This window comes from Geobacillus proteiniphilus (assembly GCF_001908025.1).
Classification (GTDB): Bacteria; Bacillota; Bacilli; order Bacillales; family Anoxybacillaceae; genus Geobacillus; species Geobacillus proteiniphilus.
The window spans coordinates 57,511-114,451 of the sequence record NZ_MQMG01000003.1; the positions used below are offsets into that span (position 1 = coordinate 57,511).

Genomic DNA, 56,941 nt, shown 5'->3' on the forward strand with positions numbered 1-56,941 from the left:
AATAAAAACGCCTCTTCATAAGAAGAGGCGTCACTCATCCATGGCGCTCTTCTTATCTCTCAGCGTTTCCGCTGCAAGAATTAGCACCGTGCTTGGCGCGCGCCAAGCCGGTTGCCGGGCTTCATTGGGCTCGTCCCTCCGCCTGCTCTTGATAAGAAAGCCTGCTTGTTTATGCACTTGTCAAACGATTGGCAAATTTACTTTGAATTATGACATCACCGATTGGCGTTGTCAATCATTTTTCAAAAATTTTTTTCAAACAATCCGAGGCGGCCGATCCGCTCCGCTGCTTCGCGAAGCCGCGCTTCATCGGTCAAGAGGCCGACGCGCACATACCCTTCGCCGTGCTCGCCGAACCCGATGCCCGGTGCGACGGCGACATGCGCCCGCTCAAGCAGCATGTCGGCAAACTGTGCGGATGATATGCCTTTTGGCAGCGGAAGCCAAGCGAAAAACGACCCGGATGGCGCCGGCGCTTCCCAGCCGATCTCGCAGAGCGCAGCGATGAACGCATTGCGGCGCGCCTCATACAATGCGACCAGCTCCGTGACACAATCTTGCGGACCAAGGAGCGCAGCAGCGGCCGCTTCCTGGATGGCGCCGAACAAGCTGACATACAAATGATCCTGAAGCAGCTCAAGCGCCCGAATGATCCGCTCGTTGCCGACGGCAAACGCCACACGCCAGCCGGCCATATTGTATGTTTTCGAAAACGTATAAATTTCGACGCCGACGTCTTTCGCCCCATCGACTTCCAGGAAGCTGACCGGTTTCCGGCCGTCAAAGCCGATCGCCCCATAAGCGAAATCGTGCACGACGGCAATGCCGTACTTGGCGGCAAACGCCACCGTCTCCGCGAAAAATTCCTTTGTCGCCGTCGCGCCGGTCGGATTGTTCGGATAGTTTAAAAACATGAGCTTCGCTCGGTCGGCCACTGCCGCCGGAATGGCTTCATAGTCCGGCAAAAAACCGTTTTCCGCAACAAGCGGCATCATTTCCATCCGCGCGCGGGCAAGCGCGATCCCCGACCAATAGTCCGGATAGCCCGGATCCGGGACAAGCACCACATCGCCCGGGTTGACGAGGCAAAGCGGCAGCTCGACAAGCCCGGCCTTGCCGCCGAACAAAATGGCGACTTCGCGGTCTGGATCGATGTTCACCCCGTATTCACGCGCGTAAAACGCGGCGATGGCTTCTTTCAAAAAGAAGTAGCCTTGAAACGGCGAATATTTATGATATTTCGGATTGGCCGCCGCCCGCTGCATCGCCTCAACGATATGCTTTGGCGTCGGCTGATCCGGGTTGCCTTGCCCTAAATTGATCACGTCGCATCCGGCCTTGATTTTCTCCCCGACTTTCGCGACAAGCGAGGCGAAAAATTGCTTCGGCAACTGCTCAAGCAGCTCGGAAAAAGGAATTTCGATCGTCATCGCCCACACCTTCTTAAAAAATTCTTGAAATTCTAGTGCAACATCATATATCGTAAAAAGCAAAATGTAAAGCAAAATTTTTTCGAGGTGAAAACTCATGACGATCCGCATCGCCTGCCTTCAGCTTGACATTGCGTTTGGCGACCCGCACGAAAACGAACGGCGGGCCGAACGCGCCGTGGAATCCGCCGCGAAGGACGGTGCCGACATCATCGTGCTTCCAGAATTATGGACGACCGGCTACGATTTGAAGCGCTTAGGTGAGATTGCCGATGACAACGCCGAACGGACGAAAGCGTTCGCCTCCCGCCTAGCGCAAGCACACAGCATCCATCTCGTCGCCGGCTCGGTCGCCAAAAAAACCGCAACCGGCGTGACGAACACGATGATCGTTGCAGACCGGAGCGGTCAAATCGTCAGTGAATATAGCAAACTCCATCTGTTCCAATTGATGGATGAACATTTGTATTTGCAGCCGGGAAGCAGCTTAGGCTTGTTTTCGCTCGACGGGCTTTCATGCGCCGGGGTCATTTGCTATGATATCCGCTTTCCGGAGTGGATTCGCGCCCATGTTTTGGCTGGGGCGGAAGTGCTTTTTGTCGTCGCCGAATGGCCGCTTCCCCGCCTGCACCATTGGCGGACGCTCCTGATGGCGCGGGCGATTGAAAACCAATGCTACGTCATCGCCTGCAACCGGGCGGGGCGCGACCCGAACAACGTGTTCGCCGGCCATTCGCTCATCATCGACCCATGGGGCGAAGTGATCGCCGAGGCGGATGAGAAGCCTGGCATTGTCGCGGCGGACATTGATCCCGCGCTCGTTGCGGACGTCCGTACGCGCATCCCGGTGTTTGCCGACCGCCGGCCGCATGACTACGAAGCGGCAAAAAAATTTTTCAAAACGTATTGACAATCGATTGATCGACCATGTATCATTCGAATCAAACAACCAAACGATTGATAACATCGTGAAAATTGCAAAAACTGAATACGAGAAATCGGTACTCTTATCAAGAGTTGGCTGAGGGAATTGGCCCAATGAAGCCCAGCAACCGACCGTAATACTATCGTGAGATAGGGCGCACGCCAAGGGCGGCGCCGGAAGCGTCATGCTTCCGCAGGGCACGGTGCTAAGTCCAACAGAAAGACCGATGTCTTTCTGAAAGATAAGAGGCGCGAAGAACGAATGAATCTTCAAGCCTCTTTCCGTATGCGAAAGAGGCTTTTTCATTTGCCGGAAACGCCGAGTTTTTAGCGCGCGTCAGAACCGGCATTTGAAAACGAGCGAAATGAAAAAAGGGGGAACAAGGAAATGACCACTGTTCAAACATCGGTTTACGAACCGCTGACCGAACCGAAGGCGGTGGCGCTCGCTGTCCGCCTCGGCTTATTCCGCGACGGGGCGCCGCTTGCATGCCGCGAGATCGGCGACGGGAACTTGAACCTTGTCTTTCATATCGTCGATCAAGAAACGAAACAAGGCGTCATCATCAAACAAGCGTTGCCGTACGCCAAAGTGGTCGGCGAAAGCTGGCCGCTCACGTTAAAGCGCGCCGTCATTGAAAGCAACGCGCTGCGCACGTTTGCGAGCTACGTGCCGCAATACGTGCCGAAAGTCTACTATTCTGACGAATCGCTCGCCATTACGGTGATGGAAGACTTATCCCGTTTGCAAATCGCCCGCAAAGGGCTGATCGAAGGGAAAACGTATCCGCTTTTGTCCCAGCATATCGGCGAGTTTGTCGCCAAAACGGCGTTTTATACGTCTGACTTCGGCATGAACCAGCAAGAGAAAAAGAAATTGGCGCAAAGCTTCGTCAATCCGGAACTGTGCAAAATTACCGAAGACCTCGTCTTCACCGACCCGTTTTTTGACCATGAAACGAACAACTTTGAAGACGAATTGCGCCCAGACGTTGAAGCGCTTTGGCGCGATGACCGCCTCCACCTAGAAGCAGCAAAGCTGAAGCGCAAGTTTTTAACCGAAGCCGATGTGCTCTTGCATGGCGATTTGCATACCGGCAGCATTTTCGCCAGCGATGACGAAACGAAAGTGATCGACCCGGAATTCGCCTTTTACGGTCCGATCGGGTTTGACCTTGGCCAATTTTTCGCCAATTTGCTGTTAAATGCGTTGTCCCGCCCTGAATTAGAGCGCCAACCGCTCTTTGACCACATCAACCGGACATGGGACGTCTTTGCGTCCGTGTTCTCAAACCTTTGGCGCACCGAGAGCGTGGAAACGTACGCCGCGACGCCGGGCTTGCTCGAGGACGTGCTTCGGCACGCGTTCATCGACGCCGTCGGCTTTGCCGGCTGCGAAGTCATCCGCCGGACGATCGGCCTCGCCCACGTCGCCGACCTTGACGGCATTGAGCAAAAAGAGGTGCGCCTTGCTGCCAAGCGGCATGCGCTCCGCCTCGGCCGCCGCTTGATCGTAGAGCGGGCTGAATTGACGGGAACAGACGGCTTCCGCCGGCTGTTTGCCGAAACGGAACGATAATGACATACAATCGTCCGGGTCTCGATGCAAGATGCGCGGCGCTGACCCGGACAAACCAAAAAAAGAGAAAGGAAGATGGCGATGAGCACCTTTGCCATCCCACGCTCCGTTGAATGGCGCGAGACACATGTGACGATTTTAAACCAACAAAAGCTTCCGTCCATCATCGAATATATCGACTTGCACACTCTGGAAGACGTCTATGAGGCGATTGCCACGCTGAAAGTGCGCGGCGCGCCGGCGATCGGCATCACCGCCGCCTATGGCCTGGCGCTTGCCGCTTTAAGCTATGACACCGAATCGCTCGATGAATTCCGCCGCCGCTTGAAACGAGATCGTGACTACCTAGCCAGCGCCCGGCCGACCGCCGTCAACTTGTTTTGGGCGCTCGATCGGCTCGTCACCGCTGCGGCCGACGCCCTTTCCGTCAACGAGGCAAAAACGGCGCTCATCCATAAGGCGATCCGCATTCAAGTGGAAGATGAGGATGTGTGCCGCCGCATCGGCGAATACGCGTTGTCGCTCTTTCGTCCGGGCGATCGGGTGATGACGATCTGCAACGCCGGCTCGATCGCCACCGCCCGCTACGGAACGGCGCTCGCCCCGTTTTATTTGGCGAAAGAAAAAGGAATTGAACTATCCGTTTACGCTCTCGAGACGCGGCCGGTGTTGCAAGGGGCGCGCCTGACCGCTTGGGAACTGATGCAAGCGGGCGTTGATGTGACGCTCATCACCGACAACATGGCAGCGCAAACGATCAAGGCGAAAGGCATTGGCGCCATCATCGTCGGCGCCGACCGGATCGCGCAAAACGGCGATACGGCGAACAAAATCGGCACGTTCGGCCTGGCCTTGCTCGCGAAGTCGTTTGGCATTCCGTTTTACGTCGCTGCGCCGTTGTCCACGATCGATTTGGCGACGAAAACAGGTGCGGACATCCCGATCGAAGAGCGCCATCCGGATGAAGTGACCCACATCGCCGGCGTGCGCATCGCCCCGGAAGGCGTCAACGTATACAATCCGGCGTTTGACGTGACGCCAAACGAACTCATTACCGCGATCATCACCGAAAAAGGCATCGTCCGCGGCGACTACAGCGCAACACTGCCATCATTATTCACAAAGGAGGAGCAACATGAAGCGATTTAAGGCCTTATCTTTCCTTTTTCTTCTTTTCTTTGCCGTGTTCTCGATCTCAGCCGGCTGCACAAACGAGCAAGATGCCGTGAGCTCCAAGCCAGCCAACGAAGCGAAGACCACAAACAACAAAACGGAAACGACATCCAGCCACTCGACGGCAACAAGCGACGAGCAAGCGTCCATTCCGGAAAAGCTGAAAAAGCCGGTGAAAATCGCCGCCATTATGCAAATGTCGATCGGCACGTTCTCATCGCAATACATCGCCGGCGTCAAAGAACAAGTGCAAAAATTCGGCGGCGAAGTGCAAATTTACAACGCCGACAACGATTTGACGAAAATGGCATCGTACGTCGAGACGGCCATTACGCAAAATGTTGACGCCATTTTGCTTGACCACGGCCGCGCCGATGCGCTCGAGGGTCCGGTGAAAAAAGCGGTCGAAAAAGGAATCCCGGTCGTCGCATTTGATAACGACCTAAACATTCCGGGCGTCACCGTCATCGACCAAGACGACTACAGCCTCGCTTGGAAAACATTAAAAACGCTCGCGGAAGACTTAAACGGGGAAGGCAACATCGTCACGATTTGGGTCGGCGGCTTTACCCCGATGGAACGCCGCCATGTCATTTATGACGCGTTCAAAAAACGCTATCCGAACATTAAAGAAATCGCCAAGTTCGGCACGGCGAGCGCCAACACAGCTTTGGACACACAAACGCAGATGGAAGCGATTTTGAAAAAATATCCGAACAAAGGCGACATTGACGCTGTCTTCGCAACTTGGGACGAGTTCGCCAAAGGGGCGACGCGCGCCATCGAGCAAGCCGGGCGCACGGAAATTAAAGTGTACGGCATCGATTTAAGCGATGAAGACTTGCAAATGATCCAAAAACCGAACAGCCCGTGGGTGGCGACAACGGCGACCGACCCAGCCGAAGTCGGCCGCGTCCAAGTGCGCTTCGCGTATCAAAAAATTGCCGGCGAAAAAACGCCGAACATTTACTCGCTCGAGCCGCATTTAGTGAAACGGTCCGACCTTCCGGACAAACAAGTGTCGATGAATGAGCTATCGCAATACATTCCGGGCTGGGGGCAATCGAATGTCGCCATCTCGCCGTGGATGAAAACGTTGGAGGCTCAGGTGAACAAAAAATGAACGGGTTGTCAATGCGGGGCATGGAAAAATCGTTTGGCGCCGTGCGCGTGCTTGACGGCGTGAACTTTGACGTCCGCCCGGGCGAAGTTCACGCCCTTTTAGGCATGAACGGCGCCGGCAAAAGCACGCTCATGAACATTTTGGCCGGCGCCATTCCGCCCGATGCTGGTACGATCACGATCGACGGTACGATATACACGTTTTCATCGCCGCGCGAAGCAAAACAAGCCGGCATCGGCCTCGTCGTTCAAGAAGTCGACACAGCGCTCTTTCCCGGCTTGCCGATTTACGAAAATGTAGCGGCGGACGAGTTCGTCCATGTGAAGCAACGGCCGATTCGCTCGTTGCGTCAAGAAAAAGAGCGGGCCGCCGCCCTGCTTCGCCGCGTCGGCCTGTCGTTGCCGCCGACGAAATTGGTTCGCGACTGCTCGCTCCATGAAAAGCAGCTGATTGTGCTCGCCAAAGTGCTGTCATCCAACGCGCGCTATATCATCCTAGACGAACCGACGGCCGCCTTAAGCGAGGCGGAAACAAGGCGTCTGTTTGCCATCATCGATGAACTGAAGCAGCAAGGCGTCGGCTTTATTTACATCTCTCATAAGCTGAAAGAAGTTCAGGAGATCGCTGACCGGCTGACGATTTTGCGCGACGGCCGCGTCGTCTATCACGGCGGCGCCCGCAGCCTGCCGCTTGAGGACATCGTCCTTCATATGACTGGAACGAAGCGGACCGCCGCCGCGAAACAAGCACGCACATACGGAAGCGACATCGCGTTTGCCGCCCGCGGAATTTTGATCGACAAAACCGGGACAACAGTCGACCTATACGCCCACCGCGGCGAAATCGTCGGCATCGCTGGCCTCGTCGGCGCCGGCAAGACGGAGCTTGCCGAAAGCCTCATCGCCCACCGGAACACATCCGGCGAGTGGGAGATTGATGGCAGACGCTATGTGTTCTCATCGCCTTATGAAGCCATCGACGCCGGCCTTTGCCTCATCCCGGAAGAACGGCGCAAACAAGGGTTGTTTTTGCCCGAGTCAGTGAAAACGAACTTGACCGTCCGCCTTCTTTCCCGCCTGTCGCGCTGGCAATGGATCAGCCGGGCGAAAGAAGCGGCTGAAGCCGACGGGCTCGTCCGCTCGCTAGGTGTTCATCCGCCGTCAAGCACCACCGTCGTTCGCCACTTGAGCGGCGGCAATCAACAAAAAGTCGTCATCGGCAAATGGCTCAACACAAACGCACGCGTCTTTTTGTTTGACGAACCGACCAAAGGGATCGACGTCCATGCGAAGCAAGAGGTGTTTTCCATCATTCGCTCCCTCGCCGATCAAGGGAAAACGGTGTTGTATTTCTCAAGCGAATTTCATGAGCTGCTGGAAGTTTGTGACACAGTTTATATCATGGTCGATGGCCGGTTGCTCGCCCGCCTGCCGGCCGCTGAACTGACGTATGAACAGCTCGTTTACTATTGCAGCGGAGGTGAGATCCATGAGCCAGCCAGCCGTTTCCGCGACGCCGTCGAAAAAAACGGCGCCGTCCATTCTTGAATTGTTGTATAAACACGGCACCTTGTTGGCCATTCTTGCCGTTATCGCCTACTTCGGCATCACGCAAGACCGATTTTTTACGTATGAAAACTTCAGTGACATTTTGCGGTCCATTTCGATCGTGACGCTCGTGGCGATCGGCATTACGTTTTCGCTCATCGTCGATGGCTTCGATTTGTCCGTCGGCTCGACGGTGAGCCTAGCAACGATCGCGAGCGCAGCGGCGCTCGTTTTATATCGCCAAGAAATTTTCGTCACCTTGCTCGTGCCGCTGTTGCTCGGCATTGCCGTTGGGCTTTTGAACTCGCTATTGATCGTCAAATTCAAGCTGCCGGACTTGCTCGCGACGTTGGCGACGATGTACGCCATTAACGGCGTGCAGCTCACCTATACGAAAGGGTTTTCGATCTACAACGACATGCCGCTGCCCGATGGCGGCACGGCGCCGGGCAAATTCATTCCTTCCTTTTTATTTATCGGCCAAGGAGAGCTGTTCGGCGTGCCGTTTTCTGTCTTGCTTATGCTGTTTGTCGTCATTGCCGCTCATCTGTTTTTAACGTACACGAAACCCGGCCGCCTCTTTTATTTGACCGGGGAAAACCGCGAGGCGGCAAGGCTCTCAGGCATCCCGGTCAACCGCTATCGGACATATGCATACGTCATCAGCGGGTTTTTTGCGGCCTTAGGCGGCATCGTCCTTGCCTCGCGCATCGGCACCGGGCAAGTGTCGGCCGGCGCCTCGCTTTTAATGGACAGCGTCGCCGCCGCCTACATCGGCTTTTCCGTCTTTGGCGCCGGCAAGCCGAACGTCATCGGCACATTGTTCGGCTCGATTTTAATGGGCGTGTTGCTGAACGGCTTGACGATGATGAACGTTCCGTATTACGCCCAAGACATTATAAAAGGCGCCATTTTAGTCGGCGCCCTCGCCTTGTCGCATTGGCAAAAAAAATAACGCCCGATCTCCGCCCCCGTGGATGTCGCCCCCGGGGGCAGACGCGTTTTTCTAGGCAAGCGGCTAGGCACTTTCCTTCCCGCCTGCTCAACGCAGCGTCTGTGTCTTTCCTCGTCTGCACGCAACGCCGCCCGAACCGATGCCTGTTCCGCGAACTGAAAAGCAACCGCCTCTCTGCTTGTAGCGCCGCTCAAGCTCCAACAGCTTCGCCTTCACATCGGTGCGGCTTCCGGCATAGCCAATGAGAGCGCCGTTTTTGCCGACAACACGGTGGCACGGAACGAGAATCGACAGTTCATTCGCCCGGTTTGCCTGGCCGACGGCGCGCACCGCTTTCGGGCGGCCGATTTGCGCGGCGATGTCAGCGTATGTCGCCGTCTCGCCATACGGGATGCGGCAAAGCGCCGCCCACACCTCTTCTTGGAAGGCTGTTCCCTTCCACTTCAGCGGCAAGTCAAATGCTTGGCGTCGACCGTGGAAATACTCATCCAGCTGCCTAAGCGCGCGTTCAAGAAGCGGCGACTGGCTTTTGACAGCCGGATGTTCGCCGGCGAACGCGCGCCATTCTTCTGGAAACAGCTCGACTTTGACAATCGCGTCGCCGTCGGAGGCGATGTAAATGTCGCCGAGCAGCTCTGAGCGGTATACTGCATATTCAATCGTCATCGTCGTCCTCTCTTTCCATTCGTTCGATCGGCAGCGTGATATGGAACGTCGTGCCGACGCCGACTTCGCTTTCCACTTCAATTTTCCCTTGGTGCTCTTCTATGATTTTATAGCTGACCATCAAGCCGAGGCCGGTGCCGCGTTCTTTCGTCGTATAAAACGGCTCGCCAAGCTTTTTGATTTTATCTTTTGGAATGCCGCATCCTTGGTCGGTGATGGAGATGCGCACATAGCACCCGGCGCGGGTGATGCGCACCGTAATGTCCCCGCCTTTTGGCATCACTTCGATGGCGTTTTTCAAAATATTGATGAACACTTGCTTCAGCTGGTTCGGCTCGCAATACACCGGCGGCAGCCCGCGCTCGAAGTCGGCGATGATTTGCACGTTGTGCATCATCGCTTGGGCGCTGATCAAATCGATCGTATCTTGCATAATTTTGCAGATATCATTTTGTTTGTACTGCACCGCCTGGGGCTTCGCTAGGACAAGAAACTCGGTGATGATCGACTCAATCCGCTTCAATTCCGACATAATGACATTAAAATACATCGAATAGTCGCCGTCAATGCTTCCTTGCAACAGCTGAATGAAGCCCTTTAGCGCCGTCATCGGATTGCGGATTTCATGGGCGATGCCGGCAGCCAATTCCCCGACGACGTTGAGCGTATCCGACTTGCGCAGCTGCAGCTCCATCTCCTTGCGCTCGGTCACATCGCGCAGCATCATCATCCCGACGCCGGGAATCACTTCCTTTTTCAGTGAAAACTCAATAATTCTCCCTTTTCCCTCGTCGAAAAATTCGACCTCGCCGCTCGCTTCGCCGGTGCGTTGGCATTGTTGAAGCAGCTTATTGAGCTGGCGGCGCGCCCGCTCCGGAACGAGCTCGACCACCATCCGGCCAAGCAGCGCCTCCTTTTCGGCGGAAAAAATGCCGCAGACAACCGGATTGGCGTCGATGATCCGATGCTGCGCATCCCAAAGCAAAATGCCATCCATCGCATGATCGAAAATGCTCCGGAACTTTTGCTCGCTTTCGCGCAGCTCGCGCTCGATTTTCCGCCGCTCGCTCACATTGCGGAAAATCGTCAGGTGGTACCCGTCGATCGCTCCTTTTTTCATTGTGAACTCGAGCTGCTTATCCTCACCGTTCGGCATATGAAACGTCAGCTCGTCACGGATTTCCCCTTTGCGGCGGAACTCGCTGAAAATGCGTTTCACCTTTTCGTCCCCATAGTCGACAAAATCAAACAAATTGCGGCGCACAAGCAAATTCAAGGGCAGCTCAAACGTCCGGCTCGCCGCCGGATTGGCGTTCAATATGTAGCCAAAATCGTCCCAAATGAGGATCGCCTCATGCGCTTGTTCGAAAATAGCCCGGAACCGTTCTTCGCTTTTTTGCAACTTGATTTCCATATTTTTTCTTTCTGTCACATCGCGCATAATGGCCATGTAAAACCCGCTATAGACGTTGGAAGTCGCCGTCAGCTCAAACATTTTCACCGTTCCGTCCGGGCGGACAAGCGACAACTCGCCTTTGGCCGTTCCCTTTTCTTTCACTTCCGCGAGCAGCCGAGCGAACTCATTGGCGCATTCGCGGGCGACGAACTGCTGAAACGACAAATTGAGCAGTTTGCCTTTTTCCAAGTTCAAGCTCATCGAAAACGCCGGATTGACATCGATAAACCGCCCAAATTCATCGAAAATGACGATGCCGTCAACGGCGCGGTTGAATACGTCGCGAAACAAAAACTCATGAATGATGCGTTCGCGCTCAAGCGCCTTATGGGCTGAGATGTCGCGCATCATGACAAGGTCAAATTCGTCGAACACATCCTTTTTCATCGAAAATTCCACATGCTTCACTTTGCCGTCCGGCAGCTTGATGAGCAGTTCATCGCTGAACGAACCGAACTTTTGCAGCATCGAGCGCTGAAACAGCAAAATATCGGGCGGCACGAGTTCGAGGAACGAAGAAAACGAATGGCCGATCAACGAAAACTTATCCATCTCAAACAGCTTGCACGCCGCTTCGTTCACATCGACAAATTCACCGTTTTTATTTAAAATAACGATCGCATCGAGCGACCGCTCGAAAATGACCGAATAGCTGTTCAACCGCTCTTTTAGCCGCCGATTTTCCTCTTCAAGCAACCGCACATCCGGCGATGCATTTTGTTCTTCCCGAGGAGAAAGGCTTTGGGCCATATCCATCTCTCCTTGTCTATTCAAACCATATCAACTAAATATATATTCGCTATGGAAAAATTTACTCCTCCTTTAATTCACGAAGATTTTCGAAAAATCTTTTCCGCAATGTTCGACAAGTTTTTTTGCTTCTTTGTTTGGCTAAACTGCATTATAATAATAAGGTTAGTATGAATCATAGATGCAGCGAAAAAGGGCAACAGATCCTTGACGAAAAAACAACTTTGTCTATTTTCTCGGCTGACAAAACCAAACCTGTAACTTTCCTCCGTCGCGCCAAGAAGCGATGGAAGATCGAACAATCACCCACTTTACGCCCTATGCGTCGGTCAGGAAGCGTTGTTGCTCACCCGCCCGACAGTCAATCAAAGGCCGATTGGCTCTGTAAAAGCTGCAAATGAAAAAGTTTCAAATTGCATCTATCAGCAAAGGGGTTTTGCTGCGATGAACATCGTCTGTACAACATTAAACGCGAAATACATTCATATGAATTTGGCCATCCGCTATTTAAAAGCATACGCACAGCCAGAGTTTGACGTCAAGCTCGTTGAATATACGATCAAAGACCCGGTGCTGAACATTGTGACGGATTTGTACCAACGCCGTCCGGATGTCGTCGGTTTCAGCTGCTACATTTGGAATATTGAAGAGACGATCAAAGTCGTTAAGCTGTTGAAAAAAGCAGCTCCGGACGTCATCATCGTCGCTGGCGGCCCGGAAGTGTCGTACGATGTGCGCGAATGGATGGAACAAGTGCCGGAGTTTGATTTTATCGTCATCGGTGAAGGAGAAGAAACGTTTAAACAGCTGCTCTTTGCCTTAGAAGGCCGCAAAGAAGTGGCTGATGTCGCGGGGCTGGCGTTTCGCGATGGAGACCGCATCGTCATGAATCCACAACGGAACAAGCTCCGCCTTGCTGATATGCCGTCGCCGTTTCGCTTTCCGGAAGACATCCCACATCTTCCGAACCGGATCATCTATGTGGAGACAAGCCGCGGCTGCCCGTTCAGCTGCCAATTTTGCCTGTCCTCGATTGAAGTAGGTGTCCGCTATTTTGACCGTGAAAAAATTAAGGATGATTTGCGCTATTTAATGAAGCACGGAGCGCGGACGATCAAGTTCGTCGACCGGACGTTCAACATCAGCCGCAGCTATGCAATGGACATGTTTCGCTTTTTAATTGACGAACATGTACCGGGAACGGTATTTCAGTTTGAAATTACCGCCGACATTATGCGCCCGGAGGTCATCGAGTTTTTAAACAAGGAGGCGCCGCCCGGGCTGTTCCGCTTTGAAATCGGCGTCCAGTCGACAAACGACGAAGTGAACCGTCTCATTATGCGCAAGCAAAACTTCGCCAAGCTGGCGCGAACGGTGACGATGATTAAAGAAGGCGGGAAAATCGCCCAGCATTTGGATTTGATCGCCGGTCTGCCCGAAGAAGACTACAACTCGTTCCGAAAGACGTTTAACGACGTGTTCGCCCTTCGCCCGGAAGAACTGCAGCTTGGCTTTTTGAAACTGCTGCGCGGCACTGGGCTGCGCCTGCGCGCCGAGGAGTACGGCTATGTGTATATGGACCATGCGCCATACGAAGTGCTCGCCAACAACGTCTTGTCGTTTGATGACGTCATCCGCATCAAGCAAGTGGAAGACGTGCTCGAAAAGTATTGGAACGCCCATCGAATGGACGAAACGATCGAGTACTTGGTGACCGATGTGTTCCCATCGCCGTTTGACTTTTTCCAGCAGTTTGGCGCGTATTGGGATGAGCGCGGCTGGGCGCGCATCGGCCATCAGCTTGAGGATTTATTCCGCCGCTTGCATGAGTTTTTACGTACGTGTGCGTCAGATGCCTTGCCTGTCGCCGAATCGCTCATGAAATACGACTACTTGCGTGGACAAAAGCATAAGCCGCGCAAGCCGTGGTGGGAAGAAAAAACGGAGAAAACGACGCGCACGACCGTCTACCGCGCGCTGCTTGAGCGCCCCGAGGCGCTTGGGGAGGACTTTGCCGCCCTCGGGCTCGGGGAAAAGGAATTGTTTAAACATACGGTCGTTGAAATCGTGCCGGTCGATGTCGGCCGCTATATCGCCGCGAAGCAGCTCTCGTTTGCGCCAACGGCCATCGTCGCCTATTTCGACCCGTCTGGCACAGGAGCTACGGTCTTTTCTGCACCGCTTTCCACCCTGTTCACGTCATCCGCATCGGCTTGAACGCCCAAGCGAAAAAGAGCGCTGTTTCCAGCGCTCTTCTTTGTCCGCCCACCGATCCAATCCCATCAAAACGGCGGCCTCACCGCGGCGGCTCTTTTTGTTTTGTCTCCTTCTCCTTTGCTTGCTTTTGCTCCTCGATCAGCCAAAACGGCTGATAAGCAGCGAAATCGCCCCATTCAAACGCTATTTCTTCATTCGTTCGAGCGGGCCGCTCCTTATGCTCTTTACCCATCGCCGCCTCCTTGGCGCCCTTTTTTCGAATTGCGGTTCGCGCCGCGGATCATGTCCTCCTCGCCGGCGTATTGTGCCGCAAATTCGGTATCCGGCAAACTTTCCGTTGGCGTTTTATTGTTGTTTTTCGCTGCGTCAAATTTCACTTTTCGCTTCATCATCGTTTCGTCTCCTCCTCATCAACCGTTTTCCGCTCATAAGCGACAAGCACAATTTCTTCTCCTGTTTCTTCACGCAGCCGCTGTTCGAGCTGCTGGAGTTGGCGAAGCGTCCCGTCATGAAGACGGGCGACTGGAAATGCGACGTTGGCCACACCCATCCTCCTTTCGCATTTTTTCTTATCATGCCTCGTTCAGGTGCGTTTTATCATAGTTCCGAAAGAAGACTCCCGCTTCAAGCAAAGCGAAGCGGGAGTAGTTCACGCGTCTCCATAGCCGGTACATCTTCCGTCTGTCATCATCTGATCCAGAGGCTTTCATTCGGCAAGAAAGAGGGAAATTGAAAACGCCCCACTGTCCCATATTTCCCTTCATGACAGCTTTTCTCTTTGAGCGTGTTCTGGATGAATGAGCCAAACAGCCATGCTACCGGCGATCAGTGCTAGTGCGCTGAGCACCAAAAGAAGCCAACTTGCACCATTTTTCATCAGCCATGCCGCCAGCGGCGGTCCGGCAGCCACCCCGATAAATCGAAGTGAACTGTAAAATGACGTCACCGTCCCACGCTCGCTTCTCTCAATTCCTTCCGTAATCAGCGCATCCAGGCATGGAAGCGCGGCGCCAATGCCGATGCCGGCAGCCGAAAACAACGCCATCCAAACAGAGAGAGACGGATGAAACGAAATGATGGCCAACGATGCAGCTGACAAGAGGCAACCGGCGACCGCTCCCCATTTCATCCGTTTTTTCCGGTCGCCAATCGCCTTCCCAGCGGCAAATGAGGCGAGGCAGAGCGCTCCGAGCGGGATGGCGAGCATCCATCCTTTCTTGATTCCATCAATGCGATAAACGTCTTCAAGACGGTTGGAAAGAAAAAACAAAAAGGCAAATAACACGAGCATCAATAAACCACCGATCATAAAAACACCAACAAGCCAGCGCCCTTCACGGCGGAAAATCGCCGCCACCGCTGCGGCAAAATCCCGAAACGGCTGCGGCTGCTCCCGCCGCACCGACGCTTGGACGGACCAAATCATCAGCGCCGCTGACAGCAGACAAAAGACGGGAAACGAAAAAAACGGCAAAAACCAAACAATCCCGGCCAGCATCGCCCCGAGAATCGGGCTCAACACTTTGCCAAACGTATTCGCCGTTTCAACCACTCCCAACCAGCGGCTCGCCTCATCATCATCCGGAAACAAATCACCAACAAGCGGCAAAACGATCGGAAACGCCCCTGCCGCCCCGAGCCCTTGCAACATGCGCCCGGCAATCATCCATCCGTACGGGTCTTCCATCCGCCAAGCGGCCCACCCGGCCAGCCCCCCGCCAGCGGCCGCCAACAAGAGGCTCGGAATGATTACCTTTTTCCTCCCGATGCGGTCGCTCATATAACCGGTCAGCGGAATCAATAAAATGGCGACAACGGAATACATCGTAACGAACAAACTCGATTGCAGCGGCGTAATGCCGAGCTCTCTTTCCATCACCGGCAGCACCGGGATAAGCATCGAATTGCCCAACGTCATCACAAGCGGAATTGAGGCGAGCGCAGCGACCGCCCATCCCCGCCCAGTCTGTCTTTCCGTCCGTTTTGGCAGCCGCATCGTCCATTCCATCGCTTTAGGTTCCTTTCCTACTTGAGTCTATATTTCACCTAATATGATGTACGTTTTTTCGTACAGCATGCGGCTTAAAAGTGTAAATGGCCCTCACTCAAATGACTGATCGTCTGTTCTCTGCATGCATATGAGTGAGCCGAAAACAAATAGGGATGGAAGCTTGTGAATCGCGTTTTGGCTCCTCCCCCTTTAATTCCCACCAATACCTTGTGGTCCATTCGCCTATACTAATCATGCCACACCAAAATAATAATGATAAAGGAGGCAGACACTATGGCACGCGGAAGCAACAAACTGCTTGTTCCAGGCATCGAACAAGCGTTGGAACAAATTAAGTACGAAATCGCCCAAGAGTTTGGCGTACAGCTCGGGGCTGGCACGGTTTCGCGCGCCAACGGCTCCGTCGGCGGAGAAATTACGAAACGGCTTGTCGCCCAAGCGCAAAGCGAGCTGGCAGGCCGAAAAACGGAATAAAGCCGAGCGGAATCACTCGGCTTTTTTCGTTTTGGCATCCATCGCTTTCGAATGGCGGTGGGCGTCGGCTGGGCGGCGATGTCCCTCCTTGCCGCTGTCGCCCCCATTCTCCTTTTTCTTTTCATAATGAGCGCCTGGCCGCAGCGGACGGGCGTTCCCATGGCTTTTCCATTTCGCATAACTCTCTTTTTCAGGAGAAAGGCTTCCTTTGGTCGGATGAGAATGTTTCTGCTTGCGCGGCGGCTGTTTTTCGTTTTTTGATGGCTTCGGGTTTGACTCGTTATGGTTCTGTTTCTTTGACGGCTGTTGTGTCGGTTGTTCTTTGGCCGCTGGCGTTTTGTTTTCTTTTTCTCCGCCTTTGGCCTTATCTTTCCAATCTTCTCCTTTCCGGCCGTTTCCATCTGCCGAGCGGACAGATGCTGGCGCAGCCGGTTTCACCTTTTTCTCGATTTGCAATAGTTTTCCGGTTGTCATCCCCCGTTTGACAGCTTGGTTGCGCACTGCCATCGTACTATTGGCCGTGGTAATGACAATCCGGTCATCCGCCACTGACCGCTGGATTTCCGCGAGCGCTGCAGACAGCTTCCGCGCCGAAGAGGCGTCGCGCTCCCTCTCCACCGTCGTAATAAGCACTTCCCCGCCTTTCTTTAAATACCCCTTTTGTTCGCTTAACGCAATGATTTGTTTCGTTACCGAAGAAAACGGTTGACGTTTCCATGAAGGAAGCGCCGCCAGCACCTTCTTTCCTTCCTCATTGTAAGCCTTCAGCGTCAACACGCGCAGCTCCGCGTCGACGCCCGCTTCCATGCTTGGGTTGATGTCGATCGACATGTATGCGTACACCGCATTGGAAGGCCATTGAATCCAAGTCGCCAGAAGCACCGTGGCCGCCGTTAGAACGCTTATGAGCGCATATCGAAACGAACGGCGGCGAAACGGAAAAGGACGGCCAACCGCATTCGCTTTGACCTCTTCTCCAATCTCGCATTCTTTTTCTTTTTTCAATCGGAGAAATTCCCCTTCCGGCGTCAATACAGTGACGAACTCTTCATCCAACTCCAGAACACTTATACAAGCCGGACTGACGCTCGTTCTTTATACTATTCGCACATCGTAAACCAAATATGGCCGTCGTTCAAAGGGAATTTTTTCAAAATGTGCAAGTGAACACAGGTCCCCAAAAGAACCCAACGCCGCCGAGCACACGCCTTCCAGCGGCAAAAAATCAGGTGTTTTTCCCATCTTAATGAAAAAGGGGTGAAACGCGGTGTTGCCGAAAAGTTTGACGAAATGGAAAAAGGGGCTGTTTCCCCATTGGGACAGCCCCCTTTTCATTGTTTGGCCGCTCATCCAGCCTTTTCTTCAGTCCGTGCCATTTCATTCAGCTCACTATGCTTGCGGCCGTAGATAAAGTAAATAACTAAACCGATCAACAACCACGAGACAAAACCGATCCATGTCGTCGCCGGAAGCTGAAGAACGAGGTAGCCGCAGAATAAGACAGCCAAAATCGGAACGACCGGGACAAACGGAACGCGGAATGCCCGCTTTAAGTCCGGTTGCGTTTTACGCAACACCAACACGCCGATCGAGACGGTGATAAAGGCAAAGAGCGTACCGATGTTCGTCAGTTCCGCCAATTTGTTGAGCGGGATGATGCCGGCGAATACCGAAACGGCCGCTCCAGTCAGCCACGTGTTCACATACGGCACTTGGCGGGTCGGGCTGATGCGAGCAAACACTTTCGGCAGCAAACCGTCGCGGCTGATGGCGTAGAAGAGACGCGTCTGCCCATACATCATCACAAGGAGCACGGTCGTAATGCCGGCGATCGCTCCAAGCGAAATAAAGCCGGCGACCCAGTCTTGGTGGATATAGTTTAACGCAAACGCCACCGGGTTTTTCACGTTGAGCTGCTCGTACGGAACGATGCCTGTCAATACGAGCGAAACCGCAATATACAACAATGTGCACACAAGCAACGAGACGATGATGCCAATCGGCATGTTGCGCTGCGGATTGCGCACTTCCTCCGCCGCAGTCGACACTGCATCAAAGCCGATGTAAGCGAAAAACACCGTCGCGGCGCCGGTCGCCACGCCAGAGAATCCATACGGCATAAACGGCGTCCAGTTTTCCGGCTTGACATACCAAACGCCAACCGCCAAGAAAAGCAAGATGACAGCCACTTTAATAAAGACGACGATCGTATTGAAACGGGCTGATTTTTTTGCGCCCAAGTTCAACAAAAATGTAATGAACAAAATGATGAGAATGGCCGGCAAATCGATGAACGTTCCTTTCGCCGGATCATACGCACTCGTCAACGCCTTCGGCAGCTCGATGCCAAAACCAGCAAGCAGCCCTTGAAAATAGCCGGACCAACCGACGGCGACCGCCGACGAAGCAACCCCGTATTCCAAAATCAAATCCCAGCCTAAAATCCAAGCGAATAATTCACCGAATGTCGCATAGCTGTATGTGTATGCGCTCCCAGACACTGGGACCGTCGAGGCGAACTCAGCGTAACAAAGCGCCGCAAACACGCATGCCAATCCGGATAAAATGAACGAAAGAACAAGAGCTGGACCGGCATGTTCCGCCGCCGCCACCCCGGTCAGGACGAAAATGCCTGTCCCAATAATGGCGCCGATGCCGAGCATCGTCAAGTCGAAGGCGCCTAGCTCTTTTCGCAGCGAGGCTCCTTTCACTCCCGATTCTTTCATGAGCAACTGAATCGGTTTTTTACGAAACAAATTCATAGATGTCTCCCCTTGTCGTTTTTTGTAGAAAATTGTTGAATTTTATTGTCGAATACAGTTGTCATTCTACATGATCCTTGTTTTTTTGTAAAGTGCGAAAATAAGAAAAACAACAAAAAAATTTTTCCCTTTGACGCAGCAAAGCTAAAAAAACTATTTTAATAAATATCAAAAAAAACAATTTACAAATTTTTCAGATAAATATATAATAAGTGTGTGACAAATTTGTGACAGAAGGGAGGAAGATTGCCCCTGTTGTATTACAGGTTCTGTCGCTCCGCTTTTATGAAAACGCTTTAAACACGAACGAGGAGGGATCACTATGGCAGTGAAAAAGGAATCGTTGGCTGGACAGGCGGGCATCAACTATGAAGCAATCGCCCAATCCGCTTCGTTCCGTGGGCTCGTTCAGGCGAAGAAACGATTTATCATTCCAGCGACCATCTTTTTCTTCGTCTTTTACTTCGCCCTTCCAGTGTTGACGTCCTACTCGAAAGCGTTGAATGCGCCGGCGGTCGGGCCGGTCAGCTGGGCTTGGCTGTTTGCCTTTGCGCAATTTGTCATGACATGGGCCTTATGCATCCTTTATTCGAAGCGCGCTGCGCAATTGGATGAAATCGTCGAGCAAGTGAAGCGAGAAGCGCAGGAAGGGGGAAACGCCTAATGCACGGGTTGGCCTTTTTCCTCTTCCTCGTCATCGTCGCCTTGACGCTCGTCATTACGTACTACGCCTCAAAGCGAACGAAAACGACGAGCGAATTTTACACCGCTGACAGCAGCCTCACCGGTTGGCAAAACGGGCTCGCCATCGCCGGCGACTATATGTCCGCGGCATCCTTCTTAGGAATTGCCGGCATGATCGCACTGACTGGATTTGACGGCTTCTTTTACAGCATCGGCTTCCTTGTCGCCTATCTTGTCGTCTTATACATCGTTGCCGAGCCGCTTCGCAACCTCGGCAAGTACACGATGGCCGATATGATCGCCGCCCGTTTTGATGATAAGAAAGTGCGCGGCGTCGCTGCTTTGAATACGATCGCCATCTCGATCTTCTATATGATCGCCCAGCTTGTCGGCGCCGGCGGCCTCATCAAGCTTCTGTTGGGCTTAGACTACGTTTATTCCGTCTTGATCGTCGGCGTTTTGATGACGGTGTACGTCGTCTTCGGCGGCATGACAGCAACGAGCTGGGTGCAAATCGTCAAAGCCGTCTTATTGATGGTCGGTACGTTTATCATTTCCATCATCGTCTTTGCTAAATTCGATTTCAGCATCGCCAAAATGTTCCATGAAGTCAAAACCGCGACACCGCTTGGCGAAGCGTTTTTAAACCCGGGCAACAAGTTTAAAGATCCTCTTGACACGATTTCATTAAACTTGGCGCTCGTTTTGGGGACGGCCGGGCTGCCGCACATTTTGATCCGCTTCTTTACGGTCAAAGACGCCCCGACTGCGCGCAAATCGGTCGTTTATGCGACATGGATCATCGGGATTTTCTACGTAATGACGATCTTTTTAGGGTTTGGCGCCGCCGCGTTTGTCGGCTATGACAAAATCGTCGCCGCCAACCCGGCCGGCAATATGGCCGCCCCGCTGTTGGCAGAAGCCCTTGGCGGAGATTTCTTGTTCGCTTTCGTCTCTGCCGTAGCGTTTGCGACCATTTTGGCGGTTGTCGCCGGGCTTGTTCTGTCAGCCGCCTCGGCGTTTGCCCATGACTTTTACAGCCATATTTTGCGGCGCGGCCAAGCGACGGAAAAAGAACAAATGCTCGCTGCCCGCTGGGCATCGGTCGGCGTTTCCGTATTATCGATTTTGTTAGCGCTGTTCGCGCAAAAAATGAACGTCGCCTTCCTCGTGTCGCTCGCGTTTGCCGTCGCGGCGAGCGCCAACTTGCCGACGATCGTCTTTACGATTTTCTGGCGCCGCTTTAACACCACCGGAGCAATTACAGGTATGCTGGTCGGGCTCATCAGCGCCTTAGTGCTCGTCTTCTTCAGCCCGAACGTCTGGTCGCCGCAGCCGGGTGCCGCCATTTTCGTTGGCGAACCGCTCTTTAAGCTTGCCAACCCCGGCATCATCTCGATTCCGCTCGGCTTTATCGGCGCCATCGTCGGCACGCTCGTCTCGTCGAAAAAAGCAGATGAAAAGAAATATACGGAAATTGTCGTCAAAGCGAATACCGGGATCGGGCGCGTGTAACACAACGAAGAAGGGGCTGATCCAAAACGCGAATGCGTTTTGGGTCAGCCCCAATTAGCAGTATTTCATCAATTTTTTGCTCAACTCCAAGAAATTTTCGGCATCACTAACGTCAACGTCAATAGTCCTTATTATCCTTTTTCTCTTCCTTTTTATGTAAACTCCGCATAAGGTTGGATGTGATCAGCTTTATGCCGTCGGCGCACGATGGAACAACTTGGCAAACTGCGTATACCGCTCAACTTGGCGGCGGTCGACGTCATAGCCGATGCCCGGGGCGTTCGGCACGCGGATCAAGCCGTTGTGCACCTCGACTTCCGGCGTGATAATATCCCGCTCCCAATAATGGGACGACGCGGCGGTGTCGCCGGGAAGCGCGAAGTTTTCCAACGTCGTGATCGCAATATTGTGGGCGCGCCCGACCCCTGCTTCCAGCATCCCCCCGCACCAGACCGGAACGCCTCGCTCAGCGCAAAGATCGTGGATGCGCTTCGCCTCCCAAAGCCCGCCGACGCGCCCGATTTTGATGTTGATGATGCGGCAGCTGCCAAGGTCAAGCGCCTTGCGCGCATCGTCATATGAACGAATGCTTTCATCAAGGCAAATCGGCGTCTTAAGAAGCGGCTGCAGCCGGACGTGATCGACAAGATCGTCAGCGGCGAGCGGCTGTTCGATCATCATCAGCCCAAATTCATCAAGCGCCTGAAGCCGCTTGGCGTCAGCGAGCGTATACGCCGAATTGGCATCCGCCATGAGCGGCACGTCAGGAAACGCGCGCCGCACGTCGCGAATGACATCAACATCCCATCCCGGTTTGATCTTCACTTTGATCCGCCGGTACCCTTGCGCCACATACCGCTCAATCACCTGAAGCAGATCGTCGACCGTCGGCTGGATGCCGATGCTGACGCCGACTTCAATTTCCTTTTTCGTTCCCCCGAGAGCTTGACAAAGCGGAACGCCAAGCCGCTTGGCATACAAATCCCATACCGCTCCCTCAAGCGCCGCTTTCGCCATGTTGTTTTGGCGGATGGCGGCAAAGCGCTCTGGCAATTCCGCTGGATGCCTAAGCGGCTTCGAAAACAAGAGCGGCACGAGAAACTCTTCAAGCATATGCCAGTTCGTTTTCACCGTTTCCTCGCTGTACCATGGGACGGAAAACGCGACCGATTCGCCCCAGCCGGAAACGCCGTCGCAATCCACGACTTCCACTAAAATAAACTCTTTCGTTTGAAACGTGCCAAAGCTCGTTGTAAACGGCGCCTTCAACTCCATTTGCAAATGGCGCAATATGACGTACTCGATGTTGATCGTCATTCCTCTTCCCCTTTCTGCGGCAGCCATTCGTTTCTCCTCACCCATATGTAGTGCATCGCCGGCTCCCCGGAACGGCGCCAAGCGCCGGCGGCAATCCAGCCTTCCGTGAGCAGCCGCTGAAACAGAGAGCGCGTCGCCAGCCGCCACTCAAGCGCCAGCGCGAGATCCCGCTCTTTCAGTTGCGGAAAGTCAAGCGGAACAGCAGCCAACAACAACGGCGCCGCTGTTTCATCGATGTCTCTGGGCACCGGCCGCAACAGGCCGTCAGCCCTTTGACCTGCCTCGAGCACCGTCAGACCTCTGTCCTTGAGAAGATCAGCTTTAGCCAAGCTCCGCTCCCCGGTCGGGCGCTCATCAAGCCGCCATTCGACAATGAAACGGTCGGACGGCAGTTGACCGTTCAACGCGTCATTCATTTCGCCGTAGCAGTTTTCCACATACTCGACGCCAAGGGCCCCAAGCTTGGCCAAGTTCAAATAGCCGTTCCGACTTTGCAGCGGATCGTACGTCCAACGGATGCTCCGGTAGCCGCGCCGCCGCGCTTCTTCTGCCTGCTTCATTTTCAATCGGTAGCCAATCCCTTGATCACGAAACGGAGCGGCAATCCCCATCATATGGGAACAAAGATACACTTCCCCGTTTCGAAACCCAGGAAAGCTGTAGACAAAGCCGACAAGCTTCCCGTCCGCATACGCCCCGATGATAATGCCCCCGTTTTTCGCCACCGTCAGCGTTTGATGGAGCGGAACCGGCGCCGTTCCCCAAATCTCCTCCTCAAGCTTGGCCATTTCTTTTAACTGTTCGATCGTCTCAAGGATTTGCAGCGACAGAGGCATGCTCGTTCTCCCCCTGCGGCGCAAACGTCGCAAATGTGTTCATCACAACCCGCGCCAAAATTTCCACGCCAGAAAGCAAATCATCGCGCCGGAACGTCATGTTCGGGTGATGGAGCCCCGGACGCAAGTCGCAGCCCAATCCGAGCATCGTTGTTTTCAGCTCCGGTTTTTTAAAGGAATAAAAATGGAAATCCTCTCCTCCCGACGTCACGACCGGCGGAACGCATTTTTCCGTCCCCAAAGTCGTGATAATCGCCTCCTCCATCAGCCGCACAGCATCTGGATCAGGATCAGCGGCGACGATGCGCGTCCGCTCAACAAGCTCAATATCAGCTCCGTAAATCGCAGCGACCCCGTTGATCACATGGCGCAACCCCTCGACGAGCCGCTCCATCGCCTCGTTCGTTTGCGCCCGCAAATCAAGGGCAAACTCCGCGTAGTCCGGGATCGTGTTCGCATCTTTTTCACCGGCGTGAAACTTCGTCATTTTGATCGACGCTGGCACTTGTGGGTCGATATGAATTTTGCCGAGCTCTTGGACAATGGCGCTGCCGACTTCAATGACGTTGACGCCTAAATGCGGCCGCGCGGCATGTGCCGCCACGCCGCGAATCCGCCCTTCGATGCATTGCGCCGCCCCATGGATGATCGCCGGCGCCGCATATCCGCCTTTCACTTCTTGAATCGGCCGCAGATGAATGCCGTATAAAAACGACACGCCGTCAACCGCCCCTTTTTCGATCAGCTTTAACGCCCCTGTTCCTTTCTCCTCGGCCGGCTGGAACAAAAACCGCAGCGTCCCCGGCGGCTCATAGCCGATGCGGCGAAGCAGTTTCGCCACCCCGAGCACGATCGTCATATGGGCGTCATGCCCGCACGCATGGTTCGGCTGCCAAACGCCGTTCACTTCTTGCCAAAGGGCGTCCATATCGCTGCGCACCCCGACCGTAAACGGGCCGGCGCCGATTTCTGCCACCACGCCCGGACAATCGGCAAACGTCCGCACCCGATACCCTTCGCGCTCCAACTCCCGCCGAAGAAATTCGGTCGTTTGCCACTCTTCCCAACTGATTTCTGGATGGCGATGAAGGTGATCGAAAATCTCCCATAGCTCCGCTTTCATCTGCTCGATGATTTCTTTCATTCCGCTCTCCCCCGCTGTTTAAAAATCGATAGAAAAAACATAGTTATATTCATTATAATATTCAAACAAACAAATACAACGATAGGCAAACGATTGGAAAAAACAGACACGTGCAATTAAGGGCGACGCTTTACCAGTTGGTTGACGACCTCAGAAAAAATGAGCCCCATCGCAATCGCCCCAGAAATCATGAACGCTTTTGCCGCTAGTGAAATCGCCGCATTGTAATCGTTCATGACAACATGGCGCATCGCCTCAAACGCTGTTCCGCCCGGCACGAGCGGAAGAATGCCAGGGACGATAAAAATCGTCGCCGGCGTTCGATAGCGGCGGGCAAACCCGCTGCTTAAAAAAGCGACGAAAAACGCCGCAACAAACGTGGCGGCGACACCGTCTATCCCCGACCGGGCAGCGGCCATATACATCGCCCAGCCGCTCATGCCGACAAATCCGCTGTGCGGCAGCAATCGTTTCGGAATATTGAAAATGACGCCAAACAGCGATGACGCCACAAAGCTAAGCAACAGCTGCACAATCATCATCGATACTCCCTGCTAACGAATCGATAAAATAAAGGCAATGCCGGTGCCGATCGCAAACGCGGTTAAAAACGCCTCTGCACCGCGCGACAAACCGGCGATCAAATGGCCGGCCATCAAGTCGCGCACCGCATTGGTAATCGCCAGCCCCGGGACAAGCGGCATCACTGAGCCAATCATCATGTTTCCTACGTCTCCGACCAATCCAGCCCTTTCCATCAACAGCACGATCCCACCGGCGACAAAAGAGGCAAAAAATTCAGCGAAGAACCGGATTTTCACGAGCCGATGCATCATTTCAAAACACCAAAACGCCATTCCACCGGAAAGAAGGGAAGGAAGAAAATGATTCATGCCGCCTAGCAACGAGGCAAAACAAGCGCTCGCCGCCGCTGCGGCAGCAGTTTGCTGCCAAAACGGATAACCGAGCGGCTGCCGCTGAACACGTTCCAACTCTTTTCGCGCTCCATCGAGCGACAGTTCACCGCTGCTGATGCGGCGGGAAATGTGGTTGACAAACGCCACCTTGGATAAATCGGTCGATCGCTCGGAAATGCGAATAAAACGTGTTACGTTCGTTCCCTCAACGGAAAACATGATGCCCGTTGGGGTCACATAGCTGTGAGAGCGGGAAACACCGAACGAAGCGGCGATGCGCGTCATTGTATCTTCCACCCGATACGTCTCCCCGCCGCTTTCAAGCATTAATTTTCCCGCCAATAAACAAACATCAACAATGTCATCCACCCGCTCCGTCATGACCGGTTTGCTCCTTTCGTTTTCGCCCGGCACGGCATTGGCCATCCCGTTTTCCCTTGCCGGTGCTCATCGCAAAAACAAACTCCCACCAAACAAATTGGCAGGAGCCTCCTTGGATATCGTCTTTACCAAACTTGTTTCCATTATATCAAATAGGCGGCTGACCGCCAAACTGTGAATGAAATCTCACCGTTTCCCTTTCTTTCCTATTTTTCTGCCTCTTTCGTCTTATTTTTCGCTCCCACAGTCGAAAAAAGGCGCGCCAACGGCGAAATCGTTATAGCGAAAGCCAAAGCAAAAGGAGGAACAATGATGATGAACAAGCGATTTTCGCTCCCTCGCATGCTGTCAACAAGCGCACTCGCCGTAGTTGCTGCGCTCGCTCCTTACAGCCCAGCGGTGTTCGCCAACACGGGAGTCGAAGGACAAACAGAAGGCAGCACAGCGACCGAAACAGCGGTTTGTTTCATTTTTCCTCTCGTCAAAATAAGAAAAATCCGAACCCGCCGACCGGATTCGGATCCTCTGTCATTCCTCGCCAATAATTTTGACTTCCAATTCGAGATCGACTCCGAATTTTTCCTTCACGGTTTTGCGCACCATTTCGATCGTCGCGATGTAATCGGCAGCTGTCGCATTGTTTTTGTTAATAATGAATCCTGCATGCTTCGTCGACACTTCCGCGCCGCCAAACCCTTTCCCTTGCAGGCCGCTGTCTTGGATCAGCTTGCCGGCAAAATAGCCCGGCGGACGCTTGAACACGCTGCCGACAGACGGATATTCAAGCGGTTGCTTCGATTCACGTTGGAACGTTAAATCGTCCATTTTCGCCTTAATTTGCGCATAATCGCCCGGCTGCAGCGCAAAGACGACTTCGAGCACAATATCATGCGTCCGGCTGATAATGCTTGTTCGATACCCAAGCTCCAGCTCCTCGTTCTTTAACGTTTTCAACTCGCCGGCGAGCGTCGCCACTTTGACATGATGAAGCACATCTTTCACTTCACCGCCGTATGCCCCGGCGTTCATCATGATCGCCCCGCCGACCGACCCTGGGATGCCGCAGGCAAACTCCAAACCGGTAAGGCTTTGTTCCAGCGCAAACCGCGACACCGCTTTAATGTCCGCCCCGCTTTGTGCGATCACGTCGTTTCCTTCGCGCCAAATGCGGTTCAAATGCTTCAGCTGCATGACAATGCCGCGCAGTCCGCCATCGCGGATAATGACGTTCGAACCGTTGCCAAGGAGCGTAAACGGCAAGCCGTACTCTTCTTTCAGCCGCAACACCTCGATGACTTGCTCGTACGTCTCCGGCCAGACGAGAAAATCCGCCTTGCCGCCAATTCGGACCAATGTATGGTTTTTCATCGGTTCATCGCGCAAGACATTCTCTTTTCCACAAATCTCTACGAGTCTTTGATAAATGTGTTCCGCACGTTCCATCGTTCTGTCACCTTCTTTATTCTTCCATGCCGCTTGGCGGCATTCATCCATACCGTTTCCATTATCGCCGGAATCGCGCCGCATATCAAGTGGGCAATGTTCCTGATTCTGTTTTATTCCGGACTAGGCGAAAAGGTGACATCGGACGAAAAAGGGCAAAACCAAAAACCGGACAGGCGACCGTCGGGAAAATGGGCTCCCCGTTTCGCGGCAAGACGGCAGAAACGAAAGCGCCATGTCGATGCGCCAAATCGACGCCTTGTTAAACCCAACACTTAGCGAAAGATGTGTGCTCTACGTTTGTTGAGGCGCTGAATAGCATGCTCGATGCACCGCTTTCCTTCGCCGCGTCGGTGCCAACGGATGAAAAAGAACACCAAAAAGATCATGTAAAACTCGCGCAATACGCTGCGCCGCCAGCCGCCTCGGCTCCCGCTCACCCATTGGCTGGGACGCGGCGGCAGCTGACGGTCGGCAGCTTAAAAGACATATAAGGAAGGAGAGGAAATATGGACAAAACGAAGCTGTACCTTTCCGACATTCATCTCCCACTTATTTTTGGGCTGCGCCCTGCACAAAATGGAAGTGGGAGTCTTCTGTCGGGAAATGATAAACCGGCTGCTGCTTTCAAAGCAGCTGGTCAATTTTTTATCCATGTAACCGTTCTCATCCGTTTCCTCTATTGCCGTCCTCTTCCCGTCATGGTATGATGATAGGAAATCAAAAAAACGGAGGGGATGCCGATGAGATACATCACCTTAACGGACGTCTTTGTTCATCCCGTTGCGCAAAAATATTTAAAACGATCCGGCCTCGCCCATGCCATCGCGGCGGCGTACCATGCCTACTACCTTGCCCTCCGCCACGGCGTCGACCCCGATTTGGCAACGAAAGCCGCGCTCCTTCATGATATCGGCCACTACACATGGTACAAAAACGGCCGGTGGGATTACGAACAATACCGGCAAAACGACATCCACGCCATCAAAGGGGCCGAGCGCGCCCATAAACTGCTCATTCGCCTTGGCGAACACCCGCGCAACGCCAAAGAAATCGCGCTGGCGATTTTGCTTCACACCGATTCGTACCTCCCGGAAGGCGAATGGAAACGAACGCCGCTCCAAGCCATCGTTAAATGGGCCGACGAGGCCGACGAAGAGCCGGGCGGACGCCATCATTACCGAACGATCAGCGAAGATGTGGCGTGGAAAAAAATCCGCCAACTTGATGAACTCGTCAGTAGCCAGTTAAGAAAAGAGCGGCTCGGAGATATTGTTTGACCGCTTGTCTCACATTAACGTTCTCCCTTAACAAACGCAAGGCGCCGCCAACCATGTACGTTCCAAATAGAAACAGCTCACCCTTTCAGACAGGTGAGCTGCTTGCGTGTCAGCGGCATTGGTCAATGCAAGCGATTAACCGCTTCTCAATGTCGGCCGCGATTTCCTTAATCGCCAGCTCGTTTACCATGCCAACGAGCATCGTCGGTTTCGGCATGCCGATTTTCGTTGTGCCGTTTTCTTGGTAGACGACGAGCTTGCACGGCAAAAAGTAGCCGACAAGAACGTTTTCATTTAGCACCCGCGCCGCTTCTTGCGGGTTGCACACTTCCAAAATGACCATCGGCGTGGAAAAATCGAGCCCTTTCTCTTGCAGCTTTTCGGTCACGCTGAACCGCCAGAGCACGCCAAACCCTTCTTGTTTCAAGCTTTCTTCCAAACGCTCGATCGTTTCATTCATGCCCGTTGACACGTCAACCGTGTAATGGAACATCGCTCATTCTTCCCTTCATTATGTTTTCCCGCTGTTTAGCATGCCCAAATGGATCGCGCACCATCACGCAGAAAACGGACAGCGAAACATGATCAGTTCCAGCATTCACATGCCTTTTCCCGTGACCCGTCGCCTTTCAAGCGCTTCGATCATAAAATATCCACCCAAATTTTCACCGCCGTCGCCAAAATCAACACGGCAAGGATGACTTGCAGCACTTTTGTGTTCATTTTTTGCCCCGCTTTCGCCCCTAACGGCGAGGCAATCAGGCTCGCTATGACCATGATGAGAGCCGGAAGGTAATCGACTTGGCCGGTGGCGATTTTCCCGAACGTGGAGCCAATTGAGGAAATGAATGTCACCGCCAATGAGGTGGCGATCGTCATTCGCGTCGGGATTTTCAGGACAACGAGCATGATCGGCACAAGCAGAAAGGCACCCGCCGCCCCGACAATGCCGGAGCCGACGCCGATCAGAAATGCCAAGGCTGCCGCCAACCATTTGTTGAACGTCACTTGGTCAAGCGGAATGTCATCGATCCCTTTTTTCGGCACAAACATCATGATGGCTGCTAACGCCGCCAAGACGCCGTAAACGACGTTAATCGTTCCTTCGCTCATCAGCTTCGAGCCATAACCGCCGACAAAACTGCCGATAAGGATGCTCACCCCCATATATAGAATCAGCGATTTGTTCAAATAGCCGCTTTTTCGATACGCCCATACACCGCCGATCGTGGCGAAAAATACTTGCACCGCGCTGATCCCCGACACTTCATGGGCGCTGAACGCCGCCAGCCCAAACAACGGCGGAAGATACAACAACATGGGATATTTAATAATCGATCCGCCAATCCCGACCATGCCAGAAATAAACGAACCGATAAAGCCGATTAAAAAGATGACAATCATAAACGCAAGCGAAACATCCATCAACCATCCCTCCATTTTGTTTTAAAAAGGGGACGATGCACGTCCCCCATAATCTGTGTCGCTCCTTTATGCATGGGTATGATGCAGTGCACAGCGGTTTGGACCGATCTCAAGCTCCCGTTGCGTTTCGATATCAACGGTTTTGAGCCCGCGGTTGATGGCGACAATGTCTTCAAAGTTCGGCGGTGTTTCCGTATTGGCGCTTTGGATGACAAGATCGATAAATTCGTCTTTTGGTTTGTTTTGCATCATCTCATTGCGCGCGCGGATGCGGCCCAACGTATCGCCAACATACCCCTCCGCATTGATTTCTTCATCTAAATTGGCGTAGTGAGCCGGCAAGACGATCACATCATCGGCCATGGCCGCGACTTTTTCATACACGGTGTCATACAAATCCGCCGCCCATTCCGCCACCTTGCCGCCAAGGTCCGGCCGACCGAGTCCGCCGACAAAGATGGTGTCGCCGGAGAACAACCATTGGCCGTTGACAAAGAAGGAGACGCTGCCCGGCGTATGCCCCGGTGTTTTCACTGCCAACACTTCCAAATGAACGTTTTCGAAGTCGATCGTTTCATGTTGCTCAAGCGGCTCGAAATCAAACACCGCTCCTTCGCTTTTCATCAAGTAGTAAGCAGCGCCTGTCCGTTCCGCCAGCGCCTTGCCGCCGGACAAGTGATCGGCATGCAAGTGCGAGTCCACGATATGAGTGATCTTTACCCCTTCTTGTTGGGCCACTTGTTCGTACACGTCAATAAACCGCAGCGGATCGACGACAAGCGCTTCGCTTCCGGAAAGGACCATATACGACAGGCAGCCTTTGCCGACGCGGATGAATTGGTAAATTTTCAATTGATCGTCTTCGTATACTTTGGCTTGATGGAGATGCTCGCTCCACGCTTGCATTCCACCAGCGAGCGTATAAACGTTGTCAAACCCGGCTTCCGCCAGCTGTTCGGCGACAAATTCCGATGACCCGCCTTTCGCGCACACAACGACGATGTCTTTGTCTTTCGGAAGACGGCCGACAATCGAGTCAACCCCATCGATCAACTCAAAATACGGAACGTTCAAATACTCAAAGTTTTCCCCTTCGATTTTCCAATCGCGAAAATCACTTTCGTTGCGAACATCCAAGATGAACAGCGATTGTTTGTTTAACACCTTTTCCGTCATTTGTTGCACCGTCATTTCTTTAACCATAATTAACATCCTCCCTCTTTGATGATATTAATATACCCTACAGAGTATATTTTTTATCCAAAAAGGCCGCTCAATTACGATTGAGCGGAATCGAGCGGCCCGTTCCATTGCGACATGCCTGGAACGACGTTCCGCACATGTTCGAATCCTTGCTCGGCCAGCTTTTGCGCGGCCAAATCGCTCCGTGTTCCTGTGCGGCAAACGACGTAAATCGTTTTGTCTTTCGGAAGTTCCTCCATCCGGCGATCGAGCTCTCCAAGCGGAATCGAAACGGCGCCCGGAATATGGCCAAACGCGTACTCCGCCGGTTCGCGGACATCCAAGACAAACGTCTCGGGATCATGAAGCTTTTCTTGCAGTTCTTCGTTGGAGACGACATGCGGAAATGCCGTTTCGCTGCGCGTTTCATTCTCCGTTGACTTGCGGATGTAATGCTTCAGGACACCGTCTTCTTCAATCGTTCCCAAATATTGATGCCCTGTGCTTTCCGCCCATGCTTTGATATCGGCTTTGGAACCCTTATCCGTCGCCTGCACTTCAAGCACTTGGCCCGGCTCCAATTCGTTGATCGCCTTTTTCGTGCGGACGATCGGCATCGGGCAGGACAATCCTTTCGCATCGACGGTCATATCGACTTTGATCATTTGCTGATTCCCTCCTTGACTGTTTATTCGACAGGCCCTTCCCAGGCAAGCATGCCGCCTGTCATGTTAACGACGCGGTAACCGCGGCTGTCAAGAAACTCCGCCGCACGGCCGCTTCGCCCGCCGGAACGGCAGACAAGAATATATTCTTCATTTTTGTCGAGTTCATGCATGCGAAAACCGATCAAACTGAGCGGAATGTTGATCGCTCCGGGAATTTTGCCTGTGGCGACTTCATCCGGCTCGCGCACGTCGATGATGTGAAGAAGTTCTCCCGCGCGAAGCTGTTCCTCCACTTCTTTTGGCGTGATCGTTTTCATCGTCATCCTCCTCTACTGCCAAGCGTTTAGGCCTCCTTTGACGTTTGTCACAGAACGAAATCCAAGCTTCTTTAAGACCTTGCTCGCTTTTTGGCTTCGCATCCCGCTTTGGCAAATGACAATGACTTCTTTCTCCTTGGATAATTCATGGGCACGCGCTGTTAATTCATGAAGCGGGATGTTCCGAAACCCCGGCAAATGATAAGAGCGAAACTCCATCGGCGTACGCACATCAATATATTGCACGCCAGGTTGTTTCAGCCGCCGCTTTAATTCAGTCGTTGTGATCATTTGCACCCCTCTTGGGGGAATGAAGCGGCTAGCGAGAAACCAAGCAAGCAAAACGAACAGGATAATGTTGATCACTGTTTGTGCCATACGATTCCCTCATGAGTCAAGATGATTAAATGAATAAGTTCACATTTCCTTCGGAAGCGTCAGCCAAATACGCAGCCACCCCAGCAAACTCAATGCCATCGATCAATTCCTCCGGCTTCAGCCCAAGCAAATCGACAGTCATTTGGCAGGCGACGAGTTTCACGCCTTGCTCTTTCGCCATCTCGATCAACTGAGGAAGCGGCATGGCGTTATGTTTCTTGATCACCTTTTTGATCAGCTTTGGGCCGATGCCGGCAAAATTCATGCGCGACAGCCCCATGCGGTCCGCGCCGCGCGGCATCATCTTCGCAAACATCTTTTCGAGAAACCCTTTTTGCACCGGAACCGGCGCCTCTTTCCGCAAGGCGTTGAGCCCCCAGAACGTATGAAAAATCGTCACGTCATGATCGTATGCAGCGGCGCCGTTGGCGATGATGTAGGCCGCCATCGCCTTGTCGTAGTCGCCGCTGAACAAAATGATCGTCGTCTTTTTCTTTGGCTGTGCCATCTCGCTGCCTCCTTTCTGCATACCTATACAGGTATATAAAAACGCAAAAATTATCCTTTTTGAATCCAGAACGTCAACACACCGTTTTCCTCTTTCATATCAATGACCGTATGGCCGCTTGTTTTCGCCCACGCAGGCAAATCGTTTTTTGCCCCTTTATCGGTCGTGTGCACTTCCAGCACTTGTCCCGATTCCAATTCGTCCATTGCCTTTTTGGCTCTCACCACCGGCATCGGGCAGGCAAGTCCTTTAGCATCCAATACTTTCGCTACGTTCATTGTGATGACCTCCTTGATCTCATAAATTTTATTACCATTACCCCTATGGGTATATTACTACAAGAAAAAGAACGTTGTCAACATCTTTTTTGTTGATCAACGCATTAACGGCTTTTCACAAGCAGCTCCACCGCTTCTTTCACGAGATGATCTGTCTTTTCCCCTTTTTCCATGCTTTCACGCAGACAGTGCTCTAAATTCGTGCTGACGATCACGGCAATCGCGCGGTCGATGGCATTGCGCGCCGCCGACAGTTGGGAAACGACGCTTTTGCAGTCTTTCCCTTGTTCCATCATGCCAAGAACGCCTTTAATTTGTCCTTCAATCCGTTTTAAGCGGTTTTTGATTTCTTTATTGTATTCCATCGGTCAGTTCGTCCCCTTTCTCGGCAATCGCAAGCGGCGATCGAATAGCTTTTCACCTCATAGCCATAGCGGCGCAACAGACGGATGCCGACGTTTTTTTCGATGGCATCCTGGACGATGATATGCAGCGGCTGCCGCGGGATATGCCGAGCATGCCGTTTCAAATACGCCACTGGAATATGCAACGCTTGGCCAAATATGGGGCCATTGCTTTCATTATAATCGCGCAAGTCGACAAGAAGCAAGCCGTCCGGAACCTCTCCTACCGGAAGGCACGGAATATTTTTCACAGGATAATAGCGTCGGTACAACGCAGCCGTCAAAAGAAAAAGAAAAAATAACAAACTACTGCCTATCAACAGTTCACCCCCTCTGTTTATCCTATGCATGATCATTATATACCCCATTCAGTATAAGGGCAACAAGAATCATTTTCCTTACCAATCGGCTATTCCCAGCGAATCAAAAGACCATAGACAGCCGGGTGAAAACGGACAAGTTCCACATCGCTCGCCTTTTGTTTCATATAGGAAAGCAGTTCATCCGACGGAATCCGCTCATGAAGGGGCGGTCCCATTTCGCTTTCAACTGCTTCCCATTCAATCAAAAGAAATCGTCCATTCGGCTTCATCACGCGGCGGATCTCATCGATGGCGGCCTCTTTTTGTTCCACTTCATGAAAGACGAACGCCATGATTCCTTTATCCATCGAATGAGATGGAAGTGAAGTGGAAGAAACATCCGCCACCCGGTATTCGATGTTAGTGATTGCCAACTGCTCGGTTCGTTGTTTTAACAATTCGATCATCTCTGGCTGCACATCGACCGCGTATACTTTTCCGTTTGTCGCCTGCGCCAGCGGAATCGTAAAATAGCCATTCCCGGCGCCGAGATCAACGACCATGTCATCCGGTTTTACAGACAACATCGAAATCGCCTGTTGCGGGTCAATCCACTCTTTCCGTTTCGGGTCAAGCAGTCGATCAGCTTTTTCATGATGAAAACGATGCCCTGCCATCTTGTTCCCTCCCAATTTTCCTAATGAAATGATATCCGAAAAAGAGCTGTGAAGAAAAGAAAAACAGCCGGCAGAGAAACGCCGGACTGTTTTTCTCTACCGAACGGCGCAACGGTTTGGGCCGATTTCCATCTCCCGTTGTTCGTCTTCTGTCGGATGCAGTTTCCCCATATTCGTCTGACGGATTTCCTTATAAGCATTCGGCTGCGGCGGCAAGTTTTCCGTGACAGTTCGGCGGAATTCTTCATCGCTGGAAATATTTAACCCATGGTTTTTCTCGTAAAGCACGCCTAATCGTTCCGCTACACTGCCATCTTCGTTCATTTCATTCGGGCCCATGTAGTGCGCCGGCAACACAATCAAGTCGTCGGCAAGCTGTTTGTAGCGCTGGTAAAGCGTCTCCCGCAGATCGCCAACCCAGTCTTGCGCCTTTCCTGCCAGATCCGGACGGCCGATTGAGTCGATGAACAAAATATCGCCGGTTAACAAATATTGATCGTCCACAATAAACGATGTGCTGCCGATCGTATGTCCCGGCGAATACAGCGCTTCAATCACGACATGGCCGACGCGGATGCGGTCTCCATCTTGAATCGGTGTGTAGGAGAATGTCACCTCTTCGGCGTCTTTCGGCGGCAAATAATAGACCGCGCCTAGTTCTTCGGCCAATTTGCGTCCGCCAGAAATATGATCGGCATGCAAGTGTGTGTCGAACACATGCTTGATCGCAATGCCATGATCCTTCGCAAAACGGACGTACACGTCTGTCATGCGGTTCGTATCGATCAACGCCCCCTCGCCGTTCGATTCGACGAGATACGAGAGACACCCTTTGCCGAGGCGGATGAATTGGTAAATCGTTCCTCCGTTTTTCAACTCGCCGATTTTCACTGGTTCCAAATGCTCGCTCCACGCCTTCATGCCGCCTTCGATCGAATAAACGTCCATATAGCCCGCCGCTTCCAACTGTTCTGCCACAAACTCAGACGAGCCGCCCTTCGCGCAAACGGCATAAATCGTTTTGCTTTTGTCTTTCGGCAAACGGTCCAAATACGGTTCGATACCGTCCAACACGTCAAAATACGGAATATTGACGACCTCAACACCCTTCCCTTCAATCCGCCAATCGGCAAAATCTTCGGGGTTGCGAGCGTCCACAATGAACAGCTCCTCGCCGCGAATGATCTTATTGGCGATCTCTTTGACCGAAATCGTTTTCGTCAACGATACCCCCTCCTTCCGCCATCGCTCTATCATTCGCATATGATTTTCAGCGATGATTCGCCTCATTCCACAACGCCATAATCGTTTCCCGATCATACCCGAGCACCCAGCGGCCGTTAATCTCGATTTGCGGCACGCCCATTTGCCCGGTCGTTTCCACCAGTCTCCGCGCCGCTTTCGGATCCAACTCAACATTCACTTCCCGAAACGGAATGCCTTGGGCGCGCAAAAAGTTTTTCGCCATTACACAATACGGGCATGTAGTTGTTGTATAGACAGTGACTTGTGCCATATTCTCCTTCCTCCTCTCCCTCATTAGAAGGCCAATGTAATGTCCGCGTCTTTCGCGAACTGCAGGAACGTCGCCGCCCCCGCTACTTCAATGCCATCGACAAATTGATCTTTGTCAAGCCCCATCACATCCATCGTCATTTGGCAGGCGATCAGTTTTACACCCATTTCTTGTGCCATTTGAAGCAATTCTTCAATCGATGGAACGTTCGCTTTTTGGAACCCTTGTTGCAAATGTTCTTTCCCTTCAGGAATCGGCAATTGCTTGTGCGCTTCTTTATGGATGAGATTCAACCCCTCAAACGTGAAGAACACCCCGACTTCCGCGTCTGCCGCCGCAGCAGCTGTCGCGATGTTGAACACCTTGTACGCATCAAACAACCCGCCATTGGCTGCAATAATCGCTACTTTCATCAAAATAACCTCCTTATGTTTTTCGTTATTATATTTTAGTGCCTGCCTCAGTTTTATACACATACACACGTTTGTAGTTATATACATATACGTGTATATGTATCACAGAAATAATATTATCGGATTGTTTTTCTTTTGTCAACAGGAAGATACACGTCCCCGAAAAAAATGAAAAAGCGGCGAAACAAAGACCGCTTTTAAATTATACCTTTCGTACAGTAAAAAATTTTCGCAGCAGCCATGGCCCTGGCGCAAATCCTAATGCCAGCTCCCATGCACCGACGCCTGCAATCTGAAATTGGCGGGCCAAATTCATTTTCTGTCCCATGCTTCTGACATCTTCAAACCATACCTCATGAATGTTTCCAAGTTCATCAGTATATCGAAAAAACGGCGATTCATACTGAAGTGAATATTGAATCGATGATCGGTAACGCATGGCGGTTAAAACCGCCTCTTGGTTGGAGAGAGCATCCGCCGATGTCCCAGGCTGGTATGGAATGATCCAATCGTATCCATATAACGGGAGTCCGAGCAAGATTTTTTTTCGGGGGATGCGCTCGACGGCAAACTGAAGCGTCGATCTCACCTCACTAATGGGAGCGACTGGACCAGGTTCACTTGTTAAATGATGCCAATCGTACGCCATAATAAACATATAGTCGACGACAGCGCCAATGCCGCCGTAATCGTAGCCTCTGAGCCAAGGGATCTCCTCGCTCGTTTTCGCTGGAACGGCGATCGTCAAAACATATCCAGCCGGTTTTAACCGATCGCGCAGCTGTCGCAAAAAACCAGTAAACAAATCACGATCCTCGCCGCGAACTTGCTCGAAGTCAATATTGACGCCACCATAGCCTTTTCGTGATACTAAATAAAAGATGTTCTCAACCAAATTCGCCCTTGCTTTCGGATTGTTCAGCACTTGGCTCGCCAGTCTCGTACTAAATCCTTTCGATGTTAAGTTCGTCACCACCACAATGGGCGTCACACGGTTTTGCCATGCTGTTTCAATCGCTGCGGCGTCATCCCGCATAGTAATAATGTCGCCATTAGGGGCAAAACGATATTCGAACAAGGCAATGTATGATGAATACGGGGCAAAATCCCGCACGAGCGCCCGATCTAAGTTCGGTTCACGGAGAGTGTAATACGCTAACGTTATGGCTTGATACCAGGAAATATCAGGAATATAAATTTTCATTCCTGGAAGCATTCTGTACGGGTCCACCGCCGGATTGGCTGCCCGCAACTGTTCGACCGTCACAAACGCTCTCCGTGCAATGGCGCTTAGCGTGTCCCCTGGCTGCACTGTATACGTATAGCTGGGAACAAGCAATGCCTGACCAGGAACAATATTCGTTTCAACTAAGCCATTGACAAGGCGCAGACGTTCCAGCGGATAATCGTATCGCCTGCTGATTGAAAAAAGCGTATCTCCAGGTTGAACAATGTGAATAAACACGATCATCCCTCCATTGAATCAACAAAGCTTCGGCGCCGGTATGATAAATATATATATGCTTATTGCCCGCAACCGCACCTTGTCTTGCCATCTTCTGCCCCCCATGTATGTACACTGCCCCCCCATTGCGGCACGTATGATGCCGCTGAATCGTTTCTCCTCTTTTTTCCTTTTACTGGACATTGCCTCCCTTCTTCCTCTCTGTAAGGCAAGTGAGGGGCGTCTTGTATCGCGGACTCCTCCTTGTATGTAATTCTCCAATACATCCTAGTATCGATTTGATTGAGCGAACCACGACAGTCAATTGCTGTTCTTTTGTTTTATTCATTTGCTTGTGCGCTGCTCTTAACCCTAAAACAGGACAAAACAAAAAGCGGCAAACAAGCCGCTGTTAAAGCAAGGTAAAAAAATAATATCCAAACAATACGGTAATCAACAACAATAGAGAAGCTAAAAACCAAATTAACGGACGCGACGGCCGGAACGTTTGCTCATTTATTTGTTTCGTCTTCACGACATAACTAACGGTAGAAAACACAATCGTGCAGACGGAAATGACCACCGCCAATGCTCCGATCAATTGGACAATGGTCGTGGACAATGCGTTGCTCGTTGATTTTTCATGCAAATTGATCATTAAAAAAGCAATTCCAATAATGGCAATCGAGGTGCGAATCCAGGCGAGAAACGTCCGCTCGTTCGCCAAGTGTTGCTGAATATATTTGGAATCTTCTGTCGTCTGTCGTTTTGCCTCTCTCATCATCTCTTCCCCTTTATACATTTATTGGATCGACTTCATCTGATCCACCAGCCAGTCATAACTCATCGGTCCAATCATTTTTTCGTATAATCCCTTGCGAGTCAATGAGATAGCTTGCCGGAATCGCATGAGCCAGGTATTGTCGGGATACCTCTCCTTTTTCGTCAAGAACGACCGTAAATGTAATGCCATACTCCTGAATGAACCGCGCAACCTGTTCCAGCTGTTTTTCCGATTGAGTTAAATTGACCGCGACAATCTCCACCCCTTCATCTTTATATCGTTCATAAAACTTCTGCATATCCGGCATTTCCGCTCGACAAGGTGGACACCAAGTCGCCCACATGTTCACATCACCCTTTTGCCGCGAAGGTCAGATAGTCTCACTTCCTTCCCATCAAGCGTCCGCAATGCAAAATCCGACGCTTGATTTCCCACCTCAATCCCTTCAACGATTTCACTTTCATGTTGCGTTCCATCCTCCACCGGGGAAGCAACTTGATTCGACAACGTATCGTAAACCGCCCATCCTGCCAAAACAAACAATACAAGCACAACAACGATTTTTCGCAACGTTTTTACTCCCTCCAGCATAATACGTTTCGTTGCCATACGGTCCACAACATGACAGCAACGGTCAAAAATAATTGGTACAAATGAATAGGATCGGAAGCAAACCAACTATGATCCAACGATGAACCGTATCGCCTTTCAAACAAATAATAAACAAAGCGGCCTCCTAAATAAAAACTATCAGCGAGTTCACTAACAAATGCATAGGGATTTTTCGGTGATAGGCGCGAAACATCGTCACGATTACAGCCGTTGCCACCCCAAGCATGACACCGCGATTTCCACTTGGCAAATACAGCACCCCGAACGGATTGCGCCATAACAAAGAAGGGGTTGCGAACAGCGGGTAGAGCTTCCAAACAAGTCAATAGATCAACACACTTCACAGCCTACTTTGTCACGGTTTCTTCAAAGTTTCATCCATCCGCACATGTGAATAGACCCCCGCTAGAAACGGAAACAACGCTACAATCCCAATCGACCATGTCACGCCTACTACATCTGCTATAACCCCTGCGGCAAGAGCCCCAAACGCATAACCGCTATCTCTCCAAAAGCGATATACCCCCATCGATGACGCGCGCCAATTCGGTGACGCAACATCCCCGATCACCGCTTGCAAAGTCGGGTAAACCATCGCGGTACCCAAACCTAAAAAAATCGCCCCCAAAACCCATAAAGAAAAATGGTTGACAACTAAAAGAAACCAGAGCGAAAAAGCTTGCACCCACATGCCATAGGTAACCAGCTTCTTTCTTCCGATTTTGTCACTCAACGCCCCCGTAAACAGTTGAAAAAAACCCCACGCGGCTGGATATATCGCCACAATCGCACCGATCTCACTTACACTTAATCCGACTGTCGAAAAATATAAAGGAAACAACCCCCACGCCATTCCGTCTTTCAAATTAGTCGACAATCCAGAAAAGCTCGCACTAGAGAGAGTAGGATCTTTCCATGATGTCAAACGAAAGATCTCTCTAGAGGATAAAGAACGGTCTGGCATTGCCGAACCATGATCCTGAACTTGCGTCTTTAGGTGTTGTTCCGTATCCTTCACAATGAGAGACAGCAACATTCCGACCATCGCGATGCCGATTCCTACATAAAACGGTTCGGGACTTAATGAATAGCGGGAAGCCATAAATCCTGATACCGCTGCCATCATGGCGACGCCCGAGTAACCCGCAAACTCATTTAATCCGACCGCTGTTCCTCTTTGGTTCGCTTTCGCAATGTCAATCTTCATGTTCACCGTCATAGACCAAGTCAAACCTTGGTTAATGCCTAATAAAATGTTCGCAAATACAATGACCCACCACGCATGGGCGTAAATTGTAAGAATCGGCACGAAAAGACCAATCGCCCAACCGATCAAAAGGACTCGTTTTCTTCCAAATCGATCTGCAATTTGACCGGCAAAATAATTCACAATCGCCTTGGAAAAACCGAAACTAATGATAAAAGAAAGAGCGGCGCTTGTCGAAGCCAAACCAAACTGTTTCTCACCTAATAAAGGAAGGATCGTTCGCTCGATCCCTACCATTGATCCAACAAACAAATTGATCACGACTAATAACGTGAATTGAAGAAAGTTTTCCATAATCCCATTTTTCCGCTCCACCATTCGACATTCACCTCTTCTTCATCGGTGCAACCATCTCTTCTTTCCAACCAGAACGAACGGATTTGGCAAACATCATTGTGTTTCACCAGCCTTCTAAAAAGCGTATAAGCTCCTTTTTGCAAAATCGATGATGCCTGCTCTACAAGCTGAACTATGATGCCAAAATGTTCCCCACACGTTTTAACCGACCACCATTTTGTATATTTTCCCCACCTTTTCACGCAATAAATCCATATGCACAAAACGCGCTTCTCGAAAAACCTCTTTTCCATCGACAAATAAAAGTAAAACGGGAGCCGTGAAAACCGAAAAACGCCCGGCTGCTTCTTTCACATCGTCTACGACAATATGCCCCAGTTGAATCAACGGGAATTCTTCCATTAATTCTCCCACTTTCGGATAAAGCGCATGGCAAACCCCGCAACTTTGACTAGAAAGAAACAAAAACGCCAGCTCATTTTCATCAATAAAACGGTCAATCATGTCCATATTCGTTAACGCTGCAAATTCCCTCACACGAATCCCCTCATTTTCTTGCTTTTTCGAAACATCTTGGAAAAGACCATCGAGCCACTTTTTCGGGCATCGTTTATAGCTTCACATCTTCCATGACTCTCCCAAGCTCTTCACGCACTTCTTTGACGTATATGTGCAGTTTTTCATCTTGCACTCGCTGAATGATATTATCTAATGCGATGGAAATACTGTAGAGCGATTGCCCGACACCGTCATGCAATTCTTGAGCAAGACGTTTATGTTCTTGTTCTTTTGCTTCTGTTAATTTTTTCACCATCCACTTTGAACGACGCGCCTCTTCTTCTTTTTTCTTTGCCGTTTGATCACGCAAAACAAGCAAATAATATTTCGCCTTATCTTGTTCGAGAATGAGCTCTGTGCTCATTTCTACATCAATCCACTGTCCATGATCGGTCGGCATTTCGGATACAAAATACGGAACTTCTTCTGTGGCAATTAAGTAACACCGTTCTTCTCCTTCTTTCACTTTGCGTTGTTGACAAAATGAACAATACGGCACTTTTTCACCAAGTTGCCAACCAGTGAGCCGCTTGGCGGCTGGATTCATCTCAACAATTGTTCGTTCATGATCCATGACAATAATTCCATCTTGAATATACGCAAAATGGTCGCGTGTTGACAACGCTGGAACTTCTTCTTCATTTACATACGCAGGGCCGATTTTGTTCACTTTCTTCATCATTGCAAAATATTTGGGCGGCTCCGGTTGACCTGTAAGCAATAGTTTCACAAACTCTTCTTCATCCGCCACTTTCAGCGCCCAGTTGGTCAGCTTTTCATATCCAACCGTTGAAACAGGAACGGCACCAAGAGCTTTCCCGCACGCACTTCCCGCTCCGTGCGCCGGCTATACCTGTAAATAATCTGGGAGCGCTTTGAATTTTTTCAGCGACTCAAACATTTGGCGAGCGCCAACATCCGCTGTGCCAGAAACCCCTGCCGCTTTTTCAAGCAGATCTGGACGGCCAACGTCACCAACAAATACGAAATCACCTGTAAAAATGCCCATCGGCTTTGTCGCACCGCCGCCTTTATCGGTTAAGATAAAGGAAACGTGCTCTGGTGTATGACCAGGTGTATGCAGCACTTGAAATTCAACATTCCCTACTGTAAAAACACTTCCCTCTTTCACAAGTTCGTGGTCAACTTCATCTAAATATTCATATTTCCAATTTTCATCTCCTTCATCCGATAAATACAGCTTTGCCCCGCAGCGTTTTACTAATTCTTTTGCTCCTGAAACGAAGTCAGCGTGAATGTGTGTTTCTGTTGCCGCAACAATTTGCAACCCTTCTTTTTTCGCGGTGTCGATGTACCAATCTATATTGCGACCTGGATCGATGACGATCGCTTCTCCTGTACGTTGACATCCAACTAAATAAGACATATGCGCTAATTGCTCATCGAAAAATAGATGTTCAAATGTTGCTTTTTTTGTATCTCCATCAATTTCAACTAACTCCACACGATATTTTGTCTCAATATTTTTTCGTTGAATGACTTGTTCGAGCGTATCAGCATATCGTTTCACAGCGAAAATATTTGGCAAACCAGAAGCAAAAATGATATTTGTATGCTCACGCACACCTGATTGACGGAAATAATCGTCAGCTAGATACATAATTTTTTGTGGTGCGCCGCCACATTTTACTGGTGTGCTTGGTTGGGTAAAAATCGCTGTACCGCCACGGAAGTTGCGAATGTTCTCCCATGTGCTTTGAACGTAATCATATGAATAGTTGCTGCAAACTCCATTTTTGCCAATTGTTTCTTTTAGCCCTTTGATTTGATCCCAATAAATTTCAATTCCTGCAGCTACAACTAAATAGTCGTAACGAACCGTTGAACCTTCTTTCGTTTCTAACGTATTGTTTTCTGGCGAGAATGTATAGACCGCTTCCTTCAGCCATTTTGCTCCCTCTGGGATGAGCGATGCTTGCTCGCGAACAGAGTCTTCCACTTTGGCTGCCCCGCCACCAACGAGCGTCCAAAGCGATTGATAGTAATGTTTATCCGATGGGTCAATAAGCAACACCTGCCCATGTAATTGACGATTTTTTCTCAACAACCGCGCTGCGATTGAAATTCCTGCTGAACCCGCTCCAACAATGGCTACTTTTGCATCATACACGTTCGCCACCATTCATCACTCCCTTTGTATTCGAATTTCAAATTTGTTTTAATTAACTTAATTACATTGTATATGTAACAAATTTATATACCCATAGGGGATTTCCCTTATCTTTTTTTGACATAAACATGAAAAAGAGTGACTTTCGGAACAAGGCATGGGCACGGCAGGAATGCGTCCGATGAGCTACTCGGAGGGCGTGATGAGCCGGCTGGCGTGCCAGGTGAAATATCGCGGCAGTTGGAAAGACCGAGGGGCTTCAGACATTTCTTCGAGCCATGATCGCCCAGATCATTGTTTGGCAGAACGATATGTAGTTGTACAGCAAAAATACCAAACCAATATATGGTAGTTTAGCGTCTTAATGGAACAAGCATATACCATAACCGGGAAAATTGACAAGGCAGCGGAATGGAATTTTCTCTTCTGCCAACCATCGTTTTTTGTTCATATTCCGTTCATAAAATCCTGTTTTAAAAATCAAAGCGGACCTGTTTCCCCGCTTTCGCTTCACTGGAAAGGAATGAGAGTCTCGGTTCAGATGATAAAAAAGCGTCCCGGTTGAGCCCGGGACCGCTTCCTCGCTACACCTCCAAAACGGACACTGACTGTTTCTCGTTTTGCATGGATCGGACAAAATCATACTTCTTTTCCACATAGACTTGATGCCAAATCATAAACGCCAACACCGTCCACAGCTTGCGGCTATGGTCCGCCTTGTGGCGGGCATGCTCATCCAGCAGCCGATAGAGCACGTCCTTATGGAACAGATGATCCGTCTCGCTTTCGTTGATGAGCTGTCTCGCCCAGTCATACATTTCGTTTTTCAGCCAGTGGCGAATCGGCACCGGGAACCCTAATTTTTTTCGGTTTAACACATGATCCGGCACAATGCCCTCGGCCGCTTTACGCAAAATATATTTCGTCGTGCCGTTGGCTGTTTTCATGTCAGGGGCGATTTTGGCCGCGACGTCAAACACCTTTTTGTCTAAAAAGGGAACGCGCAGCTCAAGCGAATGGGCCATCGTCATTTTGTCCGCTTTGACTAAAATATCACCCCTTAGCCATGTATGAAGGTCAATATACTGCATCCGGTTGACGGGCGGGTAATGAAGCGTTTCGCGGTAAAAAGGAGCCGTCACCGCCGTATATTCGCGCCCCTCTTGGTACGTTTTGAGTAACGCCGCTTTTTCCTTTTCGCTATAGATTTTGGCATTGCCGACATACCGTTCTTCGAGCGGTGTTGTGCCGCGCTCCAAAAAGCTTTTTCCTTTCATCCCGTCCGGAAGCAGCTTCGCGATCATCCGCAACACGGCTTTTACGATGCTTGGCATTCGCGCAAACAGCCGCAACGACTCTGGTTCGCGGTAGATGTTGTAGCCGCCAAACAGCTCGTCCGCCCCCTCGCCGGAAAGCACAACTGTGACATGCTTTCTCGCCTCACGGGCGACAAAATACAACGGCACAGCCGCAGGATCAGCCAGCGGATCATCCATATACCACATGATTTTCGGCAATTCATCGATATACTCCTGCGGCGAAATGACATAGCTAATATTGTCCACCCCAAGCTTCTCCGCCGTTTCTTGGGCGACATCAATTTCGCTGAACCCTTCCCGCTCAAACCCGACAGAAAACGTCTTTAGGTGCGGATGGAATTGTTTCGCGATGGCGACGATGAACGATGAATCAATGCCCCCCGACAAAAACGCGCCGACCGGCACATCGCTGCGCATATGGACGCTGACCGAATCAAACAGCGCATCGCGGATTTGCTTGACAAGCTCCTCTTCCGATTGACGAATCGGATCGAAGGATGCCTTCCAATAACGATGAATCGTGAGCGGTTCCCCGACTTTTTTCTTGATATAATGCCCCGGCTCCAGCTTGTAAATGCCGGCCGACATCGTCATCGGCTCAGGAACATATTGGAACGTTAAATAATGCTGCAGGGAATCGCAGTCCAACGCTTCCTGTCCCAGAGCCAGCAAGATGCTTTTCTTTTCCGAAGCGAAAAATGTGCGCCCTCCTTGCTCCGCATAAAAAAATGGCTTAATGCCAAACGGATCCCGCGCCGCAAACACCGTTTTCTCTTGCTTGTCCCAAATGACAAACGCAAACATCCCGCGCAGTTTTTCGACCGCTTTTTCTTTTTCCGCGCTGTAAAGGGCAACAATCGCCTCGGTATCCGAATGCGTCGCAAACGAATATCCTTTCGCCGCCAGCTCTTCCCGCAATTCAATATAGTTGTAAATTTCCCCGTTAAAAATGATCCAATATCGATCGTTTTCATAAGACAGCGGCTGATGCCCCGCCTCCAGATCGATGATGCTCAGCCGCCGAAAGCCAAAACTCACGTATTCATCAAAAAAATACCCCTCATCGTCGGGGCCGCGATGGGTAATCAGGCGGTTCATCTCCATCAACACTGTTTTCCATGTTTGCTCAATCGCTCTCGGGCGATCATGAATACAACCAATAAAACCGCACATAGTAATGATTGTCCCCCCACTTTGCTAAGAAGAATCGATGTATATACAGAACAAAAACAACACCAAAAGCTATTTTGTTCAATTTTAAAAAAATGACATTTTTTGCTTTAACAGGCTCTTCACCACAAAGTGTACTTGACAAAGAAAGACGATCATGATAGAGAAAACCAAAACAGCATTTTTCCTTTTTATACCACACATCTCTTTGAGCAACATTGCTATCATGTTTGTCTTTAAAAGTCAAGTACATCTTTTGGTGATGAACCTTTAACAATTAAGAAAGAGAAAGATTTATACAAAGACACTTTCATTCTAACGTACACAAAATCAAGTTTCAAAAACAATCTGTTTCCATTTTTTCAGGAAAACTGCTTGCAAGATTTTCAGTTTCCCCATATATTAACGATAAAATATGGAGAAAGTATGAATTTCATAGTTTCTGCATACTTACTTGTTAATATAAAAACAGCCACTTTTCACAAAGGGGTTGAGAATGGCTTGTTAGCGTTTATCCTTTTTTTGACTTTTCTCATTATTTCCCTTTGTTTTGTTCTCTTGAGAAGACCTCTAAACGGGAGGATGGATCAACTGTCGCTCGGATTGTATATTTCCTGTTTCTTGCTATTGGCCGCCTCATTATCCTATTATGCAAGCTCGGCCCAGACAGGCGATGCCATCAAAGCCTTCGTACAGAAAAGAAACAGCAGAGAAACCGATCCGCCCCCCATCAATCAAGTGAAGGAGGCGAATCGATCAGCTGCTCCTTCAAAGAAACAAATTCTAAGGACATCCGTCCTTATTGACGCTCCCCTTTTGTCTCAGCTTCCGGAACTGCCAAGAGGATGCGAGGTGACCAGCTTGGCCATGCTCTTGAATCATGCGGGCATTCGCGTCGATAAGATGACGTTGGCGAAACAAATCAAGAAAAACCCTACTCCATATCAAGTGAGGAATGGCCAAGTGTTTTACGGACACCCAAATGAAGGGTTTGTCGGCGATATGTATACGTTATCGAAGCCTGGATACGGCGTGTACCACAAGCCGATCAAGCAGTTGGCTGAATGGTACTTGCCAAACCAAATCGTCGACTTAACAGGGCAATCGTTTGAGATCATCTATACATACTTGGCCAAAGGCACACCAGTTTGGGTGATTACGAACACCACCTTTCGTCCTCTTCCTCCCTCTGCCTTTCGGGAATGGCAAACCCCGCAAGGCCCGATCAAAATCACGTACCGGGAACATGCGGTGCTCATTACGGGATATGATGAGCAGTATATTTATTTCAATGATCCATTGACCGCTGTCAAAAACCAAAAAGCGCCGAAACAAGACTTTATCGACGCTTGGGTTCAAATGGGACGGCAGGCGATTACCTACCACCGTTAGACATCGGTGAATCCGAATCGCTTGCCTTTTTTACATTTCAGTTGAACGATTTTCTCCATACATTTTGCACATCTATTTTTTATCATATAATTGCATCTCGCACTACAAGCTTAAGGAGGGAAAATGACATGAAGAAATGGCTGCTTGGCGCCATTTTCGCAGGAGTAGCAGCGATTGGCGCAGCTTGCTCAAACCCATCTTCGATGCAGGGACACGACATGTCCGGCATGAATATGAAAAAAGAAGATGCTTCCGCAGAAACGAGCAAGCAGCAATTGCCTTTAGCAACCAATACAGAAGTATTATCCGGGAAAGAAATTCACCTTACTGCGAAGGAAGCATTATTACAAATCAACGATCAAGTCAAACTCCCGGTATACACGTATAATGGATCCGTGCCTGGTGCACAAATCCGCGTGAAGCAAGGGGATAAGGTGAAAATTGTTTTAAAAAATGAATTGCCAGAACCGGTTACGATTCACTGGCACGGCTATCCTGTTCCAAATAACCAAGATGGAGTACCGGGTGTCACGATGGACGCCATTAAACCGGGTGAAACGTTTACGTATGAATTTACAGCAACCGTGCCGGGAACGTATTTTTACCACTCCCATCAAAAAAGCGCAGAGCAAGTGGACAAAGGACTGTACGGAACATTAATCGTAGAACCGAAAAATGAAGAAAAAGTCGATCGAGATTACACGCTTGTATTAGATGAATGGATGAGCGACCCGAATGCGGAAAACAGTATGAATATGAGCGGAAATATGGATATGAGCGGCATGGATCATAGTAATATGAATAATGGAAATAACTCTGATCATCAACAAATGGATATGAACAGCATGGGACATAACATGAATATGTACGATATTTTCACGATTAACGGAAAAAGCGGGGCTGCTGTCCAACCGTTAAAAGTGAAAAAAGGCGAAAAAGTGCGACTTCGTCTTGTCAATGCAGGGTACATGTCCCACAAGCTTCATTTGCATGGACATGAGTTTAAAATTGTCGCAACAGACGGACAGCCATTAAAAGATCCGCAACCAATCAAAGATGAACTGTTGAATATCGCTCCGGGTGAGCGCTACGACATTGAGTTTATCGCCAATAACCCGGGTGAATGGCTTCTGGAATGTCACGGAAATATGAAAGGCACCGATGGCATGAAAGTGAAAATTCAATACGAAGGACAAGCAAACAATACGGACAAAGCGAACGCAAAAGAAAATCTCCCTATGGTAGATATTACAAAATACGGAAAATATGAGACAGGTCCATTTACGTTAGACCAAAAATATGATGTAGAGTACACGATGGATTTAGGAACCGCCATGGGCAAAAATGGCATGATTTTCACGATTAATGGTAAAACGTATCCTGACACAGCGCCGATCAATGTGAAGACAGGAGATTTAGTAAAAGTCAGAATTGTGAACAATTCACCAAAAGATGTACACCCAATGCATTTACATGGCCATTTCTTCCAAGTGTTAAGCAAAAACGGCAAGCCAGTCACAGGCTCTCCATTGATGAAGGATTCGTTAAATGTAAACCCTGGTGAAGAATATGTCGTCGCGTTTAAAGCGGATAATCCGGGAAATTGGATGTTCCATTGCCATGACTTGCACCATGCTTCAGCGGGAATGGTCACAGAAGTAAAATATACCGACTACAAATCGGACTATACCCCAGATCCGAATGACACAACGAATAAAGGTGAATAAAAAAGCTGAAGGGGCTGACCCAAAACACAAATGCGTTTTGGGTCAGTCCCTCTTTGTCTTATTACCATATATAGGTGTAAACTACCCGCCACCTACGCTTCGCTTAGAGGGCTGACGATTTAGTGAAAAATGCTGGCTGATCCTAGCCGTTTTTCCATTTGAGAAGCATTGTGAAATCAGCTTTCTTTTCCGGTGAAATACCGCTGATTGGCGCGCGGAAACCTTTTTTCACTGGTCTTCTAGGCCAACCCCTTTTTTGAATAACGAGCTATCCCCAAACGGCGCATACGGTTTGAATTGAAGTCTAACTTTCATTTAGCAATCGTTCAACGTGCTGTTTTAATACAGGGATCTTATTTCGAACGACATCCCACACAATTCGATAATTAATGGAGAAATAACTGTGGATCAGCATATCCCTCATGCCAGCCATCTTTCTCCATTCGATATATGGGGATGCTTGCCTGATTTCGTCTGGAATGTTTTTCGCTGCTTCTCCAATCACTAATATGTTTTTAATGACTGCATCTGATACTAAATCATTATCTAAAAAGTCATCATAAGAAAGCCCTTGGGTGAATCATTATCTAAAAAGTCATCATAAGAAAGCCCTTGGGTGTACTTCTCAATTTTCTCTGCAGCAGCCAAAATATCTTGCCAAAAGACGCTAGGATCCCTCTGCATACTTAACACTCCTTAAAATAGTCGGCTTTAATCCTGGTTTGATATCATCTACAATCACTAAATCCACTGGTTTTTGAAAATGATCTTCCAAACTCAGTTTCAACTCCATATAATGATCAAACGTCACCGCATTATCCATAAATTCTACCAACACATCAATGTCACTCGATTCCCTTTGTTCCCCCCGACTGTACAAGCCAAATAACCCGATCCGCTTCACACCATACTTTTTCTTCCATAAATCTAAACATTTCGACATTTCATTAAGGATGTCTTGTTGCGATAGCAAATAAATCCCCCCTTTTTTCCGCGCCTGTTATTTTCATTATAACATCCCGCTTTCCCGATATTCTTCAAGAAGAGAAAAAACTTTCCCCAGCCGAGAACTCGTTTAGGCGATGACAATGTCCCGCTACGTTCTAGATAAAAAAGTGCCCCGTCATCACTTCGGGGCACCTTCCGTATGTTATTTCACATCATATCCTTGCTCTTCAATCACTTCTTTCAGTTTTTCTACGCTGACCTTTGTTTCATCATACTCCACATCGACCGTACCTTCTTGCAAATGCACCTCTACACGGCTGACGCCATCCAACGCTTGAAGTGCATTCGTCACAGCCGCTTTGCAATGTCCGCATGTCATGCCTTGCACTTGCAACGTAATCGTCATCATCCATTCCTCCTTAAATGTTTATATTTTCACGCGCTTCAAACGAAGCGCGTTGGTAACAACCGACACCGAGCTGAACGCCATCGCTGCCCCCGCGATCCATGGTTCCAATAATCCGAATGCGGCGACCGGAATGCCGATCGTATTATAAAACAACGCCCAGAACAGATTTTGCCGAATGTTTTTCATCGTTTGGCGGCTCAACTCAATGGCTTTCGGGATATGGCGCAAATCGCCGCCGACCAAGGTCACGTCCGCGGTCTCGATGGCGACATCAGCTCCCGTGCCAATCGCCATCCCAATATCCGCTTTCGCAAGAGCTGGAGCGTCATTAATTCCATCACCGACCATCGCCACTCGTTTCCCTTGCTTTTGCAATTCCTCGACGATGTTCGCTTTGTCTTCCGGGAGCACCTCGGCGTACACATGCTCAATGCCTACTTCATTGGCGATCGCTTCAGCCGTCCGCTGATTGTCCCCTGTTGCCATATATACATCGATGCCCATTTGTTTTAATGTTTGAATCGCTTCTTTAGAGCTTTCTTTCACCGTATCCGCGACCGCAATGATGCCGGCAAGCTGTCCATCGATGGCAACGAGCATCACTGTTTTCCCTTGTTTTTCAAGCTCTACCATTTTATCTTCATGCACAGAAATCGCTACAGAGCGTTCCTTCATCAATTTTCGCGTCCCAATAAGGATGCTTTTTCCGTCAATAACCGCTTCAATTCCGTGGCCGGTAATGGCGGAAAAGCGTTCCAACGTTTTTGGCGAAATCGCCTGTTTCTTCCCGTATTCCACAATCGCATGAGCGAGCGGATGCTCCGAAGCGCTCTCGGCGGAAACCGCATAATCGAGCATGTCCTCGCGGAAGGCCAGCACATCGGTGACTTCCGGTTTTCCTTTTGTCACTGTTCCTGTTTTATCCAGTAATACGGCATTGATTTTATGCGTTCCCTCTAGGTACTCACCTCCTTTAAAGAGAATTCCCTGTTCTGCCCCTTTGCCGGTGCCGACCATAATCGATGTCGGTGTGGCCAAACCGAGCGCACAAGGGCACGCGATGACAAGAACGGCGATGGCCGCCTCAAGCGCTTTCGCCAAATCACCCGGCGCAGCAAAGAAGTACCAAATCATAAATGCAACAACCGCAATTCCTACAACAATTGGTACGAAAATACCAGCCAGGACATCCGCCATCCGCTGAATCGGAGCTTTCGAACCTTGTGCCTCTTCGACGATTTTAATGATATTGGCAAGTGCTGTATCTTTTCCTACTTTTTCTGCTCGAATGGTCAGCACCCCATTTGTATTAATGGTCGCTCCGATCACATAGTCGCCTTCCTTCTTATCAACCGGAATCGATTCACCGGTAATCATCGATTCGTCTACGGAGGATGCTCCGGCGATGACAGTACCGTCCACCGGGATTTTTTCTCCTGGCTTGACAAGGATCGTATCGCCGATCACCACTTCCTCGAGCGGAACTTTTATTTCTTCCCCATTACGGATGACAGTAGCTTCCTTTGCCTGCAGGCTCAACAGCTTAGAGATAGCTTCTGTTGTTCGCCCTTTCGCAAGAGCCTCAAAGTATTTTCCGACAAGCACAAGCGTAATCAAGACGGCACTCGTTTCAAAATATAATCTTGGCATATATTCAGGATTCCCAAGTGTCCGAAAAGCTTCATACAAGCTGTAAAAGTACGCGGCTGATGTTCCAAGCGCCACTAGGACGTCCATGTTCGCGCTCTTGTTTCGTAACGCCCGGTACGCCCCGACATAGAAAGGACCGCCGATGTAGAACTGAACCGGTGTAGCTAAAAGAAGCTGGAACCACGGATTCATCAAGAGATGCGGCATCGGCAAGCCAATAGCAAACGGCATATGGGCAAGCATCGTATAAAGCAGCGGCAACGATAAGATGATGGAAATAGCGAGTTGCCGCTGTTTTTGTTTAAGCCGCTCTTCCTTCCGGCCAGCATCGTCTTGTTCTTCGTTTCGAATTTGCCCCTTATACCCAAGCTTTTTGATTTTCTCTAAAATGTCTTCGACAGATGTAACGCCTTCCTTGTATTCGACAACCGCACTGTTTGTCGCTAAGTTTACAGCAGCGCTTGTAACACCTTCCATCCGATTTAACCCTTTTTCAATCCGTGTCGCACATGCCGCACATGTCATGCCTTCAATATCGAGCGTCACTTTTTCTGTCGCAACGCCATACCCCAAATTCTCAATCTTTGTTTCGATATCGGCGATCATTTGTTTCGATGGATCATATTTAATCGTTGCTTTTTCCATTGCCAAATTGACATTGGCTTCTACTCCATCCATCTTATTTAATACTTTCTCAATCCGATTCGCACACGCGGCACATGTCATGCCGGTCACTCTAAGTGTCACATGCTTTTGTTCACTCATAATGCTTCCCACTCCTTTCACTTTGAGAACTGTTTAATGACATCCATTAATTCGCGAATGGATTCTTCTCCGCTTCCTTCGCGGATCGCTTTCGACACACAATGGCTGACATGGCGTTCTAACAAATTCAATCCGACTTTATTTAACGCGGCCGTAATCGCAGAAATTTGCACTAAAATATCGATGCAATACCGATTGTCCTCCACCATTTTTTGCACACCGCGCACTTGTCCTTCAATGCGCTTCAAGCGCTTGATGATGCTTTCGATTTCCTGTTCCGTTCGTGGAACCATTTTTTTATCCATATTATGATCTTCATAATGGTTCATCAAACATCACCTCTTTTAATTACATTATACCGGTAATGGGTATAAAACGCAACAGAGATACCTTATACAAATCATGTTCACCACAAAACCGTAATCAATACCTGTGCAGGAAAAAAACCGCTTTCCACAAAAAATTCACAATTTTAATTGGCATAGGATTCGCTGCGGGCTGGACTCCCTGCACAGGTCCAATTCTTGTATCAGTGATCGCGTTGGCGGCTACCAAACCGAGTGCAGCCATGTTATATACGTTCGCCTATGTATTAGCGTTTGCCGCACCTTTTTTCATCATGTCGTTTTTTATCGGCAAGTTAAATTGGATAAAAAAATATAACACTGTCATCGTCAGAGTCTGGGGAATTCTGATGGTTATCATGGGAATTATGCTGTTTCTTGATTGGATGAAAAAGATTATCATCTTTTTTACCGATTTGTTTGGAGGATTCACAGGTTTTTAATATCAAAAATATCCTACTGAGTGGATAGTCACAATTCCTGTCACTTCCACTCAGCAGGAACCATCATTTACCTTTTATTGAATTCCTGAAATCATGCGATCCATCGTTTCATAAGACATAGGACCTATATACTTATCTCTAATAACCCCGTTTTTATCGATGATATACGAAGTGGGGATCGTTATTGCACCGTATAGATTTCCAATTTCCCCTTGCTCATCAAGCACAACTTTAAATGTCACTCCCTTATTTTTCACAAAATCGTTCACCGCGTCAGAACCTCGTTCGCTATTCGTTAAGTTGACTGCCAAAATTTCTACATTGTTATTTTTATTGTTTTCGTAGAACTTTTGCATTTCCGGCATTTCAGCTCTGCAAGGCGGACACCAAGTAGCCCAAAAATTCAATATCACCGTTTTTCCACGCAAATCAGACAATTGTATGTTGTCGCCTGTAATTGAACGCAATTCAAAATCTGGGGCAATTTCTCCTTTATTCGTACCGATTTTTCCCGAATCCAATGAAGTAGATAGAACCGATTTTGATTTAACCTTTCCCACTTCATGTTGACTGTTAAAAATAGAAGATACAGCAATACTTACCACCATCACACCTAAAGCCAGTTGATTAGCCGTCCTTCCCCGTCCTTTATTCCTCTCCTCAAGAACTTCTTCTCTTTCTCGCCTCTCTAACCAATATGAAATACATATAAAAACGATAACGAGAGATCCATACAACCATACTTCTTTTGATACGATTCCTGTATTTACAAAATATTTTTTATACATGGCTAGTTCGAATTGAATGAGATGGAACCATATAAGAAGTTGCAATAAAGTTTTTTGAGCTTTGACTCGTGATGCTACTATAAAAAAACAAATCGCTGCTATTGCTTGCAAAATGATGAAATAATTCTGGGAATTTTCCATTACTCGGATCCATGCAAAGGTGCTAAAATAGCCAAAATATGCTGGAACCATTGCCCGCGTATAAGAAACCACAGGAATATTCTGCTTTTTTACATATAACCAAGTATAGACCGTGATAAAAACAATCGCCATACTAATGCCAACATATCCCCCGTTAAAATAAAGGATTGTCATCGGATTTTGTAAAACTGAATTCGGATGTAAAACGACATAACTAAATTTCCAAATGAGTACACCGTTAATAAAACTGTTAAAAATTAAATCCATGATGTTTCGTTCTATTTTTAATACTTTAATACCATAATAAAACATGACATAACTTATCAATAAGCCGCTGATAAGCAAAAGATTTTCGCCCTGAACGACTATATTGCCGAATTGCAATATACATTCCCCCAAAATTCATATTTCTATCGGTATTAGAAAGGATTCTTCGTTGCGACGAAAAAATACAACTATAACTACATCACCCTAACCATCTTGAAACGTTCTTCCAAACATTGTTACTGCATCATCTTCTTTAAAACCAATAAGTGATGGTATCTAACACGCCAAGCAATACCATCACAATTCCAGCGGTTTGCTGAATGAGCTTCCCTACCCGTCTTCCTTTTTTCATGACAGCACCGCTCAATCCTAAGTACCAAAGGATGAGGATGAAGAAAATAACCGGTACAGAAGTTCCGACGGCAAAGACGCTCGGCAACAACACTCCATAAGACGTTGAGTATACGAGAGGCATTAGAGTAACAAAAAATAGAACAAACATCGTTGGACAAAAAGCCAACGAAAAGCCAAATCCCATGAAAAACGAACCGATTTTTCCTTTTCTCCATCTCTCCGGCACTCTGAACAAAGTGACATTCCAATACATTTTAAAAAGCCCTAACAAATACAAGCCTACGAGAACAAGAATCGGACCAATCAGCTTTCTTAACCATGGAAAGTATAGTGTCAGTGTACTTTGAATCTCCTTCCCCATCAGCCAGACGATCAAGCCTAACCCGGAAAAAGCGATGATCTTTCCGAAAATAAATAAAAGCAGTTCTTTCCAAGCGATCCCCCTTTGCAGAGATTGGTTGCTGTACAACGTGATCGCTCCCAAGTTGCTAGTCAGTTGGCACGGAGCCATCGCTCCGACTATGCCAAGAAGAAACGCTGACAAAACAGGAAGCGCTGTTGTGCTGTTAGCCATATTAAGAAACGGCTGGCTTAGCAGGCTGCTGATTTGGCTTAGAAATGAATACACTCTTCTTCTCACCCTCTCCATCCGTTATTTATATTGTAACAGTGAATTTTGCAAAAATTGTGGAGCGATATATTTTTAGGCAAACAAAAAGACATGCGCCCGCATGTCTTTTTATATTTTCCCTTTCGATGCTAGTTTTGTCCAGCTTCCACCGTTATTTTTTGTCATGAAAATATCCCCATTCATCGTAGCGATCACTATTTCGTTGTCATTTGCTGGATTAGAGGTGATATACATAATATAATCTTTTTCATCCAACACAGGAACGGAAAGAACTTCCTCTTGTTTTGTATCTAATGATTGTTTGATTAGGATAGACTTATTGTTCTCTACAGCTGCAAACAAAATGGATTTTTCTTGGAATGCAAACGTCGTCGTATTGATTTTTCGAGTGAACCGTTCAAACGTATTCCCATTATCTCTTGAAACAAAAATTCCTTCAGATGTACTAATTCCAACCATATTTTCGTCCGTTGGGTGGGCAGCGATCGTTCCTGCTGCAGTTTGCGGCAGGCCGTTCAATTGACTTTGCGACCACGTTTTGCCGTCGTCTTTACTGTAAAACACCCCTTGTCCGAGCGTTTTGTTTTCTTCATGGTTCACAATATAAATGGTATGGCTTTTATAGCCCACTGTCATATAATGAAAATCAGATTCTTTATAAAATCCTAAATTCATCAATGTTTGTCCATTATCAAAACTTTTCACAAGACCAAGTGGATTTCCTAACGATGAACCTTCTTCCGGATGCCCTGATGAATAAAAGCCGTCGTCTGTAGCCGAAAAGCCCATATAATCATGCTTATTAGAAATCGCTTCATACCATTTATTATTTTGGTAAACGAATAAAC

Annotated in this window: 62 protein-coding genes, 2 pseudogenes and 2 riboswitches (1 of these 66 cut by a window edge); of the genes and pseudogenes, 17 read left to right on the forward strand and 47 right to left on the reverse strand. The window is 49.7% G+C overall.

Annotated features, from left to right (window positions below; all coding sequences use genetic code 11):
* Positions 1-49: 49 nt before the first annotated feature.
* A riboswitch (SAM riboswitch) is annotated at positions 50-158 on the reverse strand.
* Between the two features lie 84 nt (positions 159-242).
* Positions 243-1,430: a pyridoxal phosphate-dependent aminotransferase gene (locus tag BRO54_RS02105; protein ID WP_074043010.1), complete on the reverse strand. Its 1,188-nt coding sequence runs from the start codon at positions 1,428-1,430 to the stop codon at positions 243-245.
* Positions 1,431-1,527: 97 nt separating this feature from the next.
* On the opposite strand from BRO54_RS02105, the gene BRO54_RS02110 reads away from it, so the two are divergent.
* From BRO54_RS02110 to BRO54_RS02135, 6 genes are all read left to right on the forward strand, one after another.
* Positions 1,528-2,340 (forward strand): carbon-nitrogen family hydrolase, encoded by an 813-nt coding sequence (locus BRO54_RS02110; protein ID WP_074042979.1) that lies wholly within the window; start codon positions 1,528-1,530, stop codon positions 2,338-2,340.
* A gap of 94 nt (positions 2,341-2,434) precedes the next feature.
* Positions 2,435-2,603: riboswitch (SAM riboswitch) on the forward strand.
* A 139-nt stretch (positions 2,604-2,742) separates the two neighbouring features.
* The gene (gene mtnK, locus BRO54_RS02115) at positions 2,743-3,933 is read left to right on the forward strand and encodes an S-methyl-5-thioribose kinase (protein ID WP_074042980.1); all 1,191 of its coding nucleotides are present in this window, start codon (positions 2,743-2,745) and stop codon (positions 3,931-3,933) included.
* Between the two features lie 81 nt (positions 3,934-4,014).
* Entirely contained in the window at positions 4,015-5,082 is a 1,068-nt protein-coding gene (gene mtnA / locus BRO54_RS02120; RefSeq protein WP_074043011.1) for an S-methyl-5-thioribose-1-phosphate isomerase, read from the forward strand.
* A complete protein-coding gene (locus BRO54_RS02125; RefSeq protein ID WP_074042981.1) occupies positions 5,069-6,229 on the forward strand; it encodes a sugar ABC transporter substrate-binding protein in 1,161 nt (386 codons plus the stop codon). The genes mtnA and BRO54_RS02125 overlap by 14 nt, the downstream gene beginning before the upstream one ends.
* Positions 6,226-7,776, forward strand: a complete 1,551-nt coding sequence (locus BRO54_RS02130) for a sugar ABC transporter ATP-binding protein (RefSeq protein WP_074042982.1) — start codon at positions 6,226-6,228, stop codon at positions 7,774-7,776. The genes BRO54_RS02125 and BRO54_RS02130 overlap by 4 nt, the downstream gene beginning before the upstream one ends.
* Positions 7,718-8,731 (forward strand): ABC transporter permease, encoded by a 1,014-nt coding sequence (locus BRO54_RS02135; protein ID WP_074042983.1) that lies wholly within the window; start codon positions 7,718-7,720, stop codon positions 8,729-8,731. The genes BRO54_RS02130 and BRO54_RS02135 overlap by 59 nt, the downstream gene beginning before the upstream one ends.
* A gap of 174 nt (positions 8,732-8,905) precedes the next feature.
* Here BRO54_RS02135 and BRO54_RS02140 read toward each other — a convergent pair.
* Together BRO54_RS02140 and BRO54_RS02145 are read right to left on the reverse strand one after the other, a co-directional pair.
* Positions 8,906-9,397, reverse strand: a pseudogene (locus BRO54_RS02140) (methylated-DNA--[protein]-cysteine S-methyltransferase); the annotation flags it as partial.
* Entirely contained in the window at positions 9,387-11,603 is a 2,217-nt protein-coding gene (locus BRO54_RS02145) for a PAS domain-containing sensor histidine kinase (RefSeq protein WP_074042984.1), read from the reverse strand. The gene BRO54_RS02145 and the pseudogene BRO54_RS02140, both read right to left, overlap by 11 nt.
* A 444-nt stretch (positions 11,604-12,047) precedes the next feature.
* Between BRO54_RS02145 and BRO54_RS02155 the strand changes: the two genes are divergently transcribed.
* Positions 12,048-13,820, forward strand: a complete 1,773-nt coding sequence (locus BRO54_RS02155) for a B12-binding domain-containing radical SAM protein (RefSeq protein ID WP_074042986.1) — start codon at positions 12,048-12,050, stop codon at positions 13,818-13,820.
* A 79-nt stretch (positions 13,821-13,899) separates the two neighbouring features.
* Here BRO54_RS02155 and BRO54_RS19960 read toward each other — a convergent pair whose 3' ends face one another.
* From BRO54_RS19960 to BRO54_RS02165, 4 genes are all read right to left on the reverse strand, one after another.
* Positions 13,900-14,052, reverse strand: a complete 153-nt coding sequence (locus BRO54_RS19960) for a hypothetical protein (RefSeq protein WP_167367364.1) — start codon at positions 14,050-14,052, stop codon at positions 13,900-13,902.
* Positions 14,045-14,212, reverse strand: a complete 168-nt coding sequence (locus BRO54_RS19765) for a hypothetical protein (protein ID WP_011230441.1) — start codon at positions 14,210-14,212, stop codon at positions 14,045-14,047. Before BRO54_RS19765 ends, BRO54_RS19960 begins: the two co-directional genes overlap by 8 nt.
* A complete protein-coding gene (locus tag BRO54_RS19965) occupies positions 14,209-14,364 on the reverse strand; it encodes a hypothetical protein (protein WP_013523245.1) in 156 nt (51 codons plus the stop codon). The genes BRO54_RS19765 and BRO54_RS19965 overlap by 4 nt, the downstream gene beginning before the upstream one ends.
* A gap of 216 nt (positions 14,365-14,580) precedes the next feature.
* A complete protein-coding gene (locus tag BRO54_RS02165) occupies positions 14,581-15,828 on the reverse strand; it encodes an MFS transporter (RefSeq protein WP_042381302.1) in 1,248 nt (415 codons plus the stop codon).
* A gap of 276 nt (positions 15,829-16,104) precedes the next feature.
* On the opposite strand from BRO54_RS02165, the gene BRO54_RS02170 reads away from it, so the two are divergent.
* Entirely contained in the window at positions 16,105-16,305 is a 201-nt protein-coding gene (locus BRO54_RS02170; protein ID WP_074042987.1) for an alpha/beta-type small acid-soluble spore protein, read from the forward strand.
* Between the two features lie 12 nt (positions 16,306-16,317).
* Here the strand turns inward: BRO54_RS02170 and BRO54_RS02175 are convergent, their stop codons facing one another.
* Genes BRO54_RS02175 through BRO54_RS02185 form a run of 3 tightly spaced genes read right to left on the reverse strand, consistent with a single transcriptional unit; the run spans position 16,318 to position 19,067 of the window.
* On the reverse strand, positions 16,318-17,361 hold the full coding sequence (locus BRO54_RS02175) for an anti-sigma factor domain-containing protein (protein WP_239691173.1): 1,044 nt from the start codon (positions 17,359-17,361) through the stop codon (positions 16,318-16,320).
* A gap of 39 nt (positions 17,362-17,400) precedes the next feature.
* On the reverse strand, positions 17,401-17,655 hold the full coding sequence (locus BRO54_RS02180) for a hypothetical protein (RefSeq protein WP_042382606.1): 255 nt from the start codon (positions 17,653-17,655) through the stop codon (positions 17,401-17,403).
* Complete coding sequence (locus BRO54_RS02185) at positions 17,652-19,067, reverse strand: branched-chain amino acid transporter BcaP (protein ID WP_074042989.1); 1,416 nt, start codon at positions 19,065-19,067, stop codon at positions 17,652-17,654. Before BRO54_RS02185 ends, BRO54_RS02180 begins: the two co-directional genes overlap by 4 nt.
* Before the next feature lie 322 nt (positions 19,068-19,389).
* On the opposite strand from BRO54_RS02185, the gene BRO54_RS02190 reads away from it, so the two are divergent.
* Entirely contained in the window at positions 19,390-19,731 is a 342-nt protein-coding gene (locus BRO54_RS02190; RefSeq protein WP_042382602.1) for a DUF485 domain-containing protein, read from the forward strand.
* Complete coding sequence (locus BRO54_RS02195; RefSeq protein ID WP_042382600.1) at positions 19,731-21,266, forward strand: solute symporter family protein; 1,536 nt, start codon at positions 19,731-19,733, stop codon at positions 21,264-21,266. The genes BRO54_RS02190 and BRO54_RS02195 overlap by 1 nt, the downstream gene beginning before the upstream one ends.
* Positions 21,267-21,455: 189 nt before the next feature.
* On the opposite strand, the gene menC is transcribed toward BRO54_RS02195, so the two are convergent.
* The 6 genes from menC to murB form a co-directional block, all read right to left on the reverse strand.
* The gene (gene menC / locus BRO54_RS02200; protein ID WP_074042990.1) at positions 21,456-22,583 is read right to left on the reverse strand and encodes an o-succinylbenzoate synthase; all 1,128 of its coding nucleotides are present in this window, start codon (positions 22,581-22,583) and stop codon (positions 21,456-21,458) included.
* The gene (locus BRO54_RS02205) at positions 22,580-23,419 is read right to left on the reverse strand and encodes a GNAT family N-acetyltransferase (RefSeq protein WP_042382595.1); all 840 of its coding nucleotides are present in this window, start codon (positions 23,417-23,419) and stop codon (positions 22,580-22,582) included. The genes menC and BRO54_RS02205 overlap by 4 nt, the downstream gene beginning before the upstream one ends.
* The gene (locus tag BRO54_RS02210) at positions 23,394-24,563 is read right to left on the reverse strand and encodes a M20 peptidase aminoacylase family protein (protein ID WP_042382593.1); all 1,170 of its coding nucleotides are present in this window, start codon (positions 24,561-24,563) and stop codon (positions 23,394-23,396) included. The genes BRO54_RS02205 and BRO54_RS02210 overlap by 26 nt, the downstream gene beginning before the upstream one ends.
* Before the next feature lie 116 nt (positions 24,564-24,679).
* Positions 24,680-25,105, reverse strand: coding sequence for a threonine/serine exporter family protein (locus BRO54_RS02215; protein WP_042382592.1), 426 nt, complete (start codon positions 25,103-25,105; stop codon positions 24,680-24,682).
* Positions 25,106-25,117: 12 nt separating this feature from the next.
* Complete coding sequence (locus BRO54_RS02220) at positions 25,118-25,861, reverse strand: threonine/serine exporter family protein (RefSeq protein WP_074043012.1); 744 nt, start codon at positions 25,859-25,861, stop codon at positions 25,118-25,120.
* 528 nt (positions 25,862-26,389) lie between these two features.
* On the reverse strand, positions 26,390-27,304 hold the full coding sequence (murB, locus tag BRO54_RS02225) for a UDP-N-acetylmuramate dehydrogenase (RefSeq protein WP_074042991.1): 915 nt from the start codon (positions 27,302-27,304) through the stop codon (positions 26,390-26,392).
* 320 nt (positions 27,305-27,624) lie between these two features.
* Here murB and BRO54_RS02230 point away from each other — a divergent pair, with 320 nt between their 5' ends.
* Genes BRO54_RS02230 through BRO54_RS02240 form a run of 3 tightly spaced genes read left to right on the forward strand, consistent with a single transcriptional unit; the run spans position 27,625 to position 28,584 of the window.
* Entirely contained in the window at positions 27,625-27,798 is a 174-nt protein-coding gene (locus tag BRO54_RS02230) for a hypothetical protein (protein WP_239691174.1), read from the forward strand.
* A 15-nt stretch (positions 27,799-27,813) separates the two neighbouring features.
* On the forward strand, positions 27,814-28,014 hold the full coding sequence (locus BRO54_RS02235) for a hypothetical protein (protein WP_074042992.1): 201 nt from the start codon (positions 27,814-27,816) through the stop codon (positions 28,012-28,014).
* A gap of 33 nt (positions 28,015-28,047) precedes the next feature.
* Entirely contained in the window at positions 28,048-28,584 is a 537-nt protein-coding gene (locus tag BRO54_RS02240) for an HD domain-containing protein (RefSeq protein ID WP_074042993.1), read from the forward strand.
* A 109-nt stretch (positions 28,585-28,693) separates the two neighbouring features.
* Here the strand turns inward: BRO54_RS02240 and BRO54_RS02245 are convergent, their stop codons facing one another.
* From BRO54_RS02245 to BRO54_RS20340, 22 genes are all read right to left on the reverse strand, one after another.
* Positions 28,694-29,077 carry a DUF302 domain-containing protein gene (locus tag BRO54_RS02245; protein ID WP_074042994.1) on the reverse strand — a complete coding sequence of 128 codons (384 nt, stop codon included), beginning with the start codon at positions 29,075-29,077 and terminating at the stop codon, positions 28,694-28,696.
* A 149-nt stretch (positions 29,078-29,226) separates the two neighbouring features.
* On the reverse strand, positions 29,227-30,009 hold the full coding sequence (locus BRO54_RS02250) for a sulfite exporter TauE/SafE family protein (RefSeq protein WP_074042995.1): 783 nt from the start codon (positions 30,007-30,009) through the stop codon (positions 29,227-29,229).
* 66 nt (positions 30,010-30,075) lie between these two features.
* On the reverse strand, positions 30,076-31,212 hold the full coding sequence (locus BRO54_RS02255; protein WP_074042996.1) for an MBL fold metallo-hydrolase: 1,137 nt from the start codon (positions 31,210-31,212) through the stop codon (positions 30,076-30,078).
* Positions 31,213-31,286: 74 nt separating this feature from the next.
* Positions 31,287-31,856 (reverse strand): sulfurtransferase TusA family protein, encoded by a 570-nt coding sequence (locus tag BRO54_RS02260; protein ID WP_066233183.1) that lies wholly within the window; start codon positions 31,854-31,856, stop codon positions 31,287-31,289.
* Positions 31,857-31,879: 23 nt separating this feature from the next.
* The gene (locus tag BRO54_RS02265; protein ID WP_074042997.1) at positions 31,880-32,176 is read right to left on the reverse strand and encodes a rhodanese-like domain-containing protein; all 297 of its coding nucleotides are present in this window, start codon (positions 32,174-32,176) and stop codon (positions 31,880-31,882) included.
* A 12-nt stretch (positions 32,177-32,188) separates the two neighbouring features.
* A complete protein-coding gene (locus BRO54_RS02270) occupies positions 32,189-32,554 on the reverse strand; it encodes a rhodanese-like domain-containing protein (RefSeq protein WP_074042998.1) in 366 nt (121 codons plus the stop codon).
* Positions 32,555-32,579: 25 nt separating this feature from the next.
* Entirely contained in the window at positions 32,580-33,062 is a 483-nt protein-coding gene (locus BRO54_RS02275) for a DsrE/DsrF/DrsH-like family protein (protein ID WP_044731120.1), read from the reverse strand.
* A gap of 50 nt (positions 33,063-33,112) precedes the next feature.
* On the reverse strand, positions 33,113-33,340 hold the full coding sequence (locus BRO54_RS02280; RefSeq protein ID WP_066233195.1) for a sulfurtransferase TusA family protein: 228 nt from the start codon (positions 33,338-33,340) through the stop codon (positions 33,113-33,115).
* 104 nt (positions 33,341-33,444) lie between these two features.
* Positions 33,445-33,705 (reverse strand): metal-sensitive transcriptional regulator, encoded by a 261-nt coding sequence (locus BRO54_RS02285; protein WP_044731118.1) that lies wholly within the window; start codon positions 33,703-33,705, stop codon positions 33,445-33,447.
* Positions 33,672-34,064, reverse strand: coding sequence for a rhodanese-like domain-containing protein (locus tag BRO54_RS02290; protein WP_083509998.1), 393 nt, complete (start codon positions 34,062-34,064; stop codon positions 33,672-33,674). Before BRO54_RS02290 ends, BRO54_RS02285 begins: the two co-directional genes overlap by 34 nt.
* A gap of 89 nt (positions 34,065-34,153) precedes the next feature.
* Positions 34,154-34,723: a class I SAM-dependent methyltransferase gene (locus tag BRO54_RS02295; protein WP_074043000.1), complete on the reverse strand. Its 570-nt coding sequence runs from the start codon at positions 34,721-34,723 to the stop codon at positions 34,154-34,156.
* Positions 34,724-34,819: 96 nt separating this feature from the next.
* Positions 34,820-35,947 (reverse strand): MBL fold metallo-hydrolase, encoded by a 1,128-nt coding sequence (locus tag BRO54_RS02300; RefSeq protein WP_084544539.1) that lies wholly within the window; start codon positions 35,945-35,947, stop codon positions 34,820-34,822.
* Between the two features lie 46 nt (positions 35,948-35,993).
* Positions 35,994-36,239, reverse strand: a complete 246-nt coding sequence (locus tag BRO54_RS02305) for a glutaredoxin family protein (protein ID WP_074043001.1) — start codon at positions 36,237-36,239, stop codon at positions 35,994-35,996.
* 23 nt (positions 36,240-36,262) lie between these two features.
* Entirely contained in the window at positions 36,263-36,652 is a 390-nt protein-coding gene (locus BRO54_RS02310) for a DsrE/DsrF/DrsH-like family protein (RefSeq protein ID WP_044731114.1), read from the reverse strand.
* A 202-nt stretch (positions 36,653-36,854) separates the two neighbouring features.
* The gene (locus BRO54_RS02315; protein WP_074043014.1) at positions 36,855-38,117 is read right to left on the reverse strand and encodes a glycosyl hydrolase family 18 protein; all 1,263 of its coding nucleotides are present in this window, start codon (positions 38,115-38,117) and stop codon (positions 36,855-36,857) included.
* Between the two features lie 391 nt (positions 38,118-38,508).
* Positions 38,509-38,877: a YidH family protein gene (locus tag BRO54_RS02320; protein ID WP_074043002.1), complete on the reverse strand. Its 369-nt coding sequence runs from the start codon at positions 38,875-38,877 to the stop codon at positions 38,509-38,511.
* A gap of 55 nt (positions 38,878-38,932) precedes the next feature.
* On the reverse strand, positions 38,933-39,223 hold the full coding sequence (locus BRO54_RS20330) for a TlpA disulfide reductase family protein (RefSeq protein ID WP_239691175.1): 291 nt from the start codon (positions 39,221-39,223) through the stop codon (positions 38,933-38,935).
* Positions 39,224-39,225: 2 nt separating this feature from the next.
* Positions 39,226-39,489, reverse strand: a complete 264-nt coding sequence (locus tag BRO54_RS20335; RefSeq protein ID WP_239691176.1) for a hypothetical protein — start codon at positions 39,487-39,489, stop codon at positions 39,226-39,228.
* A gap of 358 nt (positions 39,490-39,847) precedes the next feature.
* A complete protein-coding gene (locus tag BRO54_RS02330) occupies positions 39,848-41,077 on the reverse strand; it encodes an MFS transporter (protein WP_074043003.1) in 1,230 nt (409 codons plus the stop codon).
* 180 nt (positions 41,078-41,257) lie between these two features.
* Positions 41,258-41,593 carry a thioredoxin family protein gene (locus tag BRO54_RS02335; RefSeq protein ID WP_074043004.1) on the reverse strand — a complete coding sequence of 112 codons (336 nt, stop codon included), beginning with the start codon at positions 41,591-41,593 and terminating at the stop codon, positions 41,258-41,260.
* Positions 41,594-41,666: 73 nt separating this feature from the next.
* On the reverse strand, positions 41,667-42,365 hold the full coding sequence (locus BRO54_RS19255) for a PAS domain S-box protein (protein WP_239691177.1): 699 nt from the start codon (positions 42,363-42,365) through the stop codon (positions 41,667-41,669).
* A 96-nt stretch (positions 42,366-42,461) separates the two neighbouring features.
* The gene (locus BRO54_RS20340) at positions 42,462-43,754 is read right to left on the reverse strand and encodes an MBL fold metallo-hydrolase (RefSeq protein WP_239691180.1); all 1,293 of its coding nucleotides are present in this window, start codon (positions 43,752-43,754) and stop codon (positions 42,462-42,464) included.
* Positions 43,755-43,899: 145 nt separating this feature from the next.
* On the opposite strand from BRO54_RS20340, the pseudogene BRO54_RS20345 reads away from it, so the two are divergent.
* Positions 43,900-44,097 (forward strand): annotated as a pseudogene (locus tag BRO54_RS20345) (hypothetical protein); the annotation flags it as partial.
* Positions 44,098-44,329: 232 nt separating this feature from the next.
* On the opposite strand, the gene asnB reads toward BRO54_RS20345, so the two are convergent.
* Positions 44,330-46,237 carry an asparagine synthase (glutamine-hydrolyzing) gene (asnB, locus tag BRO54_RS02350; RefSeq protein WP_074043005.1) on the reverse strand — a complete coding sequence of 636 codons (1,908 nt, stop codon included), beginning with the start codon at positions 46,235-46,237 and terminating at the stop codon, positions 44,330-44,332.
* A gap of 498 nt (positions 46,238-46,735) precedes the next feature.
* Here asnB and BRO54_RS02355 point away from each other — a divergent pair, with 498 nt between their 5' ends.
* A complete protein-coding gene (locus tag BRO54_RS02355; protein WP_074043015.1) occupies positions 46,736-47,626 on the forward strand; it encodes a C39 family peptidase in 891 nt (296 codons plus the stop codon).
* A gap of 128 nt (positions 47,627-47,754) precedes the next feature.
* Entirely contained in the window at positions 47,755-49,353 is a 1,599-nt protein-coding gene (locus BRO54_RS02360) for a multicopper oxidase family protein (protein WP_074043006.1), read from the forward strand.
* A gap of 304 nt (positions 49,354-49,657) precedes the next feature.
* Here BRO54_RS02360 and BRO54_RS20350 read toward each other — a convergent pair whose 3' ends face one another.
* From BRO54_RS20350 to BRO54_RS02385, 5 genes are all read right to left on the reverse strand, one after another.
* On the reverse strand, positions 49,658-49,873 hold the full coding sequence (locus BRO54_RS20350; RefSeq protein ID WP_239691181.1) for a HepT-like ribonuclease domain-containing protein: 216 nt from the start codon (positions 49,871-49,873) through the stop codon (positions 49,658-49,660).
* A gap of 147 nt (positions 49,874-50,020) precedes the next feature.
* The gene (locus BRO54_RS02370) at positions 50,021-50,326 is read right to left on the reverse strand and encodes a nucleotidyltransferase family protein (protein ID WP_239691178.1); all 306 of its coding nucleotides are present in this window, start codon (positions 50,324-50,326) and stop codon (positions 50,021-50,023) included.
* Positions 50,327-50,503: 177 nt separating this feature from the next.
* The gene (gene copZ, locus BRO54_RS02375; RefSeq protein ID WP_068895753.1) at positions 50,504-50,707 is read right to left on the reverse strand and encodes a copper chaperone CopZ; all 204 of its coding nucleotides are present in this window, start codon (positions 50,705-50,707) and stop codon (positions 50,504-50,506) included.
* Between the two features lie 21 nt (positions 50,708-50,728).
* The gene (locus BRO54_RS02380; RefSeq protein ID WP_068895755.1) at positions 50,729-53,125 is read right to left on the reverse strand and encodes a heavy metal translocating P-type ATPase; all 2,397 of its coding nucleotides are present in this window, start codon (positions 53,123-53,125) and stop codon (positions 50,729-50,731) included.
* A 17-nt stretch (positions 53,126-53,142) separates the two neighbouring features.
* Positions 53,143-53,454 carry a metal-sensing transcriptional repressor gene (locus tag BRO54_RS02385; RefSeq protein ID WP_011230402.1) on the reverse strand — a complete coding sequence of 104 codons (312 nt, stop codon included), beginning with the start codon at positions 53,452-53,454 and terminating at the stop codon, positions 53,143-53,145.
* Positions 53,455-53,489: 35 nt separating this feature from the next.
* Here BRO54_RS02385 and BRO54_RS02390 point away from each other — a divergent pair, with 35 nt between their 5' ends.
* On the forward strand, positions 53,490-53,912 hold the full coding sequence (locus BRO54_RS02390) for an urease accessory protein UreH domain-containing protein (protein ID WP_068895757.1): 423 nt from the start codon (positions 53,490-53,492) through the stop codon (positions 53,910-53,912).
* Positions 53,913-53,986: 74 nt separating this feature from the next.
* On the opposite strand, the gene BRO54_RS02395 is transcribed toward BRO54_RS02390, so the two are convergent.
* The 3 genes from BRO54_RS02395 to BRO54_RS02405 all read right to left on the reverse strand — a co-directional run.
* Complete coding sequence (locus tag BRO54_RS02395; RefSeq protein ID WP_139268033.1) at positions 53,987-55,240, reverse strand: redoxin domain-containing protein; 1,254 nt, start codon at positions 55,238-55,240, stop codon at positions 53,987-53,989.
* Positions 55,241-55,361: 121 nt separating this feature from the next.
* A complete protein-coding gene (locus tag BRO54_RS02400; protein WP_047753479.1) occupies positions 55,362-56,090 on the reverse strand; it encodes an urease accessory protein UreH domain-containing protein in 729 nt (242 codons plus the stop codon).
* Between the two features lie 111 nt (positions 56,091-56,201).
* Positions 56,202-56,941, reverse strand: partial view of a F510_1955 family glycosylhydrolase gene (locus BRO54_RS02405; protein ID WP_068895813.1) — the 3' portion only. 235 nt of this gene lie beyond the right edge of the window; 740 of the gene's 975 nt are visible here — the last part of the coding sequence; its start codon lies beyond the right edge, outside the window; its stop codon occupies positions 56,202-56,204.

Bases quoted from the DNA above. Each gene is read 5' to 3' on its own strand.
- BRO54_RS02105 (WP_074043010.1), bottom strand. From the start codon at position 1,430: ATGACGATCGAAATTCCTTTTTCCGAGCTGCTTGAGCAGTTGCCGAAG.
- BRO54_RS02110 (WP_074042979.1), top strand. From the start codon at position 1,528: ATGACGATCCGCATCGCCTGCCTTCAGCTTGACATTGCGTTTGGCGAC.
- mtnK (WP_074042980.1), top strand. From the start codon at position 2,743: ATGACCACTGTTCAAACATCGGTTTACGAACCGCTGACCGAACCGAAG.
- mtnA (WP_074043011.1), top strand. From the start codon at position 4,015: ATGAGCACCTTTGCCATCCCACGCTCCGTTGAATGGCGCGAGACACAT.
- BRO54_RS02125 (WP_074042981.1), top strand. From the start codon at position 5,069: ATGAAGCGATTTAAGGCCTTATCTTTCCTTTTTCTTCTTTTCTTTGCC.
- BRO54_RS02130 (WP_074042982.1), top strand. From the start codon at position 6,226: ATGAACGGGTTGTCAATGCGGGGCATGGAAAAATCGTTTGGCGCCGTG.
- BRO54_RS02135 (WP_074042983.1), top strand. From the start codon at position 7,718: ATGAGCCAGCCAGCCGTTTCCGCGACGCCGTCGAAAAAAACGGCGCCG.
- BRO54_RS02145 (WP_074042984.1), bottom strand. From the start codon at position 11,603: ATGGCCCAAAGCCTTTCTCCTCGGGAAGAACAAAATGCATCGCCGGAT.
- BRO54_RS02155 (WP_074042986.1), top strand. From the start codon at position 12,048: ATGAACATCGTCTGTACAACATTAAACGCGAAATACATTCATATGAAT.
- BRO54_RS19960 (WP_167367364.1), bottom strand. From the start codon at position 14,052: ATGGGTAAAGAGCATAAGGAGCGGCCCGCTCGAACGAATGAAGAAATA.
- BRO54_RS19765 (WP_011230441.1), bottom strand. From the start codon at position 14,212: ATGATGAAGCGAAAAGTGAAATTTGACGCAGCGAAAAACAACAATAAA.
- BRO54_RS02165 (WP_042381302.1), bottom strand. From the start codon at position 15,828: ATGGAATGGACGATGCGGCTGCCAAAACGGACGGAAAGACAGACTGGG.
- BRO54_RS02170 (WP_074042987.1), top strand. From the start codon at position 16,105: ATGGCACGCGGAAGCAACAAACTGCTTGTTCCAGGCATCGAACAAGCG.
- BRO54_RS02180 (WP_042382606.1), bottom strand. From the start codon at position 17,655: ATGAGCGGCCAAACAATGAAAAGGGGGCTGTCCCAATGGGGAAACAGC.
- BRO54_RS02185 (WP_074042989.1), bottom strand. From the start codon at position 19,067: ATGAATTTGTTTCGTAAAAAACCGATTCAGTTGCTCATGAAAGAATCG.
- BRO54_RS02190 (WP_042382602.1), top strand. From the start codon at position 19,390: ATGGCAGTGAAAAAGGAATCGTTGGCTGGACAGGCGGGCATCAACTAT.
- BRO54_RS02195 (WP_042382600.1), top strand. From the start codon at position 19,731: ATGCACGGGTTGGCCTTTTTCCTCTTCCTCGTCATCGTCGCCTTGACG.
- menC (WP_074042990.1), bottom strand. From the start codon at position 22,583: ATGACGATCAACATCGAGTACGTCATATTGCGCCATTTGCAAATGGAG.
- BRO54_RS02205 (WP_042382595.1), bottom strand. From the start codon at position 23,419: ATGCCTCTGTCGCTGCAAATCCTTGAGACGATCGAACAGTTAAAAGAA.
- BRO54_RS02210 (WP_042382593.1), bottom strand. From the start codon at position 24,563: ATGAAAGAAATCATCGAGCAGATGAAAGCGGAGCTATGGGAGATTTTC.
- BRO54_RS02215 (WP_042382592.1), bottom strand. From the start codon at position 25,105: ATGATGATTGTGCAGCTGTTGCTTAGCTTTGTGGCGTCATCGCTGTTT.
- BRO54_RS02220 (WP_074043012.1), bottom strand. From the start codon at position 25,861: ATGACGGAGCGGGTGGATGACATTGTTGATGTTTGTTTATTGGCGGGA.
- murB (WP_074042991.1), bottom strand. From the start codon at position 27,304: ATGGAACGTGCGGAACACATTTATCAAAGACTCGTAGAGATTTGTGGA.
- BRO54_RS02230 (WP_239691174.1), top strand. From the start codon at position 27,625: ATGCTCGATGCACCGCTTTCCTTCGCCGCGTCGGTGCCAACGGATGAA.
- BRO54_RS02235 (WP_074042992.1), top strand. From the start codon at position 27,814: ATGGACAAAACGAAGCTGTACCTTTCCGACATTCATCTCCCACTTATT.
- BRO54_RS02240 (WP_074042993.1), top strand. From the start codon at position 28,048: ATGAGATACATCACCTTAACGGACGTCTTTGTTCATCCCGTTGCGCAA.
- BRO54_RS02245 (WP_074042994.1), bottom strand. From the start codon at position 29,077: ATGTTCCATTACACGGTTGACGTGTCAACGGGCATGAATGAAACGATC.
- BRO54_RS02250 (WP_074042995.1), bottom strand. From the start codon at position 30,009: ATGGATGTTTCGCTTGCGTTTATGATTGTCATCTTTTTAATCGGCTTT.
- BRO54_RS02255 (WP_074042996.1), bottom strand. From the start codon at position 31,212: ATGGTTAAAGAAATGACGGTGCAACAAATGACGGAAAAGGTGTTAAAC.
- BRO54_RS02260 (WP_066233183.1), bottom strand. From the start codon at position 31,856: ATGATCAAAGTCGATATGACCGTCGATGCGAAAGGATTGTCCTGCCCG.
- BRO54_RS02265 (WP_074042997.1), bottom strand. From the start codon at position 32,176: ATGAAAACGATCACGCCAAAAGAAGTGGAGGAACAGCTTCGCGCGGGA.
- BRO54_RS02270 (WP_074042998.1), bottom strand. From the start codon at position 32,554: ATGGCACAAACAGTGATCAACATTATCCTGTTCGTTTTGCTTGCTTGG.
- BRO54_RS02275 (WP_044731120.1), bottom strand. From the start codon at position 33,062: ATGGCACAGCCAAAGAAAAAGACGACGATCATTTTGTTCAGCGGCGAC.
- BRO54_RS02280 (WP_066233195.1), bottom strand. From the start codon at position 33,340: ATGAACGTAGCGAAAGTATTGGATGCTAAAGGACTTGCCTGCCCGATG.
- BRO54_RS02285 (WP_044731118.1), bottom strand. From the start codon at position 33,705: ATGGAATACAATAAAGAAATCAAAAACCGCTTAAAACGGATTGAAGGA.
- BRO54_RS02295 (WP_074043000.1), bottom strand. From the start codon at position 34,723: ATGGCAGGGCATCGTTTTCATCATGAAAAAGCTGATCGACTGCTTGAC.
- BRO54_RS02305 (WP_074043001.1), bottom strand. From the start codon at position 36,239: ATGGCACAAGTCACTGTCTATACAACAACTACATGCCCGTATTGTGTA.
- BRO54_RS02310 (WP_044731114.1), bottom strand. From the start codon at position 36,652: ATGAAAGTAGCGATTATTGCAGCCAATGGCGGGTTGTTTGATGCGTAC.
- BRO54_RS02320 (WP_074043002.1), bottom strand. From the start codon at position 38,877: ATGAGAGAGGCAAAACGACAGACGACAGAAGATTCCAAATATATTCAG.
- BRO54_RS20330 (WP_239691175.1), bottom strand. From the start codon at position 39,223: ATGTGGGCGACTTGGTGTCCACCTTGTCGAGCGGAAATGCCGGATATG.
- BRO54_RS20335 (WP_239691176.1), bottom strand. From the start codon at position 39,489: ATGGCAACGAAACGTATTATGCTGGAGGGAGTAAAAACGTTGCGAAAA.
- BRO54_RS02330 (WP_074043003.1), bottom strand. From the start codon at position 41,077: ATGGTGGAGCGGAAAAATGGGATTATGGAAAACTTTCTTCAATTCACG.
- asnB (WP_074043005.1), bottom strand. From the start codon at position 46,237: ATGTGCGGTTTTATTGGTTGTATTCATGATCGCCCGAGAGCGATTGAG.
- BRO54_RS02360 (WP_074043006.1), top strand. From the start codon at position 47,755: ATGAAGAAATGGCTGCTTGGCGCCATTTTCGCAGGAGTAGCAGCGATT.
- copZ (WP_068895753.1), bottom strand. From the start codon at position 50,707: ATGACGATTACGTTGCAAGTGCAAGGCATGACATGCGGACATTGCAAA.
- BRO54_RS02380 (WP_068895755.1), bottom strand. From the start codon at position 53,125: ATGAGTGAACAAAAGCATGTGACACTTAGAGTGACCGGCATGACATGT.
- BRO54_RS02385 (WP_011230402.1), bottom strand. From the start codon at position 53,454: ATGAACCATTATGAAGATCATAATATGGATAAAAAAATGGTTCCACGA.
- BRO54_RS02390 (WP_068895757.1), top strand. From the start codon at position 53,490: ATGGGTATAAAACGCAACAGAGATACCTTATACAAATCATGTTCACCA.